Here is a 50,639-nt window from a genome sequence, read left to right on the forward strand (position 1 = left end):
CCGCGCGTTCTCATACGGATCGCTCTACCCCTGCCTCAAGGACCTCCTCGAGCACGGGTTGATCACGGAGGACGACCAGGAGCCCGTCCCGGCACGCCCGGCGGGCACCCGGCGCTCGAAGATCGTCTACAAGCTCACGGCCGAGGGGAAGGAGCGCCTCCAGGAACTCCTCTCCGAGGCCGGACCCGCGTCCTGGGAGGACGAAGGGTTCGGAGTACATTTCGCCTTCTTCGCCCACACCCGCGCCGACGTACGGCTGCGGATCCTCGAAGGCCGGCGCAGCCGGCTCGAGGAGCGGCTGGAGGGCGTGCGCGCCGCACTGGCCCGCACGCGCGAGCGTGTCGACAACTACACGCTCGAGCTCCAGCAGCACGGGTTGGAGTCGGTCGAGCGCGAGGTCCGGTGGCTCAACGAGCTCATCGGACGCGAACGCGCGCAGCAAGCAGATGAGAACAACGGCTGAGGGCGCAAGGCGTCCCCCCGCACAACACAGCAAAGGAGCATCCGGATGGGTTCAGTGCGCGTAGCCATCGTCGGAGTCGGCAACTGCGCGAGCTCGCTCGTCCAGGGAGTCGAGTACTACAAGGACGCCTCGCCCGAAACTCGTGTCCCTGGTCTGATGCACGTTCAGTTCGGTGAGTACCACGTCGGTGACCTCGAGTTCGTGGCCGCCTTCGACGTCGACGCCAAGAAGGTCGGCCGCGACCTGTCCGAGGCGATCGTCGCCAGCGAGAACAACACCATCAAGATCTGCGACGTGCCGCCGTCCGGCGTCACCGTGCAGCGCGGCCACACCTTCGACGGTCTCGGCGAGTACTACCGCGAGATCATCGAGGAGTCGGACGAGCAGCCGGTCGACGTCGTCCAGGTGCTCAAGGACACCCAGGCCGACGTTCTCGTCTCCTACCTGCCGGTGGGCTCGGAGGAGGCGGACCGCTTCTACGCCCAGTGCGCCATCGACGCCGGCGTGGCCTTCGTGAACGCCCTGCCGGTCTTCATCGCCAGCGACCCGGAGTGGGCGCAGAAGTTCACCGACGCCGGTGTCCCCATCGTCGGTGACGACATCAAGTCCCAGGTCGGCGCCACCATCACCCACCGCGTGATGGCCAAGCTGTTCGAGGACCGCGGGGTCGAGCTGCTGCGCACGTACCAGCTCAACTTCGGCGGCAACATGGACTTCATGAACATGCTGGAGCGCAAGCGCCTCCAGTCGAAGAAGATCTCCAAGACGCAGTCGGTCACCTCGCAGATCCCGCACGAGATGGCGAAGGCCGACGTCCACATCGGCCCGTCCGACCACGTGCCGTGGCTCGACGACCGCAAGTGGGCCTACGTCCGCCTGGAGGGCCGTTCCTTCGGTGACACCCCGCTGAACCTCGAGTACAAGCTCGAGGTCTGGGACTCCCCGAACTCCGCCGGCGTCATCATCGACGCGGTCCGCGCCGCCAAGATCGCCAAGGACCGCGGCATCGGCGGCCCGATCCTGTCGGCGAGCTCCTACTTCATGAAGTCCCCGCCGGTGCAGTACAGCGACGACCAGGCCCGCGAGGCCGTGGAGTCCTTCATCCGCGGTGACGTCGAGCGCTGAGAACCGCTACGCGGCTCATCTGATGAGGTGAGCCGGTCGGTGTTCAGGTGAGGGGTCCGTGCGCTGCGGCGCGCGGACCCCTCACCTTTTGGCCTGCTCAGAGCGAGGCCCCGGATTTCGTCGTGGTTACGGTAAGCACATACTGTTACGTCGGCTCGGTCATGTGCCGCGGGGACTCCCCGGTGCGAGGCTGGGCTGCAGGCGGACGAAAGGCCCCCGCCCAGGGCCGGTCGGGTCGCCTCCGGCGAGGGAAAAGGAAGAGATCACGAGTGGCGGGAAGGTGACGCCGGCTGGGCTTCACGGGATACGTGCCGCGATGCCCGTATCACACCAAGTGATGGTCTCATCACGAGGTTGTCTCACCTACTGCACAGTTAAGTAACTCGTCCGAATCTTTACCGATCTGAGCTGGACAGCGACCAGGACACGAAGGTGTTCTCCCACGGGGACGTGTCGAGAACCCGACACGCCTGCGAACAAACGCATCACAACTAGCGCAACACGGCCGTGAGGCCGGATGGAGGGCGTTCATGTCAGTCGAGAAGACGGGGTTGAAGGCAGCGGCCGCCATCGGCACGCTCGCCGTCGCCCTCGCCGCCTGCGGCGGTGGAGGCAAGGGCGGTAGCTCCGATGAGGGAACGCCCCAAAAGGGCGGGACCCTGAAGATCGCGGGTTCGTCGGTGCCGGACCACATCGACCCCGCGAGCGCCTACAGCACGGTCAACCAGGGCTTCTCCCGGAACTGGGCGCTCACGCTCTTCACGAACAAGGCCTCGAACAACTTCAACGAGACCATCCCGAACTACCCGGACGCCGCGGCCGAGCTCCCGACCAAGGAGAACGGCGGCATCAGCGCGGACGGCAAGACCTACACGATCAAGCTGCGTGACGGTCTGAAGTGGAACACGAACCCGGCCCGCCCGGTCACGGCGGCCGACTTCGTGCGCGGTCTGAAGCGGACGTGCAACCCGGCGAGCCCCGCCGGCGCGCCGTACTACACGGACCTCATCGTCGGCATGGCCGACTTCTGCAAGGGCTACGGCAAGGTCGACGCCAAGTCCGCCAGCGCGATGGGGAACTACCAGGAGAGCCACGACATCCCCGGCTACATGGCCAAGGACGACAAGACCCTGGTCGTCAAGCTGAAGCAGCCGGCCGGTGACTTCCTGAACATCATCGGCATGTCCTTCGCGTCCGCGGCGCCGAAGGAGTACGACAACTACATCCCGGACAGCCCGGAGTTCCGTTCGCACACGGTCTCCGACGGTCCGTACCAGATGACGTCGTACAGCGACAAGAAGTTCATCCTGGACCGCAACCCGAACTGGGACGCCGCCTCGGACAAGCTTCGCAAGGCGTACGTCGACCGCATCGAGGTCGACCTCGGCCAGGACTCCCCGGACCAGGTCGAGCAGCAGCTGGAGCAGGGCACGGCGGACCTCGCGTGGGACCAGCCGGTGCCGACCTCCGCGATCCCGCGCCTCGCGCAGTCCAAGGACAAGCGGTTCCGTCTGCAGGACAACCCGGGCGTCAACCCGTACATCGTCTTCAACACCCTGAGCCCCAACAACAAGGGCGCGCTGGGCAAGAAGGCCGTCCGGCAGGCGATCGAGTACGCGATCGACAAGGTCGCGATCGCCAAGAACTACGGCGGCGTCAACGTGGCCCAGCCGGTGCGTTCCGCGGTCGCCCCGGGCAACGTCGGCTACGACCCGAACTACAACCCGTACCCGACCAACAACGACTCGGGTGACCCGGCCAAGTGCAAGCAGATGCTCTCGGCCGCCGGCTACCCGAACGGGCTCACGCTGAAGTTCCCGTACCGGACCAACAGCAACCACCCGCGCAACGCGCAGTCGATCCAGGCGAACCTGCAGGCCTGCGGGATCACCGTCCAGATGTCGCCGGACACCAACGGCAACTTCTACGGCACCACGCTGGTCACGCCGGCGGACGCCAAGGCCGGTAAGTGGGACATCGCCGCTCCGGGCTGGGGCCCGGACTGGTACGGCAACAACGGCCGTTCCGGCCTGCAGCCGCTGTTCGACGGCCGCCAGTACGGCCCGAACTCCCCGGACTACGGCGGTTACAACAACGACCAGGTCAACAAGCTGATCGACCAGGCGAACCAGGCGCAGACCCAGGCCGACGCGCAGACCGCGTGGGCGCAGGTCAACAAGCTGGTCATGGACGATGCCGCCATCGTTCCGCTGATCACGCAGAAGTACTCGACCTACCAGTCGGCGCGGGTCCGCAACACGCTGTTCCTGCCCGCCTTCCAGACCTACGACTACAGCCTGGTCTGGCTGGCCAAGAAGTAACCCAAACCCCAATGAGACGGCCGGGTGCGCCCCGCACGAGGCGTGCCCGGCCGTCATCATGCCGGGACGATGTCCCTATCACACACTCACCCTGGGTAATCTTCGATGGAACTCGCCCTGGCGCGTAACCCCTAACTCAGTTCTCGAAGGGGAGGACATGAGCCTTCTCGAGGTCACAGACCTAAAGGTCTCCTTCAACACCTCGGACGGCGTCGTACAAGCGGTTCGCGGAATGACCTTCAGCATCGACCGCGGCAAGACGCTCGGCATCGTCGGCGAATCCGGCTCCGGCAAGAGCGTCAGCACCCAGACCCTCATGGGCCTCACTCCGGGTGCGAAGGTCAGCGGCCAGGCCCTCTTCGAAGGCCAGGACCTGCTCACGATGAACCCCGACCAGCTCCGCCGGATCCGCGGCCCGCAGATCTCCATGATCTTCCAGGACCCGCTGTCCAGCCTGCACCCGCTGTACAAGGTGGGCTGGCAGATCGTCGAGATGATCCGCGCGCACGAGCCGAACGTCTCCAAGGCCGAGGCGCGCAAGCGCGCGGTCGAACTCCTCGGCATGGTCGGCATCCCGCAGCCGGACCGGCGGGTGGACGACTACCCTCACCAGTTCTCCGGGGGTATGCGCCAGCGCGCGATGATCGCCATGGCGCTCGCGCTGAACCCGAAGCTCATCATCGCCGACGAGCCGACCACCGCCCTCGACGCGACCGTGCAGGCCCAGATCCTGGACCTCATGCTGCGCCTGCAGCGCGAGTTCGACACCGCTCTCATCATGATCACGCACGACCTCGGGGTCATCGCCGACCTGGCCGACGACGTCCTCGTGATGTACGCCGGCAAGCCGGTCGAGCACACCGATCGCCGGTCGCTGTACTACGGGTCGCACCACCCGTACAGCGCCGGTCTGCTCCGCTCGATCCCGAGCGGAGCCGGTGGCCGCGGCGGGCGGCTGATCCCCATCGCCGGGCAGCCGCCGAGCCTCATCAGCCCGCCATCCGGGTGTTCGTTCCATCCTCGTTGCCCGTACGTCATGGACACGTGCCGGGTGAACGAGCCACCGTTGCGAGAGGTGGCCGCGGGCCACGGGTCCGCCTGCTGGCTTCCCAAGGAGGCGCGCGGCCTCGGCCCCGAGGCCGAGCAGCTGCGCGAGAACGCCGTGGCAGAGGGCCGTACGGAGGTGGGCGCGTGAGCGACGTCAGCGGAGACGTCCTCGTCAAGGTCGAGGACGCCTACAAGCACTTCCCCATCAAGCAGGGGATCATCTTCAAGCACGAGGTGGCGCGGGTCCACGCCGTCGACGGCGTCAACCTCGAGGTACGCCGCGGCGAGACCCTCGGCATCGTCGGGGAGAGCGGCTGCGGCAAGTCGACGCTGGCCCGCTGCATCACCGGTCTGCACCCGCTGACGAAGGGGCGCATCCTCTTCGAGGGCAAGGAGATCGGCTCGTCGCCGGACAAGGCGTTCCGGCGTGACGTGCAGATGATCTTCCAGGACCCGTACGGCTCGCTGAACCCGCGCCGCCGGGTCGGGGCGATCATCGGCGACCCGTTCGACATCCACGGCATCGCGGACGGCGCCGAGCGCAAGCGGCGCGTCCAGGAGCTGATGGAGCTCGTCGGCCTCAACCCCGAGCACTACAACCGGTTCCCGGCGGAGTTCTCCGGCGGTCAGCGGCAGCGCATCGGCGTCGCACGTGCCCTCGCGCTCAAGCCGAAGCTGATCGTCTGCGACGAGCCCGTCTCGGCGCTGGACGTGTCCATCCAGGCCCAGGTGATCAACCTGCTGAAGGACCTGCAGGACGAGCTCGGGCTCACCTACATCTTCATCGCGCACGACCTGTCGGTGGTGGAGTACGTCTCCGACCGGGTCGCGGTCATGTACCTCGGCAAGATCACTGAGAACGCCGAGTCCGAGGAGCTGTACGCCAAGCCCCGCCACCCGTACACCAACGCCCTGCTGTCGGCGGCCTCCGTCGCCGACCCGGACGAGGCGGCGAAGCGTGAGCGGATCATCCTGACCGGTGACGTCCCGTCGCCGATCAAGCCGCCGTCCGCGTGCCGGTTCCACCCGCGCTGCCCGAAGGCGCAGCCGATCTGCTCCACCGAAGAGCCGGAGCTGATCGTGCGTGAGGGCGACGACGCCGACCATCTGACCGCGTGCCACTTCCCCGTGCAGCTCGGTGAGCACCTCGCCAGGGCGCGGGCCGGCATCGCCCAGGAGTCCACCGAGCCCACTCTGGGGGTGTCCGAATGAGTCTCACGGAGCTCGCCGCCGACGCCATTCCGGCCGACGAGGAGCCCAGCGGCCGGAAAATCCAGGGGCGCAGCCCGTTCCGGCTCGCCATGGCGCGGCTGATGCACGACAAGATGGCGGTCGCGTCCGTCGTCGTGCTCGTCCTGATCATCCTCTTCGCGATCGGCGCGCCGCTGTTCGCCTCGTGGACGGGCCACCCGTACGGAGCGCAGTACCCCGACCTCGCCCGCGACTCCTGGGGCCTGCCCAAGGGGCCGAGCAAGGACTTCTGGCTCGGCGCCGACCCGCTCGGCCGTGACGTGCTCGTCCGGGCGGCGTACGGCGCGCGGATCTCGCTGTTCGTCGGGATCGCGGCGTCCATCCTCGCCACCGTCATCGGGGTGACGGTCGGCGTCCTCGCCGGCTACATCGGCGGGGCCGTGGACGCCATCCTGGCGCGGTTCATGGACGTCGTGCTGTCCTTCCCGTACCTGCTGGTCGCGATCGTCATCGCCACGACGTTCCGGCCGCACTCCACCTGGCTCAGCCTGCTGCTGACCATCACCGTGATCGCGATCTTCTCGTTCGCCGCGATGGCCCGCATCGTCCGCGGCCAGGTCATCTCGCTGAAGGAGAAGGAGTTCATCGAGGCGGCCCGGTCCCTCGGTGCCGGCCGAGTGCGGATCATGTTCGTGGACATCCTGCCGAACCTCGTCGCGCCCGTCACGGTGCTCGCCTCGCTGCTCGTTCCGACCTCCATCGTGTTCGAGGCGACGCTGTCCTTCCTCGGGGTCGGCATCCAGCCGCCGATGCCCAGCTGGGGGAGCATGCTCAACGATGCCGACTACCGGAGCTCGCTGTGGCTCCTGTTCGTGCCCGGCGGCCTGCTGCTCCTGACGACCCTGGCGTTCAACCTGCTCGGCGACGGCATCCGCGACGCGTTCGATCCGCGCAGCGAGCGACTCATCACCCGAAAGTAGGACCTGACGATGTTTCGATTCATCATCCGGCGGCTGCTCTTCGGGATCCTCGTCCTGTGGCTGGTGACGACGTCCGTCTTCTGCCTGCTGCACATCTCCCCGACCCCGGTCGAGAAGATGATCGCAGGGCCGCGGGCGTCCGCCGCCACGGTCGCCCTGATCCGGCACAACCTCGGTCTGGACCGGCCGTTCCTCGTCCAGTACTGGAGCTTCCTGAAGGACACCTTCACCGGTGACCTGGGCTACTCCTACGTCACCCAGGCGAAGGTCTCCTCGATCATCGCGGATCGGCTGCCCGCCACCCTCTGGCTGGTCGGCGGCGCGGCGGTCCTCTGGTTCGTCGGAGGCGTCACGACCGGCGTGCTCAGCGCCACCAGGGCCCGCAGCCTGCTCGACCGCTCCTCGACGGGGTTCGTCCTGCTGGGCCTGTCCATCCCGCCGTTCCTGATGGCGCTGCTCCTGCCGTTCCTGTTCATCCACGAGATCGGCATCACCTGGTTCCAGACGGGACAGTACGTCTCGCCGTTCGACGACCCGAACCTGTTCCTGCAGCGGATGATCCTGCCGTGGCTCGGGCTCGCGTTCATGCTGGTGGCGACGTACACGCGGCTCACCCGCGGTTCGATGATGGACGTCCTCGGTGAGGACTACATCCGGACCGCGCGGGCCAAGGGCCTGTCCGAGCGGCGGGTCATCTACCGCCACGGCCTGCGGGCGGCGCTGACGCCGATCGTCACCCAGTTCGGCGTCGACATCGGCGCGCTGATCGGCTCCACGATCGTGACCGAGAAGGTGTTCGGTCTGCAGGGCATCGGTCAGCTCGTCTACAACTCGATCGTCAAGGGCGACACCCCGGTCATCCTGGGCGTGACGCTGCTGACGGCGCTGTTCGTGGTCGTCGCGAACCTGATCGTCGACATCGGCTACTCCTTCCTCGACCCGCGCGTCCGGGTCGACTGACGGAGCTCCGGCGGTCCGAACGGCCGGTCGTCCCCCCGGGGGCGGCCGGCCGTTTTCGCTGTCCTACGCTTGGGCGGTGTCCTACGCCGCCGACCTCCGCCTGGTCATCCGGGGTCAGGACTTCCGCCGCCTGTTCGCGACGCGGGTCGTCTCGGCCCTGTCCGACGGCGTGTTCCAGGTCGGCCTCGCGGGCTACGTCCTGTTCTCTCCCGAGCAGCAGGCCACCGCCACGGAGGCCGCGGCCACGGCCGCGGTGCTGCTCCTCCCGTACTCCGTGCTCGGCCCGTTCGCCGGCGTCTTCATCGACCGGTGGCGGCGCCGGCAGATCCTCGTCCACGCCCCGCTGATCCGGGCCGTCGCCGTCGCCGTGACCGCACTGCTGCTGGCCCGCGGGAACGACGGCATCCCGTTCTTCCTCGCCGCGCTCGCCGTGTTCGCGGTGAACCGCTTCTTCCTGTCCGCGCTGTCGGCGGCGCTGCCCCGCGTGGTCGGGGCGGAGGAGCTCATCACCGCCAACGCCGTGTCGGTCACCTCCGGGACGATGATGACCTTCGCCGGCGCCGGCGTCGGGTACGTCCTGCGGGTCCTGTTCGGCGCGGGCCACTCCGGCACCGCCGCCGTCCTGTCGGCCTCCGCCGTCCTTTACGTCGCCACCGCGCTCATCGCCACCCGCATGGGCCGCGACCTGCTCGGCCCGGACCGCGGCGAGGCGCGGGCCGACACTCGCGAGGCGCTCGGTCAGGTCCTGCACGGCCTGCTCGACGGTGCCCGGCACATCCGGGACCGGCGGCCGGCCGCGGCGGCGCTCGGCGCGATCGGCGCCCACCGGTTCCTGTACGGCATCACCACGATCATGACGGTGCTGCTGTTCCGCAACTACTTCGCCGGCAGCGCGGAGGCCGGTCTCGGCGGCTTCGCGGTCGTCCTCGTCGTGTCCGGGATCGGCTACTTCCTGGCGGCCGTGACCACCCCGCTCGTCACCGAGCGGATCCGCAAGGAGGCGTGGATCACGATCCAGCTGGCGTTCGCCGCCGTCGCCGAGGTCGTCCTCGCCGCGCCGTTCTCGCCGGTGCCGTTCGTCCTGGGCGCCTTCGTGCTCGGCCTGGTCGCCCAGGGCGTGAAGCTCTGCGTGGACACGATCGTCCAGACGACCGTGGCCGACGCCTTCCGCGGCAGGGTGTTCGCCCTCTACGACATGATCTTCAACGGGATGTACGTGGCCGGCTTCGCCGTCGCCGCCGCCCTCCTCCCCGCCGACGGCAAGTCCTACGGTGTCCTGGCCCTCATCGGCATCGGCTACGCCCTGTCGGCCCTCTGCTATCGCCTGTGGGCGGGCACCCCTTCGAGCGTCACGGACCCCGTCGAGGGCTCCAGCGCGTGAGGCGGCGACCGGCGGGCGCCGCCGGCCGTCTCCTACCGCGTGAGGTGGCGGCCGCCCGCGACGGAGAGGATCTCGCCGTTGATATGGCCGTTCGCGGCGGAACCGAGGTAGGCGACCGCTGAGGCGACGTCCTCGGGCGTGCAGATACGGCCGGTGGGCGTCTTGGCGGCCTCGGCGTCGACCACCTCCTGCCCGAAGCCGGGGAAGGTCAAGGCCCGCTCGGTCAGCGTGAACCCGGGTCGTACGACGTTCGTCAGGATGCCGTGCCGGGCCTCGCGGGCGGCGAGCACGGTGGCGGCCGTCTCCAGCGCGCCCTTGGCCGCGGGGTAGGTCACCGCGGCGGGCATGGGCTGGTCGACGACGTCCGAGGAGATCAGGACCAGCCGGCCCCAGCCGGCGCTCCGCATGGCGGGCAGCACGGCGTCGATCAGCGCGACGGTGCCGATGACGTTCGCCGTGAATCCGTCCGTCATCGTCTCCCAGGTGTCCGGGGTCCTCGACGGCCAGGCGACGGCGTTCGCGACCAGGACCGCGATGTCGCCGAGTTCGCGCCGGACCGCGTGCACCGCCGCGTCGATCGAGGCGGGGTCGCGCTGATCGATCCGCACCGTCATGCCCCGGCCGCCCGTCTCGGCGACCGAGTCGACGAGGTCGTGCGCCCGCTTCTCATTCCCGTGCCAGGCCGCGGCGACCAGGGCGCCCTCGGCCGCGTACGCCCGGGCGATCGCGCCGCCGATGTCGCCGGACGCGCCCGTGACCAGGACGACGCGGCCGGTGAGTCCGAGATCCATGAACGCTCCAGTTATATAGTCGGCTATCTATTAGCCGACTATATATTCATAGGATGATGCTCGTGGATTCCGGCGAGGCGATGCGCGTCAACCGCGCGCTGAACAAGCTCGGCAAGCTCTACCGCGCCGCCAAGGCCCGCAAGCTGGCGGCGCTCGGCCTGCATCCCGGCCAGGACGTCCTGCTGTGGATCCTTGCGCAGGAGCGCGACGGCATCACCGTTTCCCAGCTCGCCGCCCGGCTCGGCATCGAGCCGCCCACCGTCACCCGCAGCCTCGCCCGGCTGGAGGGCGGGGGCTGGTTCCGGCGGGAGCCCGTACCCGCCGACCGCCGGCAGGTCCGCATCGTGGTGACGGACGCCGGTCACCGGCTCGTGCCGGCGATCGAGCGGGCCTGGGCCGAGCTCGCCGAGGAGACACTGGGCCCGGCGGACGACGAGGAGCGCGAGATCGTGCTCACCGCGCTCGAACGGGCCAGTGACCGGCTGCGCGGCCTGGTCGAGGACTCCGAGAGGATCCTGGCCGAGGAGTGAAGGCCGGTCAGCGGGGCGTGAAGACCGGTATCCAGGAGCCGGAACGGTCCGAGTGCTGGTAGCCGGTGAGGGGCGTGATCTCCTTGCCGTCGACGCTCACCAGGACCAGCCGGTTGTAGAACTCGCCCTTGCCCGTGCACCCCTTCGGCTGGCAGGCCAGCGCGATCAGGTGGCCGTCGTCGGCCCACGCGCGCAACTGCTCGACGGGCTGGAGGCCGGCCGTACGCCCGGTCGTGACGTCCTTCACGGCGGTGAGGGGACCGGGGCCGGAACCGGGATTGCCCATGGCGATGTACCGGCCGTCCGCCGACAGCCCGGCCTCCTGGTAGCTGTCCGCCTCGTGCGGCAGTGTCGCCTGCGGTCTCCCCTGCAGGTCGTAGAAGGTCCTCGTGGGTACCGTGCCGGTCGGCGACCAGATCAGCGCGCCCGTCCGGCTCCAGCCGAGATCCTGCCGGGTGTTGAAGTTGTCGGTGTCCGGCGGGAGGGCGCGGAAGGGACCCGGACGACCGGTCTTCGCGTCGACGACGTAGAAGCCGATCCGTGTGCTGGACCTCGGGCCGGTGGGCAGGTCGGGGTTCTGGCCGTACGCCGTCACGAGGAGCCGCCGCCCGTCCGCGGACCAGGCCAGGCCGCCGGCCCGGCGGTCGAGCGGGATCCAGCGGGTCACCTTCCGCGTGCGCGTGTCCAGCAGGCCGACCCGCGCGGCCGGCAGCGGCCCTTCGAGCACGGCCGCCTGCCGCAGGCCCGGTGCGACGGCCAGGTACGCCCACGACGTCTCCCGGTACCGGTCGGACGCCGGGTCGTACACGTACCAGGTGCGCTGCGACGAGACCGTCACACCGTTCTTCGCCCGATGCGTCACGTAGTAGGCGGACATCGCGATCCGGCCGGCGGCGACGAGCCGTACGGGCGGGGAGTGCGCCGGGTCGGCGTGCAGGCTGGTGTCCGCCGGCGTCGGGCGCGACGCCGGCGGTGACGTGGGGTTCCGGTCGAGGTCGGCCGTCACCGCGACCGCCGCGACCGCCGCCGCCGCGCCGGTCGCGAGCGCGACCGCGCGGACGCGCCGCCGGACGCGGCGGCGCAGCGCCCGCTCGGCCAGCCCGGCCGGCACCGTGGCCTCGGCCGACCATTCCGTCAAGGACCGTCGGATCAGCGTCTCGAGCTTCACTGGGTGACCTCCGTCATGGTGTCGACCGTGGCCAGTTCGGGGGCGAGCCGGCGCAGGCGGGCCAGGGACCGGTGCGTCGTGCTGCGCACGGTGCCGACGCTGCAGTCGAGGATCCGGGCCACCTCGGACTCGGACAGGTCCTCGAAGAAGCGGAGGATGAGGACCGCGCGCTGCCGGGCGGTGAGCCGCGCCATCGCCCGCCGTACGGTGAGCCTCAGGTCGACGGCGGCGGTGTCGTCGTCCCGGGCGGTCTCCGGAAGGGTCGCCACCTGCGTCTCGCGGCGCGGCCAGCGGAGCCGCCACCAGCTGACCTGCTGGTGGTACATCACGCGCCGCACGTAGGCGTCAGGGTCGTCGATCGTGCGCCAGCGGGCCGCCGTCTTCGCGAGCGCGACCTGGAGCAGGTCCTCGGCCGCCTGCTGATCACCGCCGGTGAGCAGGTAGGCGAGGCGCATCAGCGCCGGTGATCGCGCCACCACGAACTCGTGGAAACGTCGCTCCGCTGCGGCGTCCATCGTCACCTCCGAAGTGCGTCGATCTCCTTAGACGCCTCCGGGACGCGGCGGCTATGCCCGCCGAGCGGAATCGGGCATCGGAAAAGATCGGCGGTCAGAGGGCGTCCGGTTCGTCCTCCTCGTCGAGGGCGTGCCCGTCGTCACCGGAGTGCAGGTCGGGCTCGCGGCCGAGGACCACCATGATCAGGTCGAGGAGACCACGAAAGGTCCCGGGCCTATCGGGCTCCGCCTCGGTGGGGTTCGATGCGTCTGGGCGCGGCCCGTCCTGGGCAGCGGGGGTCACGGCGACCATGTCCACCTCCGAAGTGCGTCGTCCTCGTAAGACGCCTCCGGACGTTCGCGGCTATGCCACCGCGACGCCGTTGATGATCAACGGGTGGCCGCGCGCGCTCCGGCGAGCATCGCGCGGGTGATCCGGTCGACGTCGTCGGGCGCGCAGACGTACGGCGGCATCGTGTAGATCAGATTGCGGAACGGCCGGAGCCACACGCCCTCCGCCATGACGGCGTCCTGCACGGTGCCGATGTCGACGGGGCCGGCCAGCTCGATCACGCCGATCGCGCCGAGCACCCGGACGTCGACGATCCCGGGCAGGTCCCAGGCCGGCTCCAGACCGGCCGTGAGCAGCTTCGCGATCCCGGCCACCTCGGCCCGCCAGTCGCGCTCCCGCAGCAGCTCGATGGAGGCGATGGCGACGGCGCACGCGAGCGGATTGGCCATGTACGTCGGGCCGTGCATCAGCACGCCGGCCTCGCCGTCACTGATGCCGCGGGCCACCCGGTCGGTGCACAGGGTGGCGGCCATGGTCAGGTAGCCGCCGGTGAGGGCCTTGCCCACGCACATGATGTCCGGGCTGATCCCGGCCCGCTCGCAGGCGAACAGCGTGCCGGTGCGGCCGAACCCGGTGGCGATCTCGTCGAGGATCAGCAGCACGTCGTGCCGGTCGGCGAGCTCGCGCAGCAGGCGGACGTACGCCGGGTCGTAGAACCGCATACCGCCCGCCCCCTGGACGACCGGTTCGACGATGATGGCGGCCAGCTCGTGGGCGTGGGCGGCGACGACGCTCTCCAGCTCCGCGGGGTACGTGGCCGTGTACGCGGTCTCGTACGGGGCCGGGGGCATGGGCGCGAAGACGTGCGCGGGCAGCAGGTCCGTGAACAGGTGGTGCATGCCGCCGACCGGGTCGCAGACGGCCATCGCGCCGAAGGTGTCGCCGTGGTACCCGCCGCGCACGGTGCACAGCCGGGTCTTGCCCGTACGGCCCCGCGACCGCTGGTACTGCAGGGCCATCTTGATCGCGACCTCGACGGACACCGAGCCGGAGTCGGCGAAGAACACCTTCGTGAGCGGGTCCGGCGTGCAGTCGACCAGCAGCTCCGCGAGGCGTACGGCGGGAGGGTGGGTGAGGCCGCCGAACATCACGTGGGCCATCGCGCCGAGCTGCCGGGTGAGGGCCGCGTCGAGGACGGGGTGGGCGTACCCGTGGATCGCCGCCCACCACGACGACATCCCGTCGACCAGCTCGCGGCCGTCCGCGAGTGTCAGCCGGACGCCCTTCGCCGAGACGACCGGATGCACCGGCGTGGTCGCCGGCATGGGGGCGTACGGGTGCCAGATGTGCTCCCGGTCGTACGCGAGCAGCTCCTCAGGGCCCATGCGACCCCATGATGGCAGCCGGATCGGTCCGGCGCGGGGAACTCAGCCCTGCTCGCGGGCCCACGCGCGGAGCGCCTCGGCGGCGGCCTCCTTGCCGATCGGGCCCCGGTCGAGCCGCAGGTCGAGCAGGAACTTGTACGCCTTGCCGACGGCCGGGCCGGGTCCGATGCCGAGGATCTCCTGGATCTCGTTGCCGTCCAGCTCGGGCCGGATCTTAGAGAGCTCCTCCTCCTGCTGCAGCCGGGCGATCCGTTCTTCGAGCCGGTCGTACGTGCGGGCCAGCGCGGCGGCCTTGCGCCGGTTGCGGGTCGTGCAGTCGGCGCGGGTGAGCTTGTGCAGCCGCGGCAGCAGGTGCCCGGCGTCGCGTACGTAGCGGCGCACCGCCGAGTCGGTCCACTCGCCGGTGCCGTACCCGTGGAAGCGCAAGTGCAGCTCGACGAGGCGGGAGACGTCGGCGACGACCTCCTTGGGGTAGCGCAGCGCGGTGAGGCGGCTCTTGGCCATCGCCGCGCCCACGACCTCGTGGTGGTGGAAGGTCACGCGGCCGCCGTCGACGAAGGAGCGCGTCTTCGGCTTGCCGATGTCGTGCAGCAGCGCGGCGAGCCGCAGCACGAGGTCCGGGCCGTCCTCCTCCTGGGCGATCGCCTGTTCGAGCACGATCAGGGAGTGGTCGTAGACGTCCTTGTGCCGGTGGTGCTCGTCGATCTCCAGCCGGAGTTTGGGGAGCTCGGGCAGCATCCGCTCGGCCAGCCCGGTGTCGACCAGGAGCGTGAGGCCGGCGCGCGGATGGGCGCCGAGCAGCAGCTTGGACAGCTCGTCGCGGACACGCTCGGCCGAGACGATGTCGATGCGGTCGGCCATCGCCTTCATGGCGGCGACGGTCTCGGGCGCGACGGTGAAGCCGAGCTGGGCGGCGAACCGCGCGGCGCGCATCATCCGCAGCGGGTCGTCGTCGAAGGAGTCCTCGGGGCGCCCGGGGGTCCGGATGACCTTCTCCCGCAGGTCGCGCAGGCCGCCGAAGAGGTCCACGAACTCGTGTCCCGGCAGACGGGCGGCCATGGCGTTCACCGCGAAGTCGCGGCGGGCGAGGTCACCTTCGAGGGAGGTGCCGTACGTCACCTCCGGCTTGCGCGAGTCGTGGTCGTAGGACTCGCTGCGGTAGGTGGTGATCTCGAGCTGGAGGTCGCCCTTGCGGAGCCCGATCGTGCCGTACTCGATGCCGATGGTCCAGACGGCGTCCGCCCAGCCCTCGACGATCCGCAGGACCTTGTCGGGGTGGGCGTCCGTGGCGAAGTCGAGGTCGTTGACCGGGCGCCCGAGCAGGGCGTCGCGCACGGGACCACCGACGAGGGCGAGTTGGTGGCCCGCGTCCGCGAAGCGCCGGCCGAGGGCGTCGGCGAGGGGCGTCACGCGCCGCAGCAGCTCGCTGACTGCCGCGTGCTGGTCGGAGGTCACGTCATGGTCGTTCGGCACGGCAATCGAGCCTAGGTCCTCGCAGGTGCCGGGCAAAACGCGAATCACCGCGCGGGTGATCCGCTAAGAGCCCGAAATGGGGGTAAATCACCTGAACGAGCACGGAGACCACGATGAAGGACGCACTCTCCATCCATCGGCTCCTGCTGGAGCACCAGACGGAACACGAGATCGTACGCCTGCCGAGACACATCAGCTGCGCGGACGATCTCCCCGAGGTGCTCGGACTCCCGGCGTTCCGCTGCCTGTCCACCCGGATCTACCTGCCGTACGAACCCGGCCGGCTGTACACCGAGCACCATCCCCTCGTCGCGGTGATCGTCCCCGCGGGGATCCGGCCCGCGCCGTCCGCCGTCGCCGACCTCGTCGGAGTCCCGGAGATCCGCCCGGCGCCGGTCGACCTGGTGAACGAGATCACCGACTACGCGGCGGACCTGGTGGCGCCGCTCCTGCTGCCCGCCGAGGTCACCATGCTCGTCGACCAGCGGACGACGTACGGCGACGAGGTCGTCTACACCCCCACGGGAGAGGCGTGGACGGCCCTCGGGATCCACACGCTCGACCTGTTCGCGCTCTGCGACGCCAAACCGACGCCGATCCCCTGCACAGGCGTCCAGGACGCCCCCCGTCCCACCGATCATTGACCGAGGACGCACGTACGGCTACTACGATTGCGGCCGTGTCCCGCCCGCGCAGACCCAGACGCCGGCCCGCCGCCCCATCGGGCCGTCACCGCGAGGAGACGTCGGCGGGCGGGCTGGTCGTCGACACGGCAGGCACCCCGCGCGCCGCGTTGATCGCCAGGTACGACCGAGACGGCAGGCTCCTGTGGTCGCTGCCGAAAGGGCATCTCGAGGCCGACGAGACGATCGAGGAGGCGGCCGTGCGCGAGGTCGAGGAGGAGACCGGCATCCGTGGCCGGATCCTCGCCCCACTCGGCAGCGTGGACTACTGGTTCTCCGCCGACCGAAGACGGGTCCACAAGACCGTGCACCATCATCTGCTGATCGCCGTGGGAGGCGCCCTCTCCGACGGCGACGCGGAGGTCGCCGAGGTCGCCTGGGTACCGCTGGACGAGGTCCGCGACCGTCTCGCCTACGCCGACGAGCGAGCCCTCGTCGCCAAGGTGCCCGAGCTGCTCGCGGGCACCGCATGAAGCGGCTGCTCGCCCTCGTCGTCCCGATGGTGCTGACCGGAGGCCCGGCCCTCGCCGCCACCACGCCTCCCCGCCCCGGCACCACCCACACCACGCACAGCGGACGCGCCACCACCCGCGCCGCGACCCCCGAGCGGGCCTCCCGCGAGACGCAGCCCGCGGCCAAGTCGCCGGTCAACGTCATCATCGACTCGGTGTCCCCGAGCTACCTGACGCAGCCCTCCCAGATCCTGAGGCTGAGAGGGCAGGTGCAGAACCAGTCCGACAACGCCTACCAGCGGCTCACCGTGCGCCTCGTCTACTCCACGCAGCCCGAGCGGACCCGTGGGGCGCTCCAGGCGTACGCCGACGGGAAGGGCAGCGATCCGTTCACGGCCGGGCCCGCCCAGGCGCTGTCGGCGGCCACGCAGCCGGGTGGCAAGCAGCCGTGGGCCCTCAAGCTGCCCGTCAGCCGGATGCACCTGCCCGGGTTCGGCGTCTACCCGCTCGCCGTCGAGGTGCTGAACTCCGTCGACCAGATCGTCGCCCGGCAGCGCACGTTCGTCACCTACTTCCCGAAGACCACGTTCGCCATGAAGACCAAGGTCTCGTGGGTCTGGCCGGTGATCGACCAGCCGCACCGCGCCGACGACTCGACGTTCACGGACGACCGTCTGGAGCGCGCGCTGGGCACCGGAGGGCGGCTGAACGACCTCGTCGCGGCGGCGGCCCCGTACAAGTGGGTCAGCTGGCTCCTCGACCCCGCGCTGGCGGACGACGCCGCGAAGATGACGGACAAGGACGGCTACAGCGTCAAGGGCGCGCACAAACCGAAGAACGCCGTCGCCGGCACCTGGCTGAACACCCTGCGCACCGCCCTCGCAGGCAAGACCGCCATCGCGACGCCGTACGCCGACCCGGACGTCATGGCACTGTCGCGCGCCGGCCTGGGACAGGACGTCAAGACGGCCGTGAGCGCGGCGGGGACCGCCCTCGGCCGGGCCAATCTGCCCCTGGAGAACACCTCGGTGGCGGTGCCGCCGGACGGCTCCGCCGACCAGCGGACCCTCACCGACCTCGTCAAGGCCGGAGCGAGCACCATCCTGCTCAACAGCACCACCCTGCCGAACCTCCAGGCGCAGAGCTACACCGCCGACCCCACGACGCAAAAAGAGATCAGCGGGAAGAACGTCCGGCTCATCGCGTACGACGACACGCTCAGCAAGGTCCTCGCCGCGGAGGCCGACGAGCCGGGGGGAGTGGCGCTCACCGAGCAGCGGTTCCTCGCCGAGACCGCCATGATCACCAATGAGCAGCCGGCCAACCCGCGGAGCGTGGTCATCGTGCCGCCGCGCCGCTGGAGCCCGGGGCCGGCCCTCGCCAGGGACCTGCTGAAGTTCACCGCGCACGCGCCCTGGATGCGGCCGACGCAGCTCGGCACCGTCGCCAAGCAGAGGAGGCCGGAGCCGCGCACCTTCCTGCCGCAGAAGGGTTCGACCGGCCTGTCGAAGCACTACCTGAAGCCGGTGAAGGACCTCAGGCGTGAGGCCTGGCGGTTCGACATGATCTTCCAGCCCCCGGCGAGCGGGTTCAGCCTCGGCGTCCTGCGGGTCGAGTCGTCGGCCTGGGGCGACCAGACCCGGACCGGGCTGACGCTGAGACAGACGCTGGAGAACCGGCTCCGCGCCGACCAGGGCGAGATCAAGGTGCTCAACGACCACTTCGACCTGGCGGGCAAGTCCGGCCAGGTGCCGATCACGGTCTTCAACCACCTCGAGCACGGCACCGTGAAGGTCAAACTGCGCGCCGTCTCGCAGAACAACACGCGTCTCCACGTCGAGGGCCCCGGGGCGAAGCAGAGCGAGATCACCCTCGAGCCCGGCCACAAGGAGACGGTCAACCTCTACATGAAGGCCGTGGCCAACGGCCCCGCCTACGTCTACCTCCAGCTGCTCGGCCCGGACGGGCAGCCGTTCACGACGACCAGGGTGCTGCAGGTCCGCGCGACGGCGTACGGGCGAACCGCGCTGCTCATCACGGGCATCTCACTTGCCGTACTCTTCGTCGGCGTCGGATATCGCGTGATACGGCGCCGAGGTGACGAAGCGGAGGGCACGACCGGTGACTGAGGCACAACCAGGCCCCGAGGCCGCGGTGACCCGGGTCGATCTCCCGGCGATCTCCCCCGAGGAGCCCGCCGAGGAGCCGGGCCGCCGCGGCGGCGTCAGCGGACTGCTCAAGTCCAGCGCCGTCATGGCCCTGGGCACGATCGCGTCCCGGCTCACCGGCTTCGTCCGCACGGCCGTGCTCGTCATCGCGCTGGGCACCCACGCGCTCGGCGACGTCTACAACACCGCGAACACCTTCCCCAACGTCATCTACGACCTGCTCCTCGGCGGCGTGCTCACCGCCGTGCACGTCCCGATGCTGGTGCGCGCGCTGGAGAAGGACCGCAAGTACGGCGAGGAGTACGAGTCGCGCCTGCTGACGCTCGTCCTCGGCGCGCTGCTGGCGCTGACGGCGATCGCGATGGTGTGCGCGCCCTTCCTCGTCGACCTGTACGCCGGCTCGTACAGCAAGCAGAAACACGACCTGGCCGTCATCTTCGCGCTGTTCTTCCTGCCGCAGATCTTCTTCTACGGCGTCGGCGCGCTGGCCGGTGCGTCACTCAACGCCCGCGGCAGCTTCGCCGCGCCCATGTGGACGCCGGTGCTGAACAACGTCGTCGTGATCGTCGTCGGCATCGCGTTCCTCATCGTGGGCGGCCGGGGCGTCGGCCCGGGGAACATCTCGCACACCGACATCGTGCTCCTGGCGGGCGGGACCACGCTCGGCATCGTGATCCAGACGATCGCCATGTGGCCCTCCCTGCGCAAGGTCGGGTTCCGGTACCGGCCGCGGTTCGACTTCCGCCGCGAGGAGCTCGCGCCGGTCGGCGGCATGGCGCTGTGGACACTGCTCTACGTCGCGATCCAGCAGGTCGGCTTCGTCGTCAACACCAACATCGCCAACGGCGCCGGTGACAAGGGCGCCCGCGAGGGCATCACGTACGGCGTCGGGCTCACGCCGTGGAGCAACGCCTACCTTCTGTTCCAGCTGCCGTACGCGATCGTCGGCGTCTCGGTGGTCACGGCGCTGCTGCCGCAGATGAGCCGGCATGCCTCCGACCGCCGGTTCGACCTTGTCCGAGAGGACATGTCCTCGGCGCTGAACCTGTCCTCGGTGGTCATCGTCCCGGCCGCCGCGCTGCTGTTCGCGCTGGCGCCGGAGATGACCACGGTGTTCTTCGCGCATGGCTCCACGAAGATCTCCGACGCGCTGATGATCGCCAACGTGCTGCAGGCGTTCACGTTCGCGCTGGTGCCGTTCGCGATCTACCAGTTGCTGCTGCGGGTCTTCTACGCGCTCGCCGACACCCGCACGCCGGCGTTCATGGCGATCTTCAACGTCGCGATCAGCATCACGCTCGGGGTCATCGGCTACAAGACGCTGCCCACGGACAAGATCGTGATGGGCATCTCGATCGCCCTGGGCGTGTCCTGGACGTTCGGCTGCGTCGTGGCCGCCCTCATCCTGCGCCGCCGGCTGAACGGACTCGGCGCCCGGCACATCGTCACGTCCCACGTGAAGATCGCGGTCGCGACGATCCCGGCGCTGCTGTTCGCTCTCGCCGTGCATCTGCTCGGTTACAAGTTCTTCTACTACCACGTCATCTCGTCGCTGGGTGTTCTGGTGGTCGGCGGGGGCGGGGCCATGGTGCTGTACTTCCTGGTCGCCCGCCTTCTGCGCATTCCGGAGTTGGAATCGCTACAACGAACCGTGATGGCCAGATTGCCCGGTCGTGGGGCGAGTTAGGAGGCGCTGCCCGTAAGGTGGGAGAGCGCGACTCGCGCCGGGTAGTAATCCAGCGACGCTCCTCGAGCGTCCTACGATCGGGCGGGATTGTGATGAAGTCTTCCTCCGTCCATAAGGGAACGAGGGAGGGTCGAAGGCGTAAGGGAGCCACGGCACTGATGATGGGATGCGACCACCTACGCCGGACGCCGCGTTGAGCACGTCCGTCATCGAACCTGGAACCCGCCTGGCCGGTCGGTACCGTCTGGACGACCGCGTCAGCGAAGCGGGCGGCTCCACATTCTGGAAGGCGACGGACGAGATCCTCGCCCGCGCGGTGGCGGTGCTCACCTTCGCCCCGGGCTTCCCCCGGGTGAACGACGTGGTGACCGCGGCCCGCGCCGCGAGCCGCCTCACCGACCCGCGGCTCACCCAGGTCTTCGACGCCGACGACAGCGGCGAGCGCGCCTACGTCGTCAGCGAGTGGGTCACCGGGGAGACCCTCGAGGACCTCCTCGCCCAGGGCCCCATGGAGGCCGACCGGGCCGCCGCCTTCCTGCTCGAGGCCGCCGAGGCGCTGACCTCCGCGCACGCCGCCGGCCTGGCCCACCTCTGCCTCACCCCGCACAACCTCGTCTGGACCAGCGGCGGCACCGTCAAGATCACCGGCCTGGGCGTCGAGGCCGTCCTGTCCGGGGCGGAGTCCGACACGCCCGCGCTGGACGACGTGCAGGGCCTCGGCGCCATGCTGTACGCCGCGCTCACCGGCCACTGGCCGGGCGGAGAGGGCACCGTCCTGCCGCCCGCGCCGACCGGGGCCGACGGGCGGCCGCTCCTGCCGAGCCAGGTCCGCGCGGGCATCCCGCACAACCTCGACGCGATCGTCGGCCGGGCGCTGGGCATCGCCGTCCGGGGCGCTCCGGAGCGGTTCGACTCCCCCGGAGCCTTCGCCGACGCGCTCGCCAAGGTCCCCCGGTCGCCGCTGCCGTTCGTGCCCCTCGTCGGCTCGACGCCTCCGGCGGTCATGCCGCGGCCCGACAGCAACCCGGACGGTACGGCGAGGATGTCCGCCGCGGCGTCCCAGCCGATCCCTCCGGTGCAGACCATCCCCGACAGCGCGCGCATGCGCCCTCCGCAGCCGCCACAGCCACCGCAGCACTCCACTGTCGGAATGCGCTCCTCGGGCGGCGGGAACACCCGGGGCTCCTCCAACAGGCCCCTCCTGGTCGCCGTGGTCGTCGTCGTGCTCGTCGTGGTCGCGGTCGGCGGCTGGGCCCTGTCTCAGATGGGCGGCGGCGACGGCACCAAGAACGCCAAGGGCGGGACCCAGTCGAGCACGAGCGCGTCCCCGACGCCGAAGGTCGCCGAGCTCAAGGTGGACCGCGTCCTCCTGGACAACGACCCCCCGCACGCGGACACGACCGCGCCGAAGGACCTCGGCAACGCCATCGACAAGAGCAAGTCGAGTTTCTGGACGACGCAGCATTACTACGGCGCCGACTTCGGCGGGCAGCGCAAGGGCATCGGCCTCGTCCTCGACATGGGCAAGACCGTGACGGTCGACAAGGTCGCCGTGAGCATGCCGGACGGGACGCCCGGCCGGGTCGAGCTCCGGGTCGGCGACTCCCAGAAGTCCTCCGCCTCCCAGACGCAGGACACCGGTGACGCGGTCGGCACCTTCGAGCTGAAGGGGAAGCAGGCCAAGGGCCAGTACATCACCCTGTGGTTCAGCAAGCTGCCGTCCATCGGGAGTTTCCAGATCAAGGTGAAAGACGTCACCGTGTACGGAACGGCCTGATTACCGCTGATTCGATTCCGCGGCCCGACGCACTGCCGGAGGGGAGTGGCCGTCGTCGCGTATCGCCGCCTGAGCACCTCTGAATGGAGCGGACGGGGATAATTCCCTCAGAGGGGACGTGACGGTACTCAGACGGCTACCATCGTGAGCGTGTTGAGGCCCCCCTGCACCGCGGGAAACCCTGCGCGCCGGCCACGGCGGCAGGATCGGGAGGGGGACTCGGGGGGACACGGTGGGCGAGGGCGATACACCATCGGCGGGGTCGCCGGTTACGGAGCGGGCTGACGAAAATGGCGGTCATACGCGGGGGACATTCGATCGAGGCCGTCCCGGACAAAGAGCTGCTGTCGCGGCACGCGAATGGCGATCCGTACGCGTTCTCCGAACTCGTACAGAGGCACCGCGACCGCATGTGGGCCGTGGCGCTCCGCACGCTCGGCGACCATGAGGAGGCCGCCGACGCACTCCAGGACGCCTTCCTGTCCGCGTACCGCGCGGCCGGCCGGTTCCGCGGCGACGCCGCCGTCACCACCTGGCTGCACCGCATCGTCGTGAACGCCTGCCTCGACCGGATCCGCCGGCGCACCATCCGGCCGGTCGTGCCGATGGGCGACGACGCCACGCTCGACTCCGTCGCGCCGAAGAATCCCGACCCCACCTCCAGCCACGAACTGTCCCTCGACGTGAACGAGGCGCTGCAGCGCATACCCTTCGAACAGCGGGCGGCGCTCGTACTCGTCGACATGATGGGGTACGCCGTCGATGAGGCCGCCAGAGTCCTGGAGGTCCCGCCGGGCACCATCAAGAGCCGGTGCGCGCGTGGCCGTGCCCGTCTCGCACCGCTTCTCGGACACCTACGGAACCAGGGACGCGGCTCGGGCGTCGAATCTGCGGAGGAAGGAGGTGGCACATCCGCGTGACTGCCGCACACCTTGACTACGATGCGCTGGCCGACCTCGCCGAGGGGATTCTCGACGATGCCACGGCCACATCCGCAGAGCAACACCTGACCGAGTGCGCCCAATGTCGTGATCGGGCCACTGAGGTCGCGGACGTCTCCCGCGTTCTCGCGGAGGCACCCACACCGCCGATGCCCGCTCACCTCGTCGAACGCCTCGACGCGGTGATCGCGGCCGAAGCGGCGTCCCACGTGCCGGGGCACCGGCACGCCCGTCGATTTCAGCTCCTCGCAGCGGCGGCGGCCGCGGTGGTGGTCGTCGGCGGCGGGGGCGTCATCGCCCGCACCGTTCTGGAGAACGGCGACTCCAACAGCGCCACGGTCTCCCAGCGACCGGTGGAGGATCCTTCTCGCCCGCGTGCGGGAGCTCCCCGAGCGCAGCCACGGCCCGCGCGATCCGTTCCGTTCACCGCCGTACGGAGCGGGACCCGTTACACCTCGGCGGATCTGGAGTCTCAGGTCGCCTCGGCACTGTCCTCGGCGACCGCCGCCGACCACGCCCTGAACGCGGTGGCGCCCGGATCGCTGGCGGACTGTGTCGGCCGGGTGAGCGGCGGGAAGGCCCCGCTGCTCGTCGACTCGGCCACCTACGACGACCGTCCCGCGACGGTCATCGCGCTACCGGGTGCCGACGGCGGGCACGCCGACGTCTGGATCGTCGGAGCGAAGTGCTCCGCCGATGACCCGGACCTGATCGCCCACCGGCAGATCGCCCGCTGATCAGCGAGCGTCGTACGGCCGGACCGCCCTCTTCACCCGGGCGGTCCGGCCGTACGAGGCGTCACCCCGGGCCGTACGACGGAATTTCCCCCATCGTCAGGCGCAGGCCCCGGCCGAGGACGCAGTGCCCCCGGTCGTACGATGCGGTGCCCTACCGTCGTCAGGCACAGGGCGCCGGCCCGACGATGCGAGCTTCCCTGCTGTCGGGCGCGGGTACGTCGCGCGCGTGTGCGTGAGCGGGAATGCCCGCGCCCTAGGATCGGTTTAAGGGCACTGCGAGCGGAGGTGACCGGGCCACCCAGGACCGGGCACGTGCTCCGCGGACGCGATCAGAGAGAGGCACTGTGGTGAGCGACGTCCGGAACGTGATCATCATCGGTTCGGGGCCGGCGGGATACTCCGCAGCGATCTACGCGGCACGGGGAGACCTCCGGCCGCTGGTCTTCGAAGGCTCCGTGACCGCCGGTGGCGCTCTGATGAACACCACCGACGTGGAGAACTTCCCGGGCTTCCCCGACGGCATCATCGGTCCCGACCTGATGGACAACCTGCGCAAGCAGGCCGAGCGCTTCGGTGCCGACCTCGTCGCCGACGACGTGACCGAGGTCGACCTGAACGCCTCGCCGAAGGTCGTCAAGGTCGGCGACGACACCTACTACGCCAAGGCGGTCGTGATCGCCACCGGGTCGAAGTACCGCGAGCTCGGGCTGCCGAAGGAGAAGCAGCTCTCCGGACGCGGCGTCTCCTGGTGTGCCACCTGTGACGGATTCTTCTTCCGTGACAAGGACATCGCGGTCGTCGGCGGCGGCGACTCCGCCATGGAAGAGGCGATCTTCCTCACCCGATTCGCTCGGTCGGTCACCATCATCCACCGGCGCGACAAGCTCCGCGCCAGCCGGATCATGCAGGACCGGGCGTTCGCCAACGAGAAGATCAAGTTCGCCTGGAACAGCGAAGTCGCCGAGATCCTCGGTGAGGAGAAGCTGACCGGCGTCCGGCTCCGCGACATCACGACCGGCGAGGAGCGCGACCTCAAGCTGTCGGGTCTGTTCATCGCGATCGGCCACGAGCCGCGCACCGAGCTGTTCGCCGACCAGCTGGAGCTGGACGAGGAGGGGTACCTCCGCGTCTCGTCGCCGACGACCCACACCAACATCGCCGGCGTCTTCGGCGCCGGTGACGTCGTGGACCATCGCTACCGCCAGGCGATCACCGCGGCCGGCACCGGCGCCGCGGCGGCGCTCGACGCCGAGCACTGGCTCCAGGAAGAGGGGCTCGCGGAGCTGACCCCGCAGCAGTTCTCCTCCTCCGTACCTCTCCTCGGCGCCTGATTCCGGCACGTTTCCCGGCCTCCCGCGGCCAGGTCGGCGGTGGCCCCGTGCTCTCGCACGGGGCCACCGCCATTTCATGCGGTCTGACCTGCAGAAACTCACCAGAGCCTCGCTGGCAGGCGAACGCTGCCGGGCCGGTGTGATCGACTCACTCCCGGGGTCGGGGCGCTTCAGCAGCCCCTCAGAGCCCAGAAGGCTCATCGGGCCCTTGGCACCCTCTCCGAACGCCCTTGCGGGCAGCCGACGGGCACGACGATCAGTGAATTCGCGGCGTGTCGCCTTGCGCGGCGACCCCCTATCGCCTCTCGCCCACCGATGCTCATCGACCTCCCGGACGCGCCTCGTTCCGCGGTCCTTCCGTGAGTCGGCTCCTCCCTCGCAGCCGGGCGGACGGGGTGGCCCGCCGCGGCTACATCCCCGCTAGTCCCCGGCCATCACGGTAAAGGTGAATCCGGTGCTCGTCGGACGGCGCAGCGGAATACCGCACTTGATCCGGCGCAGTACCTCGTTCCTGCTGAGGCCGAGCCCGTGCGCGATGAGCCGTTCCGGGCGCACCGGTACCGGATCCTCGAAGACGACCTCCACGTGGACCGGCCACGCCTCATCGGGCCATGCCGACGGGGCGTCCAGCCGCCAGGCTCCCGTCCAGTCCAGGGTGAAGCGGTTGCGCCGGGCGAGCAGCGGATCCAACAGCCTGGCCGCCACCAGTTCCGGATCGTTGACGCGGTAGCCGTGGAGCTCAGCCGGATCGAAGGATCTGACCGGCGCTCGCTTGTGCACGGTGAGCCTGCTCGTCCGGTCGCAGGACACGCAGCGGACCAGCAGCCACACGTCCAGCAGCTTGGCGTTGGCGTTGACGCGGAACCTGCCCTCGCCGGTGGTGGCCGACTCCGACCCGCAGTCCACGCACCGCAACGACAGCAGAGGCAGCCTTGTCCGGCGAACGACCCAGGGCAGCACGATATGAGGTTGTGAAGACATGAGCCCTCTAGCTCTGACACGAGGCCGATTGCGCGCGGCCTCAAACGCTGTATGACCGGGCGCACAAGGGCGGCCCGGCAGAACCGACAGGAGCGTCGGCTACAGGCGAGTGGAAGAAGGTGTCAGGTCTAAAGAGCAGGCGGGGTCACGCGGTGTCCTCTGTCCTCACTGCGACGGGGCCGCAGGCAACCTACGGGAACGCGGAAGGAAGGCTCAAACGGTTTTCCGACCGAACCTTCGTCAGTGCTTACCGGGACCCCTCCCGGATCCGAGGACGAAAGCGACTGCCCCAGGTCACTGACACTCTCGTGTCGCCTCTACTGACACCCTCGTGTCTCTTGGCACTTCGTCCGTGCGTCGAGTCTTCGCCCGGCGTGACGGCACGCGGGTCGGCCAATGGAGTCCACCAGGCCGACGGCGTTGCCGTTCACCCGACGCGTTGCCGTTCACCCGACGCGTTCCGTCCTCGCGTCACGGCAGCGGGAGCGCGCACCTGAGGGGCACCGTCACCCCACGCGCAGCAGGACCGACGTCGTCCTCCGGCGCGGTCGCCCTGCGCCGTAGAGCCGCGCAGCGCGTGCCGAACTCTGAGCGGCTGACGCCATGCGCGGGTCATGCGTAAGGGGGCCGGCCGGTGCCGGGCGAGCGGCCCGGATGGACCTGCAACGGTCCGTCAACCCCGCGGGTCCGGCGGCGGGTCGGCAACGCGTGAGCCGACGGCGGGTAGGTCGCCGGCGGCCGGTCGGCATTGGGTGGTGCGTGGCGCATGGGCCGGCGGCGGGTGGTCAGGCCGGAGGGGCCGACGGCGGGCCGCCACCCTGGGTGAGTCGACGGCGGGTGAGTCGGCGGCGGGTCGGCAGAGGGTGGTGCGTGGCGGGCGGGCCGGTGCCGGGCGGGCGGCCCGGAGGGACCGGCGGCGGGCCGCCAGCCCAGGTGGGTCCACGGCGGGTGGACCGGCAGGGGCGGCGATCGGGAGGCGGGGTCGGCGACGGGCGTGAGAGGCCGTCAGACGGGCCGGAGGGCACCTTCCGGGGACATGGAGCCGAGGAGTCGTTCCAACGCGACCTCGACGTCCTCGCGCCACGAAATGGCGGACTTCAGCTCGAGCCGTAGGCGCGGGTACCGATGGTGCGGCCGTACGGTCTTGAAACCGACCGCCAGCATGTACTCGGCCGGCAGGACGCAGCCGGGCTTCTCCCATTTGAGATCGCCGAAGGCCTCGATCGCCCGGATCCCTCGTCGGGTCAGATCCTTGGCGACTCCCTGGACGAGCATCCGCCCGAGCCCGCCGCCCTGGAACTCCGGCACGATGTGCGCGGTCATCAGGAGAGCGGCGTCGGCGCTCGCCGGGCTCGTCGGAAAGGCGACGGAGCGCGGGACGTACAGCGGTGGCGCGAAGAGGACGTAGCCCGCGGGCACGCCGTCGACGTACACGATCTTGCCGCAGCTCCCCCATTCGAGGAGCGTGGCGGAGATCCACGCCTCCTTCTCCAGCTCCGTGTTACCGCAGTCCTCGGCTCGCTGCATGCTCACCGGATCGAGCTCCCAGAACACGCAGCTGCGACACCGCGATGGCAGATCGTCAAGATTGTCGAGCGTGATGTTCACCAGACGACGCGACACCGGCCAGGCCCCCTTCGTGGGCGGAGCGCCTTCATTCCCCGAGACCTATTCCCGCTCAGCGGGAGCTTAGAGCTTTAGTTCAACCCACCACTTCGTGAACGGATGGTCGATGTTTCACGTGAAACCAGCCGTCTGGACGGAGCTAGGCGCGCGGACGACTGTCCGGCGTCATCGCGTCGACGATCCGCTCCAGGTCCTCGAGCGTGGCGAACTCGACCACGATCTTGCCCTTGCGCTGGCCCAGGTCGACCCGCACCTTGGTCTCGTAGAGCTCCGACAGCTCAGAGGCCAGCTCCCGGATGCGAGGATTCTCCGGCCGGTTCGGCGCCTTCTGCCGAGCCGCCTTCTTCGTCTCGCCGACCTCGCCGAGAGTGATCAGCTCTTCGACGGCCCGGACCGAGAGCCCTTCCTCCACGATCCGCTTCGCCAGGTACTCCTGCTGTTCGGCGCTCTCCAGGCTGAGGAGCGCCCGCGCGTGCCCGGCACTGAGGACGCCGGCGGCGACGCGCCGCTGGACGACGGGGGGCAGGTTCAGTAGCCGCAGCGTATTGGTGATGTGCGGCCGGGAGCGCCCGATCCGGACGGCCAGCTCTTCGTGCGTCGCGCCGAAGTCGTCGAGCAGCTGCCGGTACGCGGCAGCCTCTTCCAGCGCGTTGAGCTGCTGCCGGTGGAGGTTCTCCATGAGAGCGTCGCGCAGCATGTCGTCGTCGCCGGTGTCCCGGACGATCGCCGGGATCTTCTCCAGCTCCGCCATCTTGGAAGCACGCAGCCGCCGCTCGCCCATGATGAGCTCGTAGCGGTTCGGGCCGAGCTCGCGGACGACGACCGGCTGAAGGAGGCCGACGATTCTGATCGAGGCGGCGAGCTCCTCCAACGCGGCCTCGTCGAAGGTCTCCCGTGGCTGCCGCCGGTTCGGGGTGATCTCCGAGATCGGCACCTCGGCGAAGTGCGCGCCCGCCACCGGTTGCGGCTGGGGCACACCGTCGGACCGGCCCGAGTCGGCGGTCGACGGCGACGCCGGCTGTGCGGGCGCCGTCGGGATCAACGAGCCCAGTCCCTTACCCAGACCCCGGCGTGGCTGGCTCACTTCGTACCTTCCCTAGCACTACGTCGCTGTGAAGCGTCACCCATCGCGACCGAGGCCCTGACGCGCCCCGGCGCCCTGCTGCTCATCATGCACCGGTCTCCGCGCCCCGGTAGGCCATCTCGCGGGCCGCCTCCGTGTAGGCGAGCGCACCGCTGGAACTCGGATCATAGGTCAGCACCGACTCGCCGTAACTGGGCGCTTCGGAGACCCGGACGCTCCGGGGGATGACCGTGCTGAGCACGAGGTCGCCGAAGTGGCTCCGCACCTCGTCCGCGACCTGCGCAGCCAGACGGGTCCGCGCGTCGTACATCGTCAGGAGGATCGTCGACACGGCGAGGTTCGGGTTCAGGTGCTGCCGGACGAGGTCCACCGTGTGCAGGAGCTGCGTGAGACCCTCGAGCGCGTAGTACTCCGTCTGAATGGGGATGAGCAGCTCGTCGGCGCCCGTCAGGGCATTGACGGTGAGCAGGCCCAGCGACGGCGGGCAGTCGATGAGCACGTAGTCGAACTTGCCGGTGTCGTACGCCTCCAGCGCGCGGCGCAACCGGCCTTCTCGCGCCACCATCGGCACGAGGTCGACCTCCGCGCCCGCCAGGTGCAGCGTGGCCGGCGCGCAGTAGAGATTGGGCAGCCCCTCGGCCGGAACGACGATGTCCTCGAACGGTCCGCCCTCAAGGATGACGTGATACACGGAGGGGATGTCGGCGTGGTGCTCGACGCCCAAGGCGGTCGACGCGTTCCCCTGCGGGTCGAGGTCGATCACGAGCACCCGTGAGCCGTGCATGGCCAGAGCGGCCGCCAGGTTCACCGTGCTCGTCGTCTTCCCGACGCCGCCCTTCTGGTTGGCGATCGTGATGATGCGGCACTTAGGCGGCCTCGGCCATTCCTTCTCATCCCGCTTCGCGACCGCCTTGAACGCGGCCGCCGTCGCCCGCACCATCGGCTGCGCTGTTTCACGTGAAACATCGGCCGACTTGAGTGCCTCACTTACCAACTTCGACTCCCCATGGACCGGGACACGTTGCGACGTCTCATTGACAGGATCGACAGCGGGCGGGGTCTTCGCGGTGGCGGTCTCGACCGCCTGCTCGTCAACTACGGAGGCGGCGGTCCGCTCCGACGGAGAGACGGGCGCCTCCGCAGGCTCGGCGGCCGGAGGCGTCACCGACTCCGGAGGCGTCACCGGATCTGGGTGCGTCACCGGCTCTGAGGGCGCCACCGCCTCTGGAGAAACCGTCGCGGGCGGGATCGTCGACCCCGCCACGCCTGCCGCCGCCCTCGCGGACGGAGGTGCGGCCGCCGACGCACCCGGCCAGCCGAGTCCGGAGGATTGCCGTGAAGACGCTCCCGCGTGGTCCGGCCAGCCCAAACCCTCTGCTGTCGTCAAGGCTCGTCACCTCTTTCGTTCGCCGCGCCGGCGCCCGCCGCGACGAGAACTCGTCCGTTTCCCCGAAGGTCGCGGAGCCTTGCCGGCGACGACACGGACGATCGTCGCCGGAGGCTCGACTTTACCGTGACCCACCTGGAGGACCTCCGCGTCGCGAACGCCGAATTCACTCAGAATCCCGCCCGCCTGCTCGAGTTCGGCCGCCGCGCGCTCGCCCTTCAGCGCCAGGAGCTCGCCGCCCGGCCGCAGCAGGGGGAGCGCCCAGCCCACCAGCCGCTCCAGCGGCGCCACCGCCCGGGCCGTGACGACGTCGACGGCGAACTCCTCGGCGACCTCTTCCGCGCGGGCCCGGCGGACCTCCACGTTGGGCAGCCCGAGAAGGTCGACGCATTCCTGCAGGAACACGGTCCGGCGAAGGAGGGGCTCGAGGAGCGTCATCGACAGATCCGCACGGGCGATGGCCAGCACGAGTCCCGGCAGTCCCGCGCCCGAGCCGATGTCGACGACGGTCGCGTCGGCCGGGATCACCTCCGCCATCACGGCGCAGTTGAGCAGGTGCCGCTCCCACAGGCGATCGACCTCCCGCGGCCCGATGAGTCCGCGTTCGACTCCGGGACCGGCGAGGAACTCGGCGTATCTCTCGGCGGAAGGCAGCGCGTCGGCGAAGATCTCGCGGGCGATCGACGGCGCAGGAAGTAGTGCCATGGCTCAGCGGCTCAGAAACGTCGTATGGGTCCCCACAGTGATGGAATGCTTCCACATCGCATGGCCTCCCGGAAACGCCGACCCGCACGGTCGGCGACACGTCGGCCACGATCGCCGTACCGAGAGGTGCGCAGAACCCCGAGGAGCACGGCGCGGCGAAGCGCGGATTCAACCGGTTGAAGCCCGGACACGACCCCGCGTCGCGGAATGTCCCGCTAATCAAGCAGAAAGGACGCGGAGGACCGCGAACGCGGTACGGGGCAGGCACCCCGCGCCACCCCGTACCGGATTTCCACCAGGCGTCCGCGCCCACTCATACGGGTCCCCGGCCAAAGCCCCCGGCGCGTCCTCACCGAGTCCCCGGACCACGTCCCGGCCGCTCGTACCGGGTTCCCGGCGGACGCTCCCGGCCGCCCACACCGAGTTTCCCGGACCACGCCCGGCCGCTCGTACCGGATTCCCGGGGCACGCGCCGGCCGCTCGTACCGGATTCCCGGCGGACGCCCCCGGCTGCTCGTGCCGGGTTGCCGGCGGGTGCGGACTCGGTCCGTACCCGTTCGGATGGATCCTCGGAGCCTGGTCCGCTCGGCTCGATCCGCTCCGAAGAATCGAGGTCGCCGCAGGTCGGCTCCCCTTCCTCATAAGGAAACTGCGGCCCTGTGCATATCTCGCGTGGACCGGGTACGTCTCCCGCTGGCCGATCCATCCCCGGAAGGAGCCGTCTCAGATGGGCATCGGAACGGGCCTGGCGTTCATCGCGATCGGAGCGATCCTCGCCTTCGCCTTCAATTTCCACGTCAGCGGGATCGACATCCAGATGATCGGATGGATCCTGATGTTCGTCGGCGCCGCGTGGCTGGCCATCACCTTCGCCTACACGCGTCCGCGCCGCCGCCGCCAGGTCGCGCAGATCGTCGAGGACGACCCGGTGTTCGTCACCCAGGAGGAGAGCCCCACGGTCGTCGTCCGAGAGCCCGCCCAGCGCGCGGAGTCCCCTGTCCGCCCACGGCCCATCTCGGGAGGCCGCCGCGACGTCACGAGGTATGAGCCGGAATAAGCCGACACGACCCGCCGTGGGCTGACCGGCCGCATCCCAGTCAGAACAGACAGAGGCCCCACCACTCCGTGAGTGGCGGGGCCTCTCGGCTTGTGGCCGGCTGCGCGGGCCGGTCCGTTCGTCCAGCCAGGTGCGGCGTTCGCTCGGCCCGGCGCGTCGCCGGGCTCGGCGGCGGCCGGCGGGTTATTCGGCGTAGACCACGACGTACCGGTTGGGCTCCTCGCCCTCCGACTCGCTGCGCAGGCCCATGGCGGCGATCGCGTCGTGGACGACCTTGCGTTCGAACGGCGTCATCGGCGACAGGGCCTTGGGCTCCCCGGTGCGCTTGACCTCTTCACCGACCTCGGTGCCGAGCTTGGACAGCTCCGACCGGCGGCGCTCGCGGAAGCCGCCGACGTCGAGCATGAGCCGGCTCCGCTCCCCCGTCTGGCGGTGCACCGCGAGACGGGTCAGCTCCTGGAGCGCCTCCAGCACCTCGCCCTTGCGGCCGACGAGCTCGTCCAGCGTGGCGCCGACGACGGACACCAGCGCCCGCTCGCCCTCGACGTCCATGTCGATGTCGCCGTCGAGGTCGGCGATGTCCAGCAGGCCCTCGATGTAATCCGCCGCGATCTCACCTTCCTGCTCGAGCGCCTTGATGTCGACCTTCGCGGTCTCCTCGGTCTCGGCTTCGGCTTGGCTCACTCCGGGCTCCTCTTGCGTGCTGCGGCTGGACTGGGAAGTCACGCTATCGCTTCCTCTTGCTCCGCGACTGGCGTGACGGCTGGTGCCGTACGGTCTTCGGCGTGTCGTCCACCGGCTCCACCGGCTCCTCCGCCTCCGGCTCCTTCTTCTTCGCCTTACCCACGAGCGCGTTGCCCGTCGCCGGCTTCGCGGCGCCGTTCCTGACCGCGGTCCGGGTGGTCTTCGCGGTGCCCGCCTTGGCGGCGGTGGTCTTGGCGGTCCCGGTCTTGGTCCCGGCGGCCGGCTTGGCGGCCGCGGCGCCGTTGCCCTCAGCACCGGGCTTCGGCATCGGGTACTTCTTGTACACGTAGTGCGACTGGGCCAGGGTCCAGGAGTTGGTGGTGACCCAGTAGATCAGAACGCCCAGCGGCAGCGTGAGACCGAAGAGGCCGAACAGCGGCGAGAGGTACACCAGGTACTTCTGCGACTGCATCATCGGGTTGTCGGCCGTCATGCTCTGCATCGACCGGCCGACGCTCGACTTCATCGTGAAGAACGTGGTCGTCGAGCTGATCACGACGGCGGCACCGGTGACGATCATCGCGCCGACGTGGCCGCTGGAGAAGGCGTCCTTGAACGTCGAGGGGATGTGCGCGCCGAAGATGTGGGCGTGCTGGGCGCTGTAGATCAGCTTGGCCGAGACGCCGTACTTCGACTCGCCGGGCTTCGCCGTGGAGATCGCGCGCAGCACGTTGTACAGCGAGATGAAGATGGGGAACTGCACCACGAGCGGAAGGCACCCGGACAGCGGGTTGGCGCCCGCCTCCTGGTAGAGCTTCATCATCTCCTGGTTGAGGCGCTGCTTGTCCTTCTTGTACTTCTTGCGCAGCGCCTGCACCTGCGGCTGCAGTTCCTGCATCTTGCGGGACGCGTGGATCTGCTTGACGAACAGCGGGAAGATGATGATCCGCATGAGGACGGTCAGCAGGAAGATCGACAGGCCCCACGCCCATCCGCTGTCCGCCGGGAAGATCAGGCTCAGGCCGGCGTGGATCTGTACGATCACCCACGCTACGGCCTCGAACAGCGGACTGAGGAAGCTGAGACTCACCGGCTGGCTCCTATGTGCTCTCCGAAACAGTGCCGCTCTCGCGCGGCGTGAGGTCTTGTGGTGCTCGGCCCTTCCGCGGCGGGACGGGGTCGTATCCGCCGGCGTGGAAGGGGTGGCAGCGGGCGATGCGACGCACCGCCAGCCAGCATCCGCGGAGGGCGCCGTGGGTGCGAAGCGCCTCCAGTGCGTAGGCGCTGCAGGTCGGCTGGTAGCGGCAGACCGGGCCGAGGAGCGGGCTGATGAACCGACGATAGAAGACGATGGGCACCATCAGGGCCCGAGCCGCGAGCGTCGGCTTGTCCGTCATGTCCGCCTCTTGACCTGTCGCCGCAGGAGCCGGTCGAGTGCCGCGTCGAGATCCGCGGCGAGTTCCTCGTGGCGTGCGGTCGCCGCCTTCGCGTTGGCCCGCACGACAAGCAGGCTACCCGGTGCGAGGCGATGCAGGTGTTCTCGCACGATGTGCCGGAGCCTGCGACGAACCCGGTTGCGGACGACGGCCACGCCGACCTGGCGGCCGACGGTGAAACCGACACGGGCGGGTTCGTCGACGTCATCCCGGAACTGCAGGTGAAGAACGAGATTAGGCCGTCCGGCACGATCGCCGCGCCGAACGGCCGAGGTGAACTCTTCTCGCCGCCGCATCCGGTGTCCGGACGGCAGCACAGCCGCCGCTACTCAGACCGCGACTTGGGCGCGGCCCTTGCGGCGGCGCGACGACAGGATCGCCCGCCCCGCACGGGTGCGCATACGAAGCCGGAAGCCGTGCTTCTTGTGCCGGCGGCGGTTGTTCGGCTGGTACGTACGCTTGCTCACTCGAGACTCCAGTGGGGTGCTGCGGTCAACGTGCGGGTGTCGCATCGGGCGCCGTGACCCCGCGAAGGGACCGGACGACCTGCGGGCGCGCAGCACCGCCGTCGATGCGACTCGACCGTCGTACGTTACGGTCTGCGCCGCCCTCCGGTCAAACCGAACACACATATCCCCAATAACGCCGGGGCTTGTGCACAAGTTGTGGACAACCCTGTGGATGACGCGTGAGAGAGTGTTCGTCTGACGTTTCGCGGGAGGACAACGCCCGCTGCCGGGCGCCGGCCGCTTCGAGGGAGGGAACCAGGATATGGACGGGCTGGATCTTGCGCTCGTGTGGACGAGAGCCCTGGAGGCCCTGCCCACCGATCTGCCCCCGCAGCACCGCGCCTGGCTCTCCATGACCCGGCCGCTGGCCCTGGTCGAGGACACCGCGCTGCTCGCGACGCCGAACGAGTTCGCCAAGGAGGTTCTGGAGAATCGCCTGCACCCGTTCATCACCGAGGTGCTGTCCGCCCAGCTCGGCCGGGACATCCGCGTGGTGGTCACCGTGCAGCCGGACCCGTCGCCGTCCGCCGAGCGCCAGGTCCCCGCGGAGCCGGAGACCGATCACGAGCAGCCGTCCCACGGCCCCGGCGGGTACCGCCTCGACGGCCCGCGGTTCACGACGCGCGGACCGTCCGGCGACCCGGGCGGATACGGCGATCCGGTCCCCGCCTCGTACGGCGATCCGGGCCCCACTCCGTACGGCGACCCCGGCGTCGCACCGTACGGTGACCCGGGCGGCGCCGCGTACGGTGACGCGCAGCCCCCCGGCGGCCCGAACCCCGCAGGCCCGAACCCGGGCGGCCCGAACGCCGGTGGATACGGTGACCCGGGCGGCGCCCCGGGGCCGGGTGCCGGCGGGTACGGGGAGCGGGGGACCGCGCCGTACGGCAATGACCAGTACGGCGGCGAGCGGTACGGCTCCGACCGGTACCGCGCGGACCAGCAGTACGGCGGCGGCCCCTACCGCGGCGACGCCTACCGCGACCAGTACGGCGCGCCGGCCGGTCCCGGCGGCCCTGGAGGGCCGGGCGGCCCCGGGGGTCCGGGCGGACCGTACTCACCGGACCCGCAGCGCCGCCCCGACCAGCCGGGCCTGCCGAACGTCCCGGGCGGCCGCCGCGACCCGTTCGTGCCGACGCCCGGTGCCGTGCCCGGAGGCGGGTGGCAGTCCCGCCCGTCGTCGGACCCGGCCGAGAAGACGAGCGAGCCCGCGCGGCTGAATCCGAAGTACACCTTCGACACGTTCGTGATCGGCTCGTCCAACCGGTTCGCGCACGCGGCGGCCGTCGCGGTGGCGGAGGCGCCGGCCAAGGCGTACAACCCGCTGTTCATCTACGGCGACTCCGGCCTCGGCAAGACGCACATGCTGCACGCGATCGGCCACTACGCCCAGAGCCTCTTCAACGGGGCGCGGGTGCGGTACGTGAGCTCGGAGGAGTTCACCAACGACTTCATCAACGCGATCCGGGACGGCAAGGCGGACAACTTCCGCCGCCGCTACCGGGACGTCGACATCCTCCTCGTCGACGACATCCAGTTCCTGGAGAACAAGGAGCAGACGCAGGAGGAGTTCTTCCACACCTTCAACACCCTCCACAACGCGAACAAGCAGATCGTGATCTCCAGCGACCGCGCGCCGAAGCAGCTGGTGACGCTGGAGGACCGGCTTCGCAACCGGTTCGAGTGGGGCCTGATCACCGACGTGCAGCCGCCCGAGCTGGAGACCCGCATCGCGATCCTGCGCAAGAAGGCGGTGCAGGAGGGCCTGGTCGCGCCGCCGGAGGTGCTGGAGTACATCGCCTCGAAGATCTCGACGAACATCCGGGAGCTGGAGGGCGCGCTGATCCGTGTGACGGCGTTCGCCAGCCTGAACCGCCAGTCGGTGGATCTGCAGCTCGCCGAGATCGTGCTGAAGGACCTCATCCCCAACGACAGCGGGCCCGAGATCACCGCGGCGACGATCATGGCGCAGACGGCGACGTACTTCGGGATCGACATGGAGCAGCTGTGCGGGCCGTCGCGCTCGCGGGTGCTGGTGACGGCCCGGCAGATCGCGATGTACCTGTGCCGGGAGCTGACGGACCTGTCGCTGCCGAAGATCGGGCAGCAGTTCGGCGGCCGTGACCACACGACGGTCATGCACGCGGAGAAGAAGATCCGCAAGCTGATGGCGGAGAAGCGGCCGATCTACAACCAGGTCACCGAGCTGACGAACCGCATCAAGCAGCAGGCGCGCAACGGCGGTGCCTGAGTTGTCCCCAGCGATCCATGGCGGGTTGGGCGATATGTCGCGGGGATCCACGGCTCTCCGGCCGGGTTGTCCCCAGCCGTCCACAGACGTCCACAGGCGATGCACAGCGGTTATCCCGAGATCGTGGATTACACAGGGTGGGGAAAAACCTGTGGATGGATCACGGTGGACAACCCTGTGGAACAGAGGGGAGAAACGGTGGATGACGTGGGGACAGGCGGTGGACGAGGTGGGGATGGATTCTCGTCATCCCCAGGCGTCCACTGGATCCACAGGGGTCATGCACACCGGCAGTGGATACGAAAACGCCGCCTGACCTGCGGATACTAGGCTTCTCCACAGTATCCACGGCCCCTATGACGATGACTCTCCTTGTATCTACAAAGAAAGAAAGTCAAAACGTAGAGGGGCATGCGGGCCCACGGGCTCGCCCCGTACGGTTTCTTCAGTTCCACCTCACAAGGTGATCAAAACCTCAGGAGACGGTCCAAAGTGAAGTTCCGCATCGAGAGAGACGTTCTCGCCGACGCCGTTGCCTGGACCGCGCGCTCGCTGCCGGTCCGGCCTCCCGTGCCGGTCCTGGCCGGGATGCTCATCGAGGCCGGCGACCAACTGAAGCTGTCCTCGTTCGACTACGAGGTCTCGGCCCAGATGACGATGGACATCGACGCCGACGAGCCCGGCACCGCGCTCGTCTCCGGCCGCCTGCTCGCCGAGATCTGCCGCAGCCTGCCCGCCGCCCCCGTCGAGATCACCACCGACGGGGCCAAGGTCACGCTGAAGTGCGGGTCGGCGAAGTTCACACTCCTCACCATGCCTGTGGAGGACTACCCGAGCCTTCCGGAGATGCCGCCGGCGGCGGGCACGGTCGGCAGCGACGCGTTCGCCGCCGCCGTCTCCCAGGTCGCGATCGCGGCGGGCCGCGACGACACCCTCCCCATGCTCACCGGCGTGCGTGTGGAGATCGAGGGCGAGTCGGTGACCCTGGCCTCCACCGACCGCTACCGTCTCGCGGTCCGTACGCTCCGCTGGAAGCCGGAGCGGCCCGACATCTCGGCGGTCGCTCTCGTGCCCGCCAAGACGCTCTCCGACACCGCCAAGTCCCTCACCTCGGGTGCGGAGGTCTCGATCGCCCTGGCGGCCGGAGGCAGCGGCGAGGGCATGATCGGCTTCGAGGGCGGCGGCCGCCGTACGACGACCCGCCTGCTGGACGCGGAGTTCGTGAAGTACCAGTCGCTGTGGCCCAAGGAGACCTCGGCCGTGGCGGAGATCCAGACGGGCCCGTTCGCCGAGGCCGTGAAGCGCGTCGGCCTGGTCGCGGAGAAGAACACCCCGGTCCGCCTGTCGTTCCGGCAGGACGAGGTCGTGCTCGAGGCGGGCAGCGGCGACGATGCACAGGCTGTGGAAGTTCTCGGCGCCTCGCTGGACGGCCAGGACATCGACATCGCGTTCAACCCGAACTTCCTGCTCGACGGGCTCAGCGCGATCGGGTCGGACGTCGCACGGCTCGCCATGACGACGTCGACGAAGCCCGCGGTCATCACCGGCAAGCCCGCCGACGAGGGCGACCCGGACTACCGCTACCTGATCATGCCCATCCGGCTGTCAAGCTGAATTCGCGGGGTAACTAGGCTCAGACGGACACAGAGCGCCATCTGAGGAGATGTTCATGGAACTCGGGATGATCGGGCTCGGCCGCATGGGCGGCAACATGGCCAAGCGGATCAAGCAGGCCGGGCACACGGTCGTCGGCTATGACCGTGACCCGGCGGTCAGCGATGTCGGCTCCCTGGAGGAGCTGGTCCAGCGGCTGAACGCCCCGCGCGCGGTATGGGTCATGGTGCCCGCCGGCGAGCCGACCCGGGAGACGGTCGACCGGCTGAGGGAGCTCCTCGACGCGGGTGACGTCGTCGTCGACGGCGGCAACTCCCACTACCAGGACGACCAGAAGCACGCGGAGCTGCTGGCCGAGCGCGGCATCGGCTTCGTCGACGCCGGCGTCAGCGGCGGCGTCTGGGGCCTGCAGAACGGCTACGCGCTGATGGTCGGCGGCGACGACGAGCACGTCAAGCAGCTCATGCCGATCTTCGAGGCGCTCAAGCCGGAGGGCGAGTACGGCTTCGTGCACGCCGGCGCGGTCGGGGCCGGGCACTTCGCCAAGATGGTCCACAACGGCATCGAGTACGGCATGATGCAGGCCTTCGCGGAGGGCTGGGAGCTGCTGGAGGCCAGCGGCGTCGTCAACAACGTCCCGGAGACCTTCCGCAGCTGGCGCGAGGGCACGGTCATCCGGTCCTGGCTGCTCGACCTGGCCGACCGCGCGCTGAAGGAGGACCCGGAGCTGGCCCACCTGAAGGGTTATGCACAGGACTCCGGCGAGGGCCGGTGGACGGTGCAGGCGGCCGTGGACCTCGCGGTGCCGCTGCCGGTCATCACCGCGTCGCTGTTCGCGCGGTTCGCCTCGCGGCAGGACGACTCCCCGGCGATGAAGATGATCGCCGCGCTGCGCAACCAGTTCGGCGGCCACGCGGTGGAGACGCTGAAGGGCGCCGACTCCCCCGGCGCGGACGTCGCCCCGCCGCAGTCCTGAGCCGCCACGGCCCCGAGTGCCGCCGCGCTCCTGAGGCGTTGCCGTTCGAGGCCGTTGCGGTCCTGAGCCGCCGGGCTCGGGCGCTACGGCGCGACGCCGAGCCCTGACGCGGTCCGGGTCCGGGCGCTCGGAGATGCGCGCGGACCCGGTCATCCACAGGGCTGTGGAAAATCCCGGCCGTTCTGGGGACGACCGGGCCGGGCTCCTGGTAGCGGCCGGGGATCGTCCCAGCCGCGGGACGACCGCCGCGGCCCGCCGTGATCCGCGCCGCGGACTCGCAGGGGCCGATCGAGGCGAGCCGGCCGCGTCGTCCACGACCGCGTCGTTGCCGGCGGCGTCGTCCACGGCGGCATTCCGTCCACGGCCGCACCCGTGCCCGGCGAGGCCGGTGTGCGGCCGGGCAGCGGGAGCCGTCCACAGGGCCTACCCTCGTCTGGGTGTACGTCGCCCATCTCGCGCTGCAGGACTTCCGGTCGTACGAGTCCGCGGAGATCGCCCTCGACCCGGGGATCAGCGCCTTCCTCGGCCCGAACGGCCAGGGCAAGACGAACCTCGTCGAGGCCGTCGGGTACGTCGCGCTGCACGGCAGCCACCGCGTGTCCACAGACGCGCCGCTGGTCAGGCACGGCGCGCAGCGGGCGATCGTACGGGCCGGCGTCGTCCGCGACGAGCGCAAGGCGCTGATCGAGCTGGAGATCAACCCGGGCCGGGCCAACCGCGCCCGGCTGAACCGGTCACCCGTCCAGCGCCCCCGCGAGGTGCTGGGAATGCTGCGGACCGTGCTGTTCGCGCCCGAGGACCTGGTCCTGGTCAAGGGCGATCCCGGGGAGCGGCGACGGTTCCTCGACGAGCTGCTGACCGTGCGGGCGCCGCGGTTCGCGGGCGTGCGCTCCGACTACGACCGTGTCCTCAAGCAGCGCAACGCCCTGTTGAAATCCGCCGCCCAGCACCGCCGGGCGCCCGGCCCGGAGGTGCTGAGCACCCTCGACGTGTGGGACACGCACCTGGCCCGTACGGGCGCGGAGCTCCTCGGCGCCCGCCTGGAGCTGGTCGCCGCGCTCGGCCCGCTGGTGGCCAAGGCGTACGCCGCGCTCGCCCCCAGCGGCGCGGCCGATCTGGAGTACCGGGCGTCGGTCGCCCTCCCCGAGTTGTCCACAGACCGTGCACAGCTCGCCGAGGCCCTGTTGACGGGCATGGCCGAGGCGCGCAAGAACGAGCTGGAGCGCGGAGTGAGCCTGGTCGGCCCGCACCGCGACGAGCTGCTGCTGAAGCTCGGCGACCTGCCGGCGCGCGGTTACGCCAGCCACGGCGAGTCCTGGTCGTTCGCCCTCGCGCTGCGCCTCGCGTCGTACGAGCTGCTGCGCGCGGACGGCGACGACCCGGTGCTGATCCTGGACGACGTGTTCGCCGAGCTCGACACCGGCCGCCGCAACCGCCTCGCCGAGCTGGTGGCCCCGGCCGAGCAGGTGCTGATCACCGCTGCCGTGCCCGAGGACGTGCCCGAACGGCTCAGCGGCGCGACGTACGAGGTCTCGAGTGGGGAGGTCGCCCGTGTCCGATGAGCAGCGGGATCCACAGCCTGTGGAAAAGCCGAAGTCGGGGATCGAACTGGCACGGGAGGCCCTCGCGCAGGCGAAGGCCGACGCGAAGGCGCGCGGCGCCCAGCCCGGGAAGGCCCGAAAGAAGCGCTCCCGTAACCCCGGTGCGTCCCGGCGCGGCGGCGACCCGACGGCGTTCGGCCCGGCCATCCGCGAGCTCCTGGCCGCCCGAGGGTGGCAGGAGCGCGTTGCCGTGGGGGGCGTCTTCGGGCGCTGGCCGGAGATCGTGGGGCCGGAGCTGGCCGAGCACACCGAGCCGCAGACGTTCGAGGACGGGATCCTGGTCGTGGCGGCGGACTCCACCACCTGGGCGGCGCAGCTGCGCCTGCTGTCCGGCCCGCTGGTGAAGCGGCTGAACGAGGAGCTCGGGCACGGCACCGTACAGCGGGTGAAGGTCATCGGCCCCTCCTCGGCGCCGCGCGGCACCGGCCGGCTGCGGGTGACCGGCGGCCGCCGCCGTACCTGACCGTCGGTGCCCGGCCGCCGTCCTGAAAAGGGACGTCTGTCCACAGGCTGTGGAACAGGGCTTGCGGAGCCGGGGGTCGCTTCGTTTTCGTCGTCCGTACGCCTCACGACCCCCCAGGACCCGTAGGGGGACTTCAAGGCGACTCTGTTCGTCGCTTGAGCGCGCTGAGAACGCGCTACATGGCCCAAGAACAGGTCCAGGACGGATAGAATGGAGGCCGGATACAGGACACGATCGCCGTTGCGGGCCGCCCGTGGATCGGGCGCCCTGCTTGTGTATACGGGGAGCTGCACGGCGCGTGTCCTCCGGCAGGAGGATCTCCACTTGGCGTACGACGCTAGCTCGATCACTGTCCTAGAAGGCCTTGAGGCGGTTCGCAAGCGCCCGGGCATGTACATCGGTTCCACTGGAGAGCGCGGCCTCCACCATCTCGTGTACGAGATCGTGGACAACTCTGTGGACGAGGCGTTGGCCGGCTACGCCGACACGATCGACGTGACGCTGCTGCCCGACGGCGGCGTCCGGGTCAAGGACAACGGCCGCGGCATCCCCGTCGGCGAGCACCCGGTGGAGAAGCGACCGGCCATCGAGCTGGTCCTCACCACGCTGCACGCGGGCGGCAAGTTCGACAGCAAGTCGTACGCCGTCTCCGGCGGTCTGCACGGCGTCGGCTCGGCCGTGGTGAACGCCCTGTCCACCCGGCTGGAGGCCGAGGTGCGCACCGACGGCCACGTGTGGCGGCAGTCCTACACCTGGCGCGGCGCCGAGAGCCCGCTGCAGAAGGGCGAGCCGACCGACGAGACCGGCACGACGATCACCTTCTGGCCGGACGGGTCGATCTTCGAGACGCTCGAGTGGAACTTCGAGACGCTCAGCCGGCGCATGCAGGAGATGGCGTTCCTCAACCGGGGCCTGTCCCTCACCCTGCGCGACGAGCGGCCGGAGCACATCAACGGCGAGCCGCGCGTGGTCACGTACCACTACGAGGGCGGCATCGAGGACTTCGTCCGCTACATCAACGCCAAGAAGGAGACCGTCCACCAGTCGGTCATCGCGTTCAACGAGGAGACCGACGGCATGTCGGTCGAGGTCGCGATGCAGTGGAGCGGGTCCTACTCCGAGTCGGTGCACACCTTCGCCAACACGATCAACACGGCGGAGGGCGGCACCCACGAGGAGGGCTTCCGCGCCGCGCTGACGACCGTCGTCAACAAGTACGCGCGCGAGCAGAAGCTCCTGCGCGAGGGCAAGGACGACAACCTCGCCGGTGAGGACGTCCGCGAGGGTCTCACCGCGATCATCTCGATCAAGCTGGCCGACCCGCAGTTCGAGGGCCAGACCAAGACCAAGCTCGGCAACACCGAGGCGCGGTCGTTCGTCCAGCGCGCGATGTACGAGAACCTGCGCGACTGGCTGGACCGCAACCCGGGTGAGGCCAAGGAGGTCATCAACAAGGCCACGCAGGCGGCCCGCGCCCGGATCGCCGCCCGGCAGGCGCGCGACCTCACGCGCCGCAAGAGCCTGCTGGAGTCGACCTCGCTGCCCGGCAAGCTGTCGGACTGCCAGTCGACCGACCCGGCCAAGTGCGAGATCTACGTCGTGGAGGGCGACTCGGCGGGCGGCTCGGCCAAGGGCGGCCGCGACGCCATGCACCAGGCGATCCTCCCGATCCGCGGCAAGATCCTCAACGTGGAGAAGGCCCGCATCGACCGGGTCCTCAAGAACAACGAGGTCCAGGCGATGATCACCGCCCTGGGCACCGGCATCCACGACGAGTTCGACATCGAGAAGCTGCGGTACCACAAGATCATCTTGATGGCCGACGCCGACGTCGACGGCCAGCACATCCGCACGCTGCTGCTGACCCTGCTGTTCCGCTTCATGAAGCCCCTGGTCGAGGCCGGCCACGTCTACCTCGCCCAGCCGCCGCTTTACAAGATCAAGTGGGACGCACGCGGCAACGACTCCGACTACGCCTACTCCGACCGCGAGCGCGACGCGGTCATCGAGGCGGGCATCGCCTCCGGCAAGCGGGACCCCCGCCCGCGCGACGGCGTCCAGCGGTTCAAGGGCCTCGGCGAGATGAACGCCAGCGAGCTGTGGGACACCACCATGGACCCGGCCAACCGCGTCCTGCTCCAGGTCACGCTCGACGACGCCGCCCAGGCCGACGAGCTGTTCACCGTGCTCATGGGCGAGGACGTCGAGGCGCGGCGCTCGTTCATCCAGCGCAACGCCAAGGACGTGCGCTTCCTCGACATCTGACCGGCGCTCGGGCGCCGGACCGACCCCCGGCGCCACCCGGCCACTGACTCAACAGCGGAAGAGGTTCTCAGGTGACGGACGTTACCTTGCCGCCGGAAGGCCCGGCCGACCGGATCGAACCGGTCGACATCCAGGTCGAGATGCAGCGCAGCTATCTCGACTACGCGATGTCGGTCATCGTCTCGCGCGCGCTGCCCGAGGTCCGCGACGGCCTCAAGCCCGTGCACCGGCGCGTGCTCTACGCGATGTACGACGGCGGGTACCGGCCCGACCGCGGCTACTTCAAGTGCGCCCGCGTCGTCGGCGACGTCATGGGCAACTACCACCCCCACGGCGACAGCTCCATCTACGACACCGTCGTACGCCTCGCGCAGCCGTGGGCGATGCGCTACCCCCTCGTCGACGGCAACGGCAACTTCGGCTCGCCCGGCAACGACCCGGCCGCGGCCATGCGGTACACCGAGTGCCGGATGGCGCCGCTGGCCATGGAGATGCTGCGGGACATCGAGAAGGAGACCGTCGACTTCTCGCCGAACTACGACGGGCGCTCCCAGGAGCCCGACGTCCTGCCCAGCCGCTTCCCCAACCTGCTCGTCAACGGCTCGGCCGGCATCGCGGTCGGCATGGCCACCAACATCCCGCCGCACAACCTGCGCGAGGTCGCGGCCGGCGTCGAGTGGTTCCTCGACAACTTCGGCGCGAACGACGAGGAGCTCCTCGACGCGCTGATCGCTCGGATCAAGGGCCCTGACTTCCCCACGCACGGCCTGATCGTCGGCCGCCGCGGCATCGAGGACGCCTACCGTACGGGCCGCGGCCTGATCACGATGCGCGCGGTCGTCGAGGTCGAGGAGATCCAGGGCCGTACCTGTCTCGTCGTCACCGAGCTGCCGTACCAGGTCAACCCGGACAACCTTGCGCTGAAGATCGCCGAGCAGGTCAAGGAAGGCAAGATCAGCGGCGTCGCCGACGTACGGGACGAGACCTCGGGCCGCACCGGCCAGCGGCTCGTCATCGTCCTCAAGCGCGACGCGGTCGCCAAGGTCGTCCTGAACAACCTGTACAAGCACACGCAGCTGCAGGAGACGTTCGGCGCGAACATGCTCGCGCTGGTCGACGGCGTGCCCCGTACGCTCCGCCTCGACCAGTTCGTCCGCTACTGGGTCGACCACCAGATCGACGTCGTCGTCCGGCGCACCCGCTTCCTGCTGCGCAAGGCCGAGGAGCGCGCCCACATCCTGCGCGGCCTCCTCAAGGCCCTCGACCGCATCGAAGAGGTCATCGCGCTGATCCGGCGCTCGCCGTCGGCCGCCGAGGCGCAGAACGGCCTGATGCAGCTCCTGGAGATCGACGAGATCCAGGCGCAGGCCATCCTCGACATGCAGCTGCGCAAGCTGGCCGCCCTGGAGCGCCAGCAGATCACCGATGAGTACGACAAGCTCATGGCGGAGATCGCCGACTACAACGACATCCTCGCCTCGCCCGAGCGGCAGCGCGAGATCGTCCGCGACGAGCTGCAGGCGATCGTCGAGAAGTTCGGCGACGAGCGTCGTACGCAGATCATCCCCTTCGAGGGCGATGTGTCGATGGAAGACCTCATCGCCGAAGAGGACGTCGTCGTCACCATCACCCGCGGCGGCTACGCCAAGCGCACCAAGACCGACATGTACCGCGCCCAGAAGCGCGGCGGCAAGGGCGTACGCGGCGCGCAGCTCAAGCAGGACGACATCGTCGACCACTTCTTCGTGACGACGACCCACCACTGGATCCTGTTCTTCACGAACAAGGGCCGCGTCTACCGCGCCAAGGCGTACGAACTGCCCGAGGCCGGCCGGGACGGCCGCGGCCAGCACGTCGCCAACCTGCTCGCCTTCCAGCCCGACGAGCGCATCGCCGAGGTCCTCGACCTGCGCGACTACGACGTCGCCCCGTACCTCGTCCTCGCCACCAAGCAGGGCCGCGTCAAGAAGACCGCCCTGTCGGCGTACGACTCCCCGCGCTCCGCCGGTCTCATCGCCGTCAACCTCGAGGAGGGCGACGAGGTCATCGCCGCCCGCCTGGTCTTCCCCGAGGACGACCTGCTCATGGTGAGCAGCGGCGCGCAGGCCATCCGCTTCCCCGCCCGCGACGACGTCCTGCGCCCGATGGGCCGCGCCACCGCCGGCGTCATCGGCATGCGGTTCGACGACGGCCAGGAAGTTCTCGACATGCACGTCGTCCGCGAGGGCGAAGACGTGCTGGTCGCGACCGAGGGCGGATACGCCAAGCGGACCCCCGCCGACCAATACCCGATTCACGGTCGTGGGGGGAAGGGTGTACTGACCGCTAAGATCGTGGAGAATCGCGGCAGGCTGGTCGGTGCCCTCATGGTCAGGCCTGAGGATGAGGTGTACGCCATGACTGCCAGCGGTGGCGTCATCCGTACGCGAGCGGCCGAGATCAAGCAGTCTGGCCGCTCCACCATGGGGGTACGCCTAATGAATCTCGCCGATGGGGACAGTGTGGTAGCCATCGCGAGGAACGTTGAGTCCATCGAGGACACCGACGCTGAGCCGGACACAGAGTCCGGGGAGGGGAGCGACGCGTGAGACGCCTCGTGGCGCGTCATGACGTGCGTCGCCTCCCCGGGGAGGTTATATGACGGCCAACGCCGGAAAGGGCGCCGACGGGGACTCCGGGCGTACCACCGGGAAGGGCGGCAAGGGCGGCGCCGGCAAGAGGACCAGCGCCGCGAACAAGCCGCCGACCGACGAGGTGACGGTGAAGAAGACCGACGACAAGGCCAACGGGGCAGAACCGGCAGACCGGGCGGAGGACACCGTCATCGACCTGGCCGCCAAGAAGGACGGCAGCGAGGACACCGTCCAGGACCTCAAGCTGCCGTCCAAGAAGCCGGACCCCACCGGAGACGCCGCCGGCAGCAAGGACCGGCTGGTCTCCCGGGGTTCCAAGAGCTCCCTGGACGAGGGATCCACCACGGGAACCTCCACGGCAAGGGAATCCGGCAGCCCCGCGGGTAGGACGACGTCCATGGACATTCCAAAGACGAGTCCAGGATTCGGTTCCGCCGGCTCCACAGCCGGGAGCACCGGTCCCTCCTCCTACGGGTCCGCCTCCTCCACCGCCCTGGAGCCCGCCCCGCGCCCCGCAGACGCCACCCCGCCCGGTAAGTCCTCCGGCAAGGCCGCCGGCCGCAAGGCGCCCCGCAAGGCCCACCTGCAGGTCGCCCGGTTCGAGCCGTGGTCGGTGATGAAGTTCAGCTTCATCATGTCGCTGGTGTGCTTCCTCGTCCTGTTCGTCGCGGTCACCGTGCTCTACCTGATCCTGTCGGCGCTCGGCGTCTTCGACGCCCTCACCAACACGATCAAGGATCTGCAGGGCAAGACCAGCGGCGGCCTGAACCCCGCCAGCTGGTTCTCCGCCGCCCGGATCCTCGGCTACACCGCCCTGATCGGCACCCTCAACGTCCTCCTCATCACCGCTCTCGCCACCGTCTGGTCGGTCATCTACAACATGGCCGCCGACCTCGTGGGCGGCGTGGAGGTCACGCTCAAGGAGGCCGACCAGTAAAACCGCGGCCTCCCGGCCCGGAGGACGGGATTCGATTTCCTGTTGGGGCCGACGATCGGGTATGTTTCTCGACGTCGCCCCGGTTCCTTCGACACGGGGGCGGCCGCACGGGCCTATAGCTCAGTCGGTTAGAGCGCATCCCTGATAAGGATGAGGCCGGTGGTTCAAGTCCACCTAGGCCCACGCGAGGCGGGTCATCGTGGTCGGCGCTGAGGCGCCTTCCCGATGGCCCGCGCTGTGTTTTTCGGGGGGACGACCCCCCGAGCCCCCCGATGTGGGGGGCTCCGCCCCCCACGCCCCCCTTCGGGCTGGGGTTCCGGGTGGTCGAAAAGCTCTTCCGCCACTCTGTCCAGCCCTCACGGTGACTGCTGTTGTCCCCGTCGCTGGAGAGCTCCAGCGTCATTGAGATGAGCCCGAGGCGGCGTCGGAGCGCGCCGTCACTCTCCACCGCCATGATCGAACGGCCAAGCGAACAATGGCGCCGGTCCCTCCGGCCGCGCCGATCGGGCGGCCTCGCGGGGCCGGCAGGTCAGCTGATGATCCTGTTCGATGCGATGTCGACGCGGTCTTTGATCCACTGGGTCAAGGCGGTGAGGTAACCGTCTGCCAGGCTGGTGCCGCCATTGGTCCGGACCCGATGGTCTGCGCCGGGGTACACCTCCACGGTGAGTGTCGCTCGGGGATGGCGGCCGGGGTCGCAGGCCGCAGCACCGAGGAGTCGGATGCTCTCAGCGACGGATACGAGCTCATCCGCTCCTCCGAAGGTCGCCAGATATGGGCAGGGCAGACGCAGCACGTCAGGGAAGGGATCGTGATCCTGGGTGCGTTTGAGGAATTCCCATAGACGCTCGTCGACACCAGCCCAGTACTCGGTGAGCACGGACGGTTCACCGTAAGAGTGGACGAGTCGAGTCGCCTCGACAAAGTCGCCATCGCGCCGACCTGACTCGATGAGCTGGTCGAAGCATGCCAGCACACCGTCGACGTCCTGCGCATTCGTGCCGGCCCGCCCCAAGGCGTCGGCCAAAGTATGACGCTCTTGTACCGCAGGTGACATTGCGGGGCAGCCGGTCGTGATCACCCAAGGGACATCGTCCCGGACGGACGCAGCCCGTAGGACGACCCAGCCGCCCTCGCTGTGCCCCAGCAGCCCCACGGCATCGGCCTGCACTCCGGGTTGTGCGCGGAGGAAACCCACTGCGGCGACCGCGTCGGCGGCCAAGTCGTCCATCGTCGCATCACGCCATTCGCCGGACGATCCGCCGACTCCGCGTTTGTCGTAGGACAGCACGGCGATTCCGGCCTCCACCAGGTGCCGACGGATCGGCGGGAAGTGCGTGTCGTTGTTCCGGTCGCACGCACCGGACCCACCGACCATGACCACACCCGCAGAGAACCCACCCCCCTCGGGAACAGCCACGGAACCGGCCAGCATTACCTCATGACCGGGGAACACCACATCACGCAGATCGGTCGACATGAGATCACCGTAACCGCGCCCCCAGCGACGGCAGAGGGGATGACCCGGCGGGGTGGGGACCGTGTGGACGCACTGGTAAGGGAGAGGGGCTACCCGCTGAGGCGGGGCGTCCATGAGTCTGATCGCGGTGACGGGAGCCGGCACCGCCGTTGACGCTGCCCTCAGACGCTATGAGGAGAACGTGCGAGCGTTGCGGTCGCCGTCTGATGACGAGGTCTTCGCGGCCGTCGAAAGTGTCGTGCGGGTGCTCAACTTCGACGGCAGTGACGGCAACGATGACGGCAACGCACGCAGACGTGGGGCGCTCCACCTCGACCCGTGGGGCCTTGCCCGCTCTCCGGAGAGTGGGCCGACGGCAGGCGGGATGACCAGGCCCGCGGAACCTTCGCTTGCGCGAATTGCTGCCATGATTCGGTGCATGTCCGAGAGCGATCTGATCGCGACACTCCGTCGGCGTGCATACGACCCGGCTAGACGTCAGGATGATGTCTACGTCCCGTGTGAGTGGATCAGACAGCGGTACGGCGACGAGGCAAAACGCAAGATGCGTAAGCGGGTGGGGAGCGACGCAGCGTTGAAGGCCGGAGCGCCTGAAGCGGTCGAGTATTTCAAGGACGCTCCCCACGAGCCTCCCTATCGGCCGGTAACGGTCCCGGAACTGCTCGCGGCAGAGCAGCGAATGGGCCGTCGACTGCCTGACCTGCTCAGACGCCTCTACACGGAAGTGGCCGACGGAGGCTTCGGAGCGTCATATGGGATCTTGGGGATTACCCCGAGTGGGCACCTTGCCCCCAACGACAACACCGCCGTTGATGAGTACGTCGCGAATCCGGAGCTCAACGAGCCGTTGGGCTTCCCGCTGGTCTACAGCGGGTGCAACGTCTGGTGGTACGTGTCGCTGACGCAGCCCGGGAACCCCGTGTACCTGTTCGACTGGGATGGCTGGGACTGGCCCGAGCGGGACTCGCCGATGGTCGCCGTGTACCAGGACGAGAGTTGGCCCAGCCTGGCCGAGTGGCTGGGGCAATGGGCGGATGGACGCAGCGTGTGGGAGCGGGATCCGTACATCGCCGCTCTGCTCAGGTCGGGTGATCACTACGACGGCAGCGACTTCCCAGACTGACAGCAACGATGACAGCAACACAGGTAGACGTCGCCCTTCCCGGGTGGCCCGCGCCGTGTTTTTCGGGGGACGACCCCCGAGCCCTTCATGTGGGGGGCTCCGCCCCCTACGCCCCCTTCGGGCTGGGGTCGGCGATTCTCGGGTTGGATCTACGGCCAGTCTCCAGGGTCCCTTGCGGTATCCCCAGGCTGTGGATCGTCTCGGGCGTCACCCAGGTGCGGATAGGGCCCGAGACCTGCTTGGCACCGCTCGGAGTAATGCCGAGCCGCTTGGGCAGTGATGCAGTGGTGTTCCGCAGGCCATGCAGCCGGATCCGGCGCAGGTGACGACGACGCCTGAAAACTGGACCAGTGGCGACGCGTGAAAACGGACCCACCTCGAGCCCTTTGGGGCTAGTGGAGAGGGGTGCTGAGCGTGGAGGACTGGGCGGAGATCCGCAGGCTGCATCGG

The 50,639-nt window shown here is 69.6% G+C and carries 44 protein-coding genes and 1 tRNA gene (1 of these 45 only partly in view); 28 read left to right on the top strand and 17 right to left on the bottom strand.

Annotated features, from left to right (window positions below):
• The 8 genes from NE234_RS17085 to NE234_RS17120 all read left to right on the top strand — a co-directional run.
• Positions 1-463: the 3' portion of a PadR family transcriptional regulator gene (locus NE234_RS17085; RefSeq protein ID WP_252781276.1), read on the top strand. 110 nt of this gene lie to the left of the window's left edge; 463 of the gene's 573 nt are visible here — the last part of the coding sequence; the start codon falls outside the window, past its left edge; the stop codon is at positions 461-463.
• A gap of 45 nt (positions 464-508) precedes the next feature.
• Positions 509-1,588, top strand: a complete 1,080-nt coding sequence (locus NE234_RS17090; RefSeq protein ID WP_252781277.1) for an inositol-3-phosphate synthase — start codon at positions 509-511, stop codon at positions 1,586-1,588.
• 530 nt (positions 1,589-2,118) lie between these two features.
• Positions 2,119-3,909 carry an ABC transporter substrate-binding protein gene (locus NE234_RS17095; protein ID WP_252781278.1) on the top strand — a complete coding sequence of 597 codons (1,791 nt, stop codon included), beginning with the start codon at positions 2,119-2,121 and terminating at the stop codon, positions 3,907-3,909.
• Positions 3,910-4,066: 157 nt separating this feature from the next.
• Positions 4,067-5,104 (top strand): ABC transporter ATP-binding protein, encoded by a 1,038-nt coding sequence (locus NE234_RS17100; RefSeq protein ID WP_252781279.1) that lies wholly within the window; start codon positions 4,067-4,069, stop codon positions 5,102-5,104.
• Positions 5,101-6,168 carry an ABC transporter ATP-binding protein gene (locus NE234_RS17105; protein ID WP_308206897.1) on the top strand — a complete coding sequence of 356 codons (1,068 nt, stop codon included), beginning with the start codon at positions 5,101-5,103 and terminating at the stop codon, positions 6,166-6,168. The genes NE234_RS17100 and NE234_RS17105 overlap by 4 nt, the downstream gene beginning before the upstream one ends.
• Positions 6,165-7,127 (top strand): ABC transporter permease, encoded by a 963-nt coding sequence (locus NE234_RS17110; RefSeq protein ID WP_252781280.1) that lies wholly within the window; start codon positions 6,165-6,167, stop codon positions 7,125-7,127. Before NE234_RS17105 ends, NE234_RS17110 begins: the two co-directional genes overlap by 4 nt.
• A 9-nt stretch (positions 7,128-7,136) precedes the next feature.
• Entirely contained in the window at positions 7,137-8,087 is a 951-nt protein-coding gene (locus NE234_RS17115; RefSeq protein WP_252781281.1) for an ABC transporter permease, read from the top strand.
• A gap of 76 nt (positions 8,088-8,163) precedes the next feature.
• Positions 8,164-9,468, top strand: coding sequence for an MFS transporter (locus tag NE234_RS17120; protein WP_252781282.1), 1,305 nt, complete (start codon positions 8,164-8,166; stop codon positions 9,466-9,468).
• A 32-nt stretch (positions 9,469-9,500) separates the two neighbouring features.
• Here the strand turns inward: NE234_RS17120 and NE234_RS17125 are convergent, their stop codons facing one another.
• The gene (locus NE234_RS17125; protein WP_252781283.1) at positions 9,501-10,259 is read right to left on the bottom strand and encodes an SDR family NAD(P)-dependent oxidoreductase; all 759 of its coding nucleotides are present in this window, start codon (positions 10,257-10,259) and stop codon (positions 9,501-9,503) included.
• A gap of 53 nt (positions 10,260-10,312) precedes the next feature.
• Here NE234_RS17125 and NE234_RS17130 point away from each other — a divergent pair, with 53 nt between their 5' ends.
• Positions 10,313-10,789, top strand: coding sequence for a MarR family winged helix-turn-helix transcriptional regulator (locus NE234_RS17130; protein WP_252781284.1), 477 nt, complete (start codon positions 10,313-10,315; stop codon positions 10,787-10,789).
• Positions 10,790-10,796: 7 nt separating this feature from the next.
• Here the strand turns inward: NE234_RS17130 and NE234_RS17135 are convergent, their stop codons facing one another.
• The 5 genes from NE234_RS17135 to NE234_RS17155 form a co-directional block, all read right to left on the bottom strand.
• On the bottom strand, positions 10,797-11,927 hold the full coding sequence (locus tag NE234_RS17135) for a YncE family protein (protein ID WP_252781285.1): 1,131 nt from the start codon (positions 11,925-11,927) through the stop codon (positions 10,797-10,799).
• 26 nt (positions 11,928-11,953) lie between these two features.
• Positions 11,954-12,472, bottom strand: coding sequence for a SigE family RNA polymerase sigma factor (locus NE234_RS17140; RefSeq protein ID WP_252781286.1), 519 nt, complete (start codon positions 12,470-12,472; stop codon positions 11,954-11,956).
• 94 nt (positions 12,473-12,566) lie between these two features.
• Positions 12,567-12,764, bottom strand: a complete 198-nt coding sequence (locus NE234_RS17145) for a hypothetical protein (RefSeq protein WP_252781287.1) — start codon at positions 12,762-12,764, stop codon at positions 12,567-12,569.
• Positions 12,765-12,841: 77 nt separating this feature from the next.
• Positions 12,842-14,128 carry an adenosylmethionine--8-amino-7-oxononanoate transaminase gene (locus NE234_RS17150; RefSeq protein WP_252781288.1) on the bottom strand — a complete coding sequence of 429 codons (1,287 nt, stop codon included), beginning with the start codon at positions 14,126-14,128 and terminating at the stop codon, positions 12,842-12,844.
• 42 nt (positions 14,129-14,170) lie between these two features.
• Positions 14,171-15,601 (bottom strand): CCA tRNA nucleotidyltransferase, encoded by a 1,431-nt coding sequence (locus NE234_RS17155; protein ID WP_252781289.1) that lies wholly within the window; start codon positions 15,599-15,601, stop codon positions 14,171-14,173.
• Positions 15,602-15,714: 113 nt separating this feature from the next.
• Between NE234_RS17155 and NE234_RS17160 the strand changes: the two genes are divergently transcribed.
• From NE234_RS17160 to trxB, 8 genes are all read left to right on the top strand, one after another.
• On the top strand, positions 15,715-16,245 hold the full coding sequence (locus tag NE234_RS17160; protein ID WP_252781290.1) for an aminoacyl-tRNA deacylase: 531 nt from the start codon (positions 15,715-15,717) through the stop codon (positions 16,243-16,245).
• A gap of 35 nt (positions 16,246-16,280) precedes the next feature.
• On the top strand, positions 16,281-16,757 hold the full coding sequence (locus NE234_RS17165; RefSeq protein ID WP_252781291.1) for an NUDIX domain-containing protein: 477 nt from the start codon (positions 16,281-16,283) through the stop codon (positions 16,755-16,757).
• Positions 16,754-18,865, top strand: coding sequence for a DUF6049 family protein (locus NE234_RS17170; protein WP_252781292.1), 2,112 nt, complete (start codon positions 16,754-16,756; stop codon positions 18,863-18,865). The genes NE234_RS17165 and NE234_RS17170 overlap by 4 nt, the downstream gene beginning before the upstream one ends.
• Positions 18,858-20,591: a murein biosynthesis integral membrane protein MurJ gene (gene murJ / locus NE234_RS17175; protein ID WP_252781293.1), complete on the top strand. Its 1,734-nt coding sequence runs from the start codon at positions 18,858-18,860 to the stop codon at positions 20,589-20,591. Before NE234_RS17170 ends, murJ begins: the two co-directional genes overlap by 8 nt.
• 166 nt (positions 20,592-20,757) lie before the next feature.
• A complete protein-coding gene (locus NE234_RS17180; RefSeq protein ID WP_252781294.1) occupies positions 20,758-22,368 on the top strand; it encodes a protein kinase family protein in 1,611 nt (536 codons plus the stop codon).
• Between the two features lie 290 nt (positions 22,369-22,658).
• Entirely contained in the window at positions 22,659-23,288 is a 630-nt protein-coding gene (gene sigM, locus NE234_RS17185) for an RNA polymerase sigma factor SigM (protein ID WP_252781295.1), read from the top strand.
• A complete protein-coding gene (locus NE234_RS17190) occupies positions 23,285-24,046 on the top strand; it encodes an anti-sigma factor (protein WP_252781296.1) in 762 nt (253 codons plus the stop codon). The genes sigM and NE234_RS17190 overlap by 4 nt, the downstream gene beginning before the upstream one ends.
• 347 nt (positions 24,047-24,393) lie before the next feature.
• Positions 24,394-25,377, top strand: coding sequence for a thioredoxin-disulfide reductase (trxB, locus tag NE234_RS17195; protein ID WP_252781297.1), 984 nt, complete (start codon positions 24,394-24,396; stop codon positions 25,375-25,377).
• 420 nt (positions 25,378-25,797) lie between these two features.
• Here trxB and NE234_RS17200 read toward each other — a convergent pair whose 3' ends face one another.
• The 5 genes from NE234_RS17200 to rsmG all read right to left on the bottom strand — a co-directional run bounded on the left by NE234_RS17200 (position 25,798) and on the right by rsmG (position 31,160).
• Positions 25,798-26,337 carry a DUF1062 domain-containing protein gene (locus NE234_RS17200; RefSeq protein WP_252781298.1) on the bottom strand — a complete coding sequence of 180 codons (540 nt, stop codon included), beginning with the start codon at positions 26,335-26,337 and terminating at the stop codon, positions 25,798-25,800.
• Between the two features lie 1,026 nt (positions 26,338-27,363).
• Positions 27,364-27,885, bottom strand: a complete 522-nt coding sequence (locus NE234_RS17205; RefSeq protein ID WP_252781329.1) for a GNAT family N-acetyltransferase — start codon at positions 27,883-27,885, stop codon at positions 27,364-27,366.
• 238 nt (positions 27,886-28,123) lie between these two features.
• Complete coding sequence (locus NE234_RS17210) at positions 28,124-29,068, bottom strand: ParB/RepB/Spo0J family partition protein (RefSeq protein ID WP_252781299.1); 945 nt, start codon at positions 29,066-29,068, stop codon at positions 28,124-28,126.
• Positions 29,069-29,153: 85 nt separating this feature from the next.
• Positions 29,154-30,008 carry a ParA family protein gene (locus tag NE234_RS17215; protein WP_252781300.1) on the bottom strand — a complete coding sequence of 285 codons (855 nt, stop codon included), beginning with the start codon at positions 30,006-30,008 and terminating at the stop codon, positions 29,154-29,156.
• A 453-nt stretch (positions 30,009-30,461) separates the two neighbouring features.
• Complete coding sequence (rsmG, locus tag NE234_RS17220) at positions 30,462-31,160, bottom strand: 16S rRNA (guanine(527)-N(7))-methyltransferase RsmG (protein ID WP_252781301.1); 699 nt, start codon at positions 31,158-31,160, stop codon at positions 30,462-30,464.
• Positions 31,161-31,887: 727 nt separating this feature from the next.
• Between rsmG and NE234_RS17225 the strand changes: the two genes are divergently transcribed.
• The gene (locus NE234_RS17225; RefSeq protein ID WP_252781302.1) at positions 31,888-32,217 is read left to right on the top strand and encodes a DUF6458 family protein; all 330 of its coding nucleotides are present in this window, start codon (positions 31,888-31,890) and stop codon (positions 32,215-32,217) included.
• Positions 32,218-32,400: 183 nt separating this feature from the next.
• Here NE234_RS17225 and NE234_RS17230 read toward each other — a convergent pair whose 3' ends face one another.
• Genes NE234_RS17230 through rpmH form a run of 5 tightly spaced genes read right to left on the bottom strand, consistent with a single transcriptional unit; the run spans position 32,401 to position 34,804 of the window.
• Positions 32,401-32,901 carry a Jag family protein gene (locus NE234_RS17230; RefSeq protein ID WP_252781303.1) on the bottom strand — a complete coding sequence of 167 codons (501 nt, stop codon included), beginning with the start codon at positions 32,899-32,901 and terminating at the stop codon, positions 32,401-32,403.
• Between the two features lie 43 nt (positions 32,902-32,944).
• The gene (yidC, locus tag NE234_RS17235) at positions 32,945-33,991 is read right to left on the bottom strand and encodes a membrane protein insertase YidC (RefSeq protein ID WP_252781304.1); all 1,047 of its coding nucleotides are present in this window, start codon (positions 33,989-33,991) and stop codon (positions 32,945-32,947) included.
• A 10-nt stretch (positions 33,992-34,001) separates the two neighbouring features.
• Positions 34,002-34,298: a membrane protein insertion efficiency factor YidD gene (gene yidD / locus NE234_RS17240; protein WP_252781305.1), complete on the bottom strand. Its 297-nt coding sequence runs from the start codon at positions 34,296-34,298 to the stop codon at positions 34,002-34,004.
• Positions 34,295-34,633 carry a ribonuclease P protein component gene (gene rnpA, locus NE234_RS17245; RefSeq protein WP_252781306.1) on the bottom strand — a complete coding sequence of 113 codons (339 nt, stop codon included), beginning with the start codon at positions 34,631-34,633 and terminating at the stop codon, positions 34,295-34,297. Before rnpA ends, yidD begins: the two co-directional genes overlap by 4 nt.
• Before the next feature lie 33 nt (positions 34,634-34,666).
• Positions 34,667-34,804 carry a 50S ribosomal protein L34 gene (rpmH, locus tag NE234_RS17250; protein ID WP_252781307.1) on the bottom strand — a complete coding sequence of 46 codons (138 nt, stop codon included), beginning with the start codon at positions 34,802-34,804 and terminating at the stop codon, positions 34,667-34,669.
• 304 nt (positions 34,805-35,108) lie between these two features.
• Between rpmH and dnaA the strand changes: the two genes are divergently transcribed.
• From dnaA to NE234_RS17295, 9 genes are all read left to right on the top strand, one after another.
• The gene (gene dnaA, locus NE234_RS17255; protein ID WP_252781308.1) at positions 35,109-37,097 is read left to right on the top strand and encodes a chromosomal replication initiator protein DnaA; all 1,989 of its coding nucleotides are present in this window, start codon (positions 35,109-35,111) and stop codon (positions 37,095-37,097) included.
• Between the two features lie 492 nt (positions 37,098-37,589).
• Positions 37,590-38,711: a DNA polymerase III subunit beta gene (gene dnaN, locus NE234_RS17260; RefSeq protein WP_252781309.1), complete on the top strand. Its 1,122-nt coding sequence runs from the start codon at positions 37,590-37,592 to the stop codon at positions 38,709-38,711.
• 55 nt (positions 38,712-38,766) lie between these two features.
• Positions 38,767-39,687, top strand: a complete 921-nt coding sequence (gene gnd, locus NE234_RS17265; protein WP_252781310.1) for a phosphogluconate dehydrogenase (NAD(+)-dependent, decarboxylating) — start codon at positions 38,767-38,769, stop codon at positions 39,685-39,687.
• Positions 39,688-40,124: 437 nt separating this feature from the next.
• The gene (gene recF / locus NE234_RS17270; protein WP_252781311.1) at positions 40,125-41,249 is read left to right on the top strand and encodes a DNA replication/repair protein RecF; all 1,125 of its coding nucleotides are present in this window, start codon (positions 40,125-40,127) and stop codon (positions 41,247-41,249) included.
• Positions 41,239-41,751, top strand: a complete 513-nt coding sequence (locus NE234_RS17275) for a DUF721 domain-containing protein (protein WP_252781312.1) — start codon at positions 41,239-41,241, stop codon at positions 41,749-41,751. Before recF ends, NE234_RS17275 begins: the two co-directional genes overlap by 11 nt.
• 324 nt (positions 41,752-42,075) lie before the next feature.
• A complete protein-coding gene (gyrB, locus tag NE234_RS17280) occupies positions 42,076-44,016 on the top strand; it encodes a DNA topoisomerase (ATP-hydrolyzing) subunit B (protein WP_256528864.1) in 1,941 nt (646 codons plus the stop codon).
• Positions 44,017-44,087: 71 nt separating this feature from the next.
• The gene (gene gyrA, locus NE234_RS17285) at positions 44,088-46,604 is read left to right on the top strand and encodes a DNA gyrase subunit A (protein ID WP_308206898.1); all 2,517 of its coding nucleotides are present in this window, start codon (positions 44,088-44,090) and stop codon (positions 46,602-46,604) included.
• A 49-nt stretch (positions 46,605-46,653) separates the two neighbouring features.
• Positions 46,654-47,586 (top strand): DUF3566 domain-containing protein, encoded by a 933-nt coding sequence (locus NE234_RS45335; RefSeq protein ID WP_308206899.1) that lies wholly within the window; start codon positions 46,654-46,656, stop codon positions 47,584-47,586.
• A 109-nt stretch (positions 47,587-47,695) separates the two neighbouring features.
• Positions 47,696-47,769, top strand: a tRNA-Ile gene (locus tag NE234_RS17295).
• Positions 47,770-48,115: 346 nt separating this feature from the next.
• Here the strand turns inward: NE234_RS17295 and NE234_RS17300 are convergent.
• Positions 48,116-49,066 carry an alpha/beta hydrolase family protein gene (locus NE234_RS17300; RefSeq protein ID WP_252781313.1) on the bottom strand — a complete coding sequence of 317 codons (951 nt, stop codon included), beginning with the start codon at positions 49,064-49,066 and terminating at the stop codon, positions 48,116-48,118.
• A 112-nt stretch (positions 49,067-49,178) separates the two neighbouring features.
• On the opposite strand from NE234_RS17300, the gene NE234_RS17305 reads away from it, so the two are divergent.
• The gene (locus tag NE234_RS17305; protein WP_252781314.1) at positions 49,179-50,189 is read left to right on the top strand and encodes a hypothetical protein; all 1,011 of its coding nucleotides are present in this window, start codon (positions 49,179-49,181) and stop codon (positions 50,187-50,189) included.
• Positions 50,190-50,639: the final 450 nt, after the last annotated feature.

The sequence above is a fragment of the Actinoallomurus rhizosphaericola genome (assembly GCF_024055675.1).
Taxonomy (GTDB): domain Bacteria; phylum Actinomycetota; class Actinomycetes; order Streptosporangiales; family Streptosporangiaceae; genus Actinoallomurus; species Actinoallomurus soli.

Coding starts and splice junctions, on each gene's coding strand:
- NE234_RS17090 (WP_252781277.1), top strand. CDS start 509: ATGGGTTCAGTGCGCGTAGCCATCGTCGGAGTCGGCAACTGCGCGAGC.
- NE234_RS17095 (WP_252781278.1), top strand. CDS start 2,119: ATGTCAGTCGAGAAGACGGGGTTGAAGGCAGCGGCCGCCATCGGCACG.
- NE234_RS17100 (WP_252781279.1), top strand. CDS start 4,067: ATGAGCCTTCTCGAGGTCACAGACCTAAAGGTCTCCTTCAACACCTCG.
- NE234_RS17110 (WP_252781280.1), top strand. CDS start 6,165: ATGAGTCTCACGGAGCTCGCCGCCGACGCCATTCCGGCCGACGAGGAG.
- NE234_RS17115 (WP_252781281.1), top strand. CDS start 7,137: ATGTTTCGATTCATCATCCGGCGGCTGCTCTTCGGGATCCTCGTCCTG.
- NE234_RS17125 (WP_252781283.1), bottom strand. CDS start 10,259: ATGGATCTCGGACTCACCGGCCGCGTCGTCCTGGTCACGGGCGCGTCC.
- NE234_RS17130 (WP_252781284.1), top strand. CDS start 10,313: ATGATGCTCGTGGATTCCGGCGAGGCGATGCGCGTCAACCGCGCGCTG.
- NE234_RS17140 (WP_252781286.1), bottom strand. CDS start 12,472: ATGGACGCCGCAGCGGAGCGACGTTTCCACGAGTTCGTGGTGGCGCGA.
- NE234_RS17145 (WP_252781287.1), bottom strand. CDS start 12,764: ATGGTCGCCGTGACCCCCGCTGCCCAGGACGGGCCGCGCCCAGACGCA.
- NE234_RS17150 (WP_252781288.1), bottom strand. CDS start 14,128: ATGGGCCCTGAGGAGCTGCTCGCGTACGACCGGGAGCACATCTGGCAC.
- NE234_RS17160 (WP_252781290.1), top strand. CDS start 15,715: ATGAAGGACGCACTCTCCATCCATCGGCTCCTGCTGGAGCACCAGACG.
- NE234_RS17170 (WP_252781292.1), top strand. CDS start 16,754: ATGAAGCGGCTGCTCGCCCTCGTCGTCCCGATGGTGCTGACCGGAGGC.
- NE234_RS17180 (WP_252781294.1), top strand. CDS start 20,758: ATGCGACCACCTACGCCGGACGCCGCGTTGAGCACGTCCGTCATCGAA.
- sigM (WP_252781295.1), top strand. CDS start 22,659: ATGGCGGTCATACGCGGGGGACATTCGATCGAGGCCGTCCCGGACAAA.
- NE234_RS17205 (WP_252781329.1), bottom strand. CDS start 27,885: ATGCAGCGAGCCGAGGACTGCGGTAACACGGAGCTGGAGAAGGAGGCG.
- NE234_RS17215 (WP_252781300.1), bottom strand. CDS start 30,008: ATGGTGCGGGCGACGGCGGCCGCGTTCAAGGCGGTCGCGAAGCGGGAT.
- rsmG (WP_252781301.1), bottom strand. CDS start 31,160: ATGGCACTACTTCCTGCGCCGTCGATCGCCCGCGAGATCTTCGCCGAC.
- NE234_RS17225 (WP_252781302.1), top strand. CDS start 31,888: ATGGGCATCGGAACGGGCCTGGCGTTCATCGCGATCGGAGCGATCCTC.
- yidD (WP_252781305.1), bottom strand. CDS start 34,298: ATGACGGACAAGCCGACGCTCGCGGCTCGGGCCCTGATGGTGCCCATC.
- rnpA (WP_252781306.1), bottom strand. CDS start 34,633: ATGCGGCGGCGAGAAGAGTTCACCTCGGCCGTTCGGCGCGGCGATCGT.
- dnaA (WP_252781308.1), top strand. CDS start 35,109: ATGGACGGGCTGGATCTTGCGCTCGTGTGGACGAGAGCCCTGGAGGCC.
- gnd (WP_252781310.1), top strand. CDS start 38,767: ATGGAACTCGGGATGATCGGGCTCGGCCGCATGGGCGGCAACATGGCC.
- NE234_RS45335 (WP_308206899.1), top strand. CDS start 46,654: ATGACGGCCAACGCCGGAAAGGGCGCCGACGGGGACTCCGGGCGTACC.
- NE234_RS17300 (WP_252781313.1), bottom strand. CDS start 49,066: ATGTCGACCGATCTGCGTGATGTGGTGTTCCCCGGTCATGAGGTAATG.
- NE234_RS17305 (WP_252781314.1), top strand. CDS start 49,179: ATGAGTCTGATCGCGGTGACGGGAGCCGGCACCGCCGTTGACGCTGCC.